This window comes from Limnobacter sp. (assembly GCF_036405155.1).
Taxonomy (GTDB): Bacteria; Pseudomonadota; Gammaproteobacteria; order Burkholderiales; family Burkholderiaceae_B; genus Limnobacter.
In genome coordinates this window covers 57672-115342 of the sequence record NZ_DASWYD010000006.1, presented here as the reverse complement: position 1 = coordinate 115342, position 57671 = coordinate 57672, and the positions used below count along the sequence as shown (strand labels likewise).

General features: G+C 57.0%; 42 protein-coding genes (2 of these 42 cut by a window edge). 14 read left to right on the top strand and 28 right to left on the bottom strand.

What is annotated here, in order from left to right; translation table 11 throughout:
• Positions 1 to 390: the start of a L,D-transpeptidase Cds6 family protein gene (locus VGE55_RS06865; protein WP_331130971.1), read on the bottom strand. Its footprint begins 441 nt before the window's first position; 390 of the gene's 831 nt are visible here — the first part of the coding sequence; the start codon lies at positions 388 to 390; its stop codon lies beyond the left edge, outside the window.
• A 192-nt stretch (positions 391 to 582) separates the two neighbouring features.
• Between VGE55_RS06865 and VGE55_RS06860 the strand changes: the two genes are divergently transcribed.
• Positions 583 to 1725 carry an NAD(P)/FAD-dependent oxidoreductase gene (locus tag VGE55_RS06860; protein WP_331130970.1) on the top strand — a complete coding sequence of 381 codons (1143 nt, stop codon included), beginning with the start codon at positions 583 to 585 and terminating at the stop codon, positions 1723 to 1725.
• 34 nt (positions 1726 to 1759) lie between these two features.
• Positions 1760 to 3421, top strand: coding sequence for an energy-dependent translational throttle protein EttA (ettA, locus tag VGE55_RS06855; RefSeq protein ID WP_331130969.1), 1662 nt, complete (start codon positions 1760 to 1762; stop codon positions 3419 to 3421).
• Between the two features lie 10 nt (positions 3422 to 3431).
• Here the strand turns inward: ettA and yghU are convergent, their stop codons facing one another.
• From yghU to VGE55_RS06810, 9 genes are all read right to left on the bottom strand, one after another.
• Positions 3432 to 4298 carry a glutathione-dependent disulfide-bond oxidoreductase gene (yghU, locus tag VGE55_RS06850; protein ID WP_331130968.1) on the bottom strand — a complete coding sequence of 289 codons (867 nt, stop codon included), beginning with the start codon at positions 4296 to 4298 and terminating at the stop codon, positions 3432 to 3434.
• 63 nt (positions 4299 to 4361) lie between these two features.
• Positions 4362 to 4754: a cytochrome c-type biogenesis protein gene (locus VGE55_RS06845; protein WP_331130967.1), complete on the bottom strand. Its 393-nt coding sequence runs from the start codon at positions 4752 to 4754 to the stop codon at positions 4362 to 4364.
• Positions 4741 to 5328 carry a DsbE family thiol:disulfide interchange protein gene (locus tag VGE55_RS06840; protein WP_331130966.1) on the bottom strand — a complete coding sequence of 196 codons (588 nt, stop codon included), beginning with the start codon at positions 5326 to 5328 and terminating at the stop codon, positions 4741 to 4743. The genes VGE55_RS06845 and VGE55_RS06840 overlap by 14 nt, the downstream gene beginning before the upstream one ends.
• On the bottom strand, positions 5325 to 7325 hold the full coding sequence (locus VGE55_RS06835; RefSeq protein ID WP_331130965.1) for a heme lyase CcmF/NrfE family subunit: 2001 nt from the start codon (positions 7323 to 7325) through the stop codon (positions 5325 to 5327). The genes VGE55_RS06840 and VGE55_RS06835 overlap by 4 nt, the downstream gene beginning before the upstream one ends.
• On the bottom strand, positions 7322 to 7726 hold the full coding sequence (gene ccmE / locus VGE55_RS06830; RefSeq protein WP_331130964.1) for a cytochrome c maturation protein CcmE: 405 nt from the start codon (positions 7724 to 7726) through the stop codon (positions 7322 to 7324). The genes VGE55_RS06835 and ccmE overlap by 4 nt, the downstream gene beginning before the upstream one ends.
• Positions 7726 to 7890 (bottom strand): hypothetical protein, encoded by a 165-nt coding sequence (locus VGE55_RS06825; protein ID WP_331130963.1) that lies wholly within the window; start codon positions 7888 to 7890, stop codon positions 7726 to 7728. The genes ccmE and VGE55_RS06825 overlap by 1 nt, the downstream gene beginning before the upstream one ends.
• Positions 7887 to 8606: a heme ABC transporter permease CcmC gene (gene ccmC, locus VGE55_RS06820; protein WP_331130962.1), complete on the bottom strand. Its 720-nt coding sequence runs from the start codon at positions 8604 to 8606 to the stop codon at positions 7887 to 7889. The genes VGE55_RS06825 and ccmC overlap by 4 nt, the downstream gene beginning before the upstream one ends.
• A 3-nt stretch (positions 8607 to 8609) precedes the next feature.
• Positions 8610 to 10019 carry an ATP-binding cassette domain-containing protein gene (locus VGE55_RS06815; RefSeq protein WP_331130961.1) on the bottom strand — a complete coding sequence of 470 codons (1410 nt, stop codon included), beginning with the start codon at positions 10017 to 10019 and terminating at the stop codon, positions 8610 to 8612.
• Between the two features lie 9 nt (positions 10020 to 10028).
• Complete coding sequence (locus tag VGE55_RS06810; RefSeq protein ID WP_331130960.1) at positions 10029 to 11234, bottom strand: TPR domain-containing protein; 1206 nt, start codon at positions 11232 to 11234, stop codon at positions 10029 to 10031.
• A 188-nt stretch (positions 11235 to 11422) separates the two neighbouring features.
• On the opposite strand from VGE55_RS06810, the gene VGE55_RS06805 reads away from it, so the two are divergent.
• The 7 genes from VGE55_RS06805 to VGE55_RS06775 all read left to right on the top strand — a co-directional run bounded on the left by VGE55_RS06805 (position 11423) and on the right by VGE55_RS06775 (position 25726).
• Positions 11423 to 12238 (top strand): hypothetical protein, encoded by an 816-nt coding sequence (locus VGE55_RS06805; protein WP_331130959.1) that lies wholly within the window; start codon positions 11423 to 11425, stop codon positions 12236 to 12238.
• Between the two features lie 9 nt (positions 12239 to 12247).
• The gene (locus tag VGE55_RS06800; RefSeq protein WP_331130958.1) at positions 12248 to 13720 is read left to right on the top strand and encodes a hypothetical protein; all 1473 of its coding nucleotides are present in this window, start codon (positions 12248 to 12250) and stop codon (positions 13718 to 13720) included.
• A 25-nt stretch (positions 13721 to 13745) separates the two neighbouring features.
• Entirely contained in the window at positions 13746 to 15698 is a 1953-nt protein-coding gene (locus VGE55_RS06795; protein WP_331130957.1) for a heme-binding protein, read from the top strand.
• Complete coding sequence (locus tag VGE55_RS06790; RefSeq protein WP_331130956.1) at positions 15695 to 17950, top strand: SH3 domain-containing protein; 2256 nt, start codon at positions 15695 to 15697, stop codon at positions 17948 to 17950. Before VGE55_RS06795 ends, VGE55_RS06790 begins: the two co-directional genes overlap by 4 nt.
• A gap of 18 nt (positions 17951 to 17968) precedes the next feature.
• The gene (locus VGE55_RS06785) at positions 17969 to 21877 is read left to right on the top strand and encodes a hypothetical protein (RefSeq protein ID WP_331130955.1); all 3909 of its coding nucleotides are present in this window, start codon (positions 17969 to 17971) and stop codon (positions 21875 to 21877) included.
• Between the two features lie 62 nt (positions 21878 to 21939).
• Positions 21940 to 23244 (top strand): multiheme c-type cytochrome, encoded by a 1305-nt coding sequence (locus VGE55_RS06780; protein ID WP_331130954.1) that lies wholly within the window; start codon positions 21940 to 21942, stop codon positions 23242 to 23244.
• A gap of 1 nt (position 23245) precedes the next feature.
• A complete protein-coding gene (locus VGE55_RS06775; protein ID WP_331130953.1) occupies positions 23246 to 25726 on the top strand; it encodes a cyclic nucleotide-binding domain-containing protein in 2481 nt (826 codons plus the stop codon).
• Positions 25727 to 25750: 24 nt separating this feature from the next.
• Here VGE55_RS06775 and VGE55_RS06770 read toward each other — a convergent pair whose 3' ends face one another.
• Genes VGE55_RS06770 through VGE55_RS06730 form a run of 9 tightly spaced genes read right to left on the bottom strand, consistent with a single transcriptional unit; the run spans position 25751 to position 41020 of the window.
• Positions 25751 to 28006: an adenylate/guanylate cyclase domain-containing protein gene (locus VGE55_RS06770; RefSeq protein ID WP_331130952.1), complete on the bottom strand. Its 2256-nt coding sequence runs from the start codon at positions 28004 to 28006 to the stop codon at positions 25751 to 25753.
• Positions 28003 to 29481 (bottom strand): FecR family protein, encoded by a 1479-nt coding sequence (locus VGE55_RS06765; RefSeq protein ID WP_331130951.1) that lies wholly within the window; start codon positions 29479 to 29481, stop codon positions 28003 to 28005. The genes VGE55_RS06770 and VGE55_RS06765 overlap by 4 nt, the downstream gene beginning before the upstream one ends.
• 11 nt (positions 29482 to 29492) lie before the next feature.
• Positions 29493 to 34826: a filamentous hemagglutinin N-terminal domain-containing protein gene (locus tag VGE55_RS06760; RefSeq protein WP_331130950.1), complete on the bottom strand. Its 5334-nt coding sequence runs from the start codon at positions 34824 to 34826 to the stop codon at positions 29493 to 29495.
• Positions 34827 to 34836: 10 nt separating this feature from the next.
• Positions 34837 to 36504: a ShlB/FhaC/HecB family hemolysin secretion/activation protein gene (locus tag VGE55_RS06755; RefSeq protein WP_331130949.1), complete on the bottom strand. Its 1668-nt coding sequence runs from the start codon at positions 36502 to 36504 to the stop codon at positions 34837 to 34839.
• An 11-nt stretch (positions 36505 to 36515) separates the two neighbouring features.
• Entirely contained in the window at positions 36516 to 37295 is a 780-nt protein-coding gene (locus tag VGE55_RS06750; protein WP_331130948.1) for a 3',5'-cyclic-nucleotide phosphodiesterase, read from the bottom strand.
• A 23-nt stretch (positions 37296 to 37318) separates the two neighbouring features.
• Positions 37319 to 39010 carry a patatin-like phospholipase family protein gene (locus VGE55_RS06745; protein ID WP_331130947.1) on the bottom strand — a complete coding sequence of 564 codons (1692 nt, stop codon included), beginning with the start codon at positions 39008 to 39010 and terminating at the stop codon, positions 37319 to 37321.
• A complete protein-coding gene (gene dnaQ, locus VGE55_RS06740) occupies positions 39007 to 39735 on the bottom strand; it encodes a DNA polymerase III subunit epsilon (protein WP_331130946.1) in 729 nt (242 codons plus the stop codon). Before dnaQ ends, VGE55_RS06745 begins: the two co-directional genes overlap by 4 nt.
• 14 nt (positions 39736 to 39749) lie before the next feature.
• On the bottom strand, positions 39750 to 40190 hold the full coding sequence (gene rnhA, locus VGE55_RS06735) for a ribonuclease HI (protein ID WP_331131634.1): 441 nt from the start codon (positions 40188 to 40190) through the stop codon (positions 39750 to 39752).
• Between the two features lie 26 nt (positions 40191 to 40216).
• Positions 40217 to 41020 carry a class I SAM-dependent methyltransferase gene (locus VGE55_RS06730; protein WP_414674997.1) on the bottom strand — a complete coding sequence of 268 codons (804 nt, stop codon included), beginning with the start codon at positions 41018 to 41020 and terminating at the stop codon, positions 40217 to 40219.
• A 38-nt stretch (positions 41021 to 41058) separates the two neighbouring features.
• On the opposite strand from VGE55_RS06730, the gene gloB reads away from it, so the two are divergent.
• Together gloB and VGE55_RS06720 are read left to right on the top strand one after the other, a co-directional pair.
• Positions 41059 to 41835, top strand: a complete 777-nt coding sequence (gene gloB / locus VGE55_RS06725; RefSeq protein ID WP_331130944.1) for a hydroxyacylglutathione hydrolase — start codon at positions 41059 to 41061, stop codon at positions 41833 to 41835.
• A 162-nt stretch (positions 41836 to 41997) separates the two neighbouring features.
• Positions 41998 to 43353, top strand: a complete 1356-nt coding sequence (locus VGE55_RS06720; protein WP_331130943.1) for a transglycosylase SLT domain-containing protein — start codon at positions 41998 to 42000, stop codon at positions 43351 to 43353.
• Positions 43354 to 43369: 16 nt separating this feature from the next.
• Here VGE55_RS06720 and VGE55_RS06715 read toward each other — a convergent pair whose 3' ends face one another.
• The 5 genes from VGE55_RS06715 to VGE55_RS06695 are packed head-to-tail and all read right to left on the bottom strand — an operon-like array spanning position 43370 to position 50547.
• Positions 43370 to 45193, bottom strand: coding sequence for an ABC transporter ATP-binding protein (locus VGE55_RS06715; protein WP_331130942.1), 1824 nt, complete (start codon positions 45191 to 45193; stop codon positions 43370 to 43372).
• A gap of 2 nt (positions 45194 to 45195) precedes the next feature.
• The gene (locus VGE55_RS06710; protein ID WP_331130941.1) at positions 45196 to 46587 is read right to left on the bottom strand and encodes an ABC transporter permease; all 1392 of its coding nucleotides are present in this window, start codon (positions 46585 to 46587) and stop codon (positions 45196 to 45198) included.
• 10 nt (positions 46588 to 46597) lie between these two features.
• Positions 46598 to 47575 (bottom strand): ABC transporter permease, encoded by a 978-nt coding sequence (locus VGE55_RS06705; protein ID WP_331130940.1) that lies wholly within the window; start codon positions 47573 to 47575, stop codon positions 46598 to 46600.
• Positions 47572 to 49866 carry an ABC transporter substrate-binding protein gene (locus tag VGE55_RS06700; RefSeq protein ID WP_331131633.1) on the bottom strand — a complete coding sequence of 765 codons (2295 nt, stop codon included), beginning with the start codon at positions 49864 to 49866 and terminating at the stop codon, positions 47572 to 47574. The genes VGE55_RS06705 and VGE55_RS06700 overlap by 4 nt, the downstream gene beginning before the upstream one ends.
• Before the next feature lie 45 nt (positions 49867 to 49911).
• Positions 49912 to 50547 (bottom strand): YcbK family protein, encoded by a 636-nt coding sequence (locus VGE55_RS06695; protein WP_331130939.1) that lies wholly within the window; start codon positions 50545 to 50547, stop codon positions 49912 to 49914.
• 64 nt (positions 50548 to 50611) lie between these two features.
• On the opposite strand from VGE55_RS06695, the gene gltX reads away from it, so the two are divergent.
• Both gltX and VGE55_RS06685 read left to right on the top strand, forming a co-directional pair.
• On the top strand, positions 50612 to 52039 hold the full coding sequence (gene gltX, locus VGE55_RS06690; protein ID WP_331130938.1) for a glutamate--tRNA ligase: 1428 nt from the start codon (positions 50612 to 50614) through the stop codon (positions 52037 to 52039).
• A complete protein-coding gene (locus VGE55_RS06685; RefSeq protein ID WP_331130937.1) occupies positions 52036 to 53235 on the top strand; it encodes an O-succinylhomoserine sulfhydrylase in 1200 nt (399 codons plus the stop codon). Before gltX ends, VGE55_RS06685 begins: the two co-directional genes overlap by 4 nt.
• 466 nt (positions 53236 to 53701) lie before the next feature.
• Here VGE55_RS06685 and VGE55_RS06680 read toward each other — a convergent pair whose 3' ends face one another.
• Together VGE55_RS06680 and VGE55_RS06675 are read right to left on the bottom strand one after the other, a co-directional pair.
• Positions 53702 to 54037: an H-NS histone family protein gene (locus VGE55_RS06680; protein WP_331130936.1), complete on the bottom strand. Its 336-nt coding sequence runs from the start codon at positions 54035 to 54037 to the stop codon at positions 53702 to 53704.
• A 72-nt stretch (positions 54038 to 54109) separates the two neighbouring features.
• Positions 54110 to 54706 (bottom strand): isochorismatase family protein, encoded by a 597-nt coding sequence (locus tag VGE55_RS06675; RefSeq protein ID WP_331131632.1) that lies wholly within the window; start codon positions 54704 to 54706, stop codon positions 54110 to 54112.
• 176 nt (positions 54707 to 54882) lie between these two features.
• Between VGE55_RS06675 and VGE55_RS06670 the strand changes: the two genes are divergently transcribed.
• Entirely contained in the window at positions 54883 to 55695 is an 813-nt protein-coding gene (locus tag VGE55_RS06670; protein WP_331130935.1) for a sulfite exporter TauE/SafE family protein, read from the top strand.
• A 55-nt stretch (positions 55696 to 55750) separates the two neighbouring features.
• On the opposite strand, the gene VGE55_RS06665 is transcribed toward VGE55_RS06670, so the two are convergent.
• Together VGE55_RS06665 and VGE55_RS06660 are read right to left on the bottom strand one after the other, a co-directional pair.
• A complete protein-coding gene (locus VGE55_RS06665) occupies positions 55751 to 57058 on the bottom strand; it encodes a hypothetical protein (RefSeq protein ID WP_331130934.1) in 1308 nt (435 codons plus the stop codon).
• 68 nt (positions 57059 to 57126) lie between these two features.
• On the bottom strand, positions 57127 to 57671 hold the 3' end of the coding sequence (locus tag VGE55_RS06660; protein WP_331130933.1) for an acyl-CoA dehydrogenase family protein. It continues 598 nt past the right edge of the window; 545 of the gene's 1143 nt are visible here — the last part of the coding sequence; its start codon lies beyond the right edge, outside the window; its stop codon occupies positions 57127 to 57129.

The window sequence follows — 57671 nt, the reverse complement described above, 5'->3', positions numbered from 1 at the left end:
TTTAACGGTGCTTGCAGGTGGTTTTTCCAGTGCGGCCACTCGAACCACTTTGTCATCCTTGAAATACACGCCATAAGGCACGTATTCATCCCCAGCGCCTTCTCCCTGCTTCACGACGTAGTCCCAACGGGACTGGTCTTCGGTGTTGCTCAACATGGGCGCACCGATTTTGTTTTTGACCTGCAGTGGGCTCATTCCCAACTTCACGCGGGCCAGGTCGACCTTGGTGATGAAATCACGGGGACCCACGTTTTCAAATTCAGAATCCAGATACTCGGGCACATCCTTGAGTGATTTGATCGAACCACAGGCCGCCAGGGTGGTGACGGACAGAACCAAACCAAGCGTGGACAGCAGACGAGAAGCGCGGAGGTGATCAAATGTGCTCAAAGTTGTCTCCCTTTGATGTGTATTGTGTTTAAGTCATTCGATAATATCGGAATGTACACGGCTTTACGCGAAAGTAACGCGGAAAACAGCGCTAGAGCATGCATCTTAGCGAATCACCGCAGTTTCTGTCAGAGCGAAGCAACACCTTGTTGCATGGCCGACCGGGATACACTCTAAAAGGAATTTACCCCCATGAACACCACCATCATTGGTAGCGGCGTGGCCGCCTGGACCTTGGTGCGCGAGCTGCGCAAGGCGTCCCCCGACATGGAGATTCGTGTCATCACGGCCGACAGTGGCGATTTCTATTCCAAACCGATGTTGTCCAATGCCCTGGCCAGCAACAAAACAGCAGAAAGCCTGGTCATGACCCCTGCCGCCAAACTGGCCGAACAGCAAAAAACCGAATTGGTGGCCAACACCACAGTCAGCGCGGTGGACATCCACAGCAAAACCGTGCAAACAACAGCCGGAAATTTCACCTTCGACAAACTGGTGCTGGGTTTGGGTGCCGACACCATCAAACTCCCCCTGGAAGGCAGTGGTGCGGGCGACGTCATCAGCGTGAACGACCTGACCGACTATGCGGCATTTCGCAAACTGCTGGATGGTAAAACCGAAGTGGCGGTGCTGGGCGCTGGCCTGATTGGTTGCGAATTTGCCAATGACTTGTTGAAAGCCAATGTACACACCACCGTGTTTGACCTGGCCGACCGCCCCCTGCCCCGCCTGCTGCCCCCCGAAGGCAGCGCGTTTTTGCTGAACAAACTGCAGGCGCAAGGCGTGAGCTGGAAACTGGGCCGCAGCGTAAACCGCATTGAAAAAGCTGGCGACGGCTACACCATCACCGATTCCACCGGTGAAACCACCACGGCGCAGCTGGTGCTGTCTGCGGTTGGACTGACACCCCGCACCGGCCTGGCCAAAGCGGCGGGCTTGACCGTGAGCCGAGGCGTGGTGGTGAACGCACTGGGACAAACCAGCCACCCGGACGTGTTTGCATTGGGCGATTGCGCCGAGTATTTGGGCAAGTTTGTGTTGCCCTACATCATGCCGGTGATGCAAGCCGCCCGGGCCATGGCGCAAACCTTGGCAGGCAACTCCACCGAAATCAAGTTTCCGGCCATGCCGGTGGTGATTAAAACACCCGACTGCCCCACGGTGGTCAACCCACCGCTGCCCGAGCATGTGGGCGCCTGGGAAATCACCGCGGATGACACGGGTGTGAAAGCCCTGTTCAAAGGCAGCGACGGCGCCCTGCTGGGCATGGCCCTGCTGGGTGATGCCACCAAGGAGAGGCAAGCTTTGGCACCCCAATTGCCCGCCTTGATTTAAACTCTCGCACAACCCTTTTTTACACGGACTGGCCATGGCCCAATACGTTTTTAGCATGAACCGCGTGGGGAAAATTGTTCCCCCCAAGCGCCAAATATTGAAAGACATTTCACTGAGCTTTTTCCCCGGCGCCAAAATTGGCGTGTTGGGTTTGAACGGCTCGGGCAAATCCACCCTGTTAAAAATCATGGCGGGTGTGGACAAGGACATCGAGGGCGAAGCCGTGCCGATGCCCAACCTGAACATTGGCTATTTGAGCCAGGAACCTGAACTCAACCCCGAGCACACCGTGCGCCAAGCGGTTGAAGAAGGCCTGGGCGATTTGGGCATGGCCCAACAAAAACTGGAAGAGATTTACGCAGCCTATGCCGACCCGGAAGCCGACTTCGACAAACTGGCCGAAGAACAAGCCAAATGGGAAGCCGTGATTGCGGCAGCCGGCAACGATGTGGAACACCTGATGGAAATTGCAGCCGACTCGCTGCGTTTGCCCGCCTGGGACGCGATTGTCGGCAACCTGTCGGGGGGTGAAAAGCGCCGTGTGGCCTTGTGCCGTTTGTTGATGAGCAAGCCCGACATGCTGCTGTTGGACGAACCCACCAACCACCTGGACGCAGAGTCGGTGCATTGGCTGGAGCAGTTCCTGCACAAATTCCCGGGTACTGTGGTGGCTGTTACCCACGACCGCTACTTTCTGGACAATGCAGCCGAGTGGATTCTGGAACTGGACCGCGGCCACGGCATTCCCTGGAAGGGCAACTACAGCAGCTGGCTGGAGCAGAAGGAAGACCGTCTGAAGCAGGAAGAAAGCTCGGAGTCCGCACGCCAGAAAGCCCTGAAAAAGGAACTGGAGTGGGTGCGCCAAAACCCCAAGGGCCGACAAGCCAAGTCCAAAGCGCGCATTGCCCGCTTTGAAGAACTGTCTAGCCACGAATACCAAAAGCGCAACGAGACTCAGGAAATTTTCATTCCGGTGGCCGAGCGCCTGGGCAATGAAGTCATTGAGTTTGAAAACGTGAGCAAGGCATTTGGCGACCGATTGCTGATCGACAACCTGAGCTTCAAGATTCCACCCGGTGCCATTGTGGGTGTGATTGGCCCCAACGGCGCGGGTAAATCCACCCTCTTCAAGATGATTGCGGGCAAGGAACAGCCCACCAGCGGCACCGTGAAAATTGGCCCCACAGTGAAACTGGCCATGGTGGACCAGGCGCGGGATTCACTGCCCAACGACAAAACCGTGTTTGAAGGGGTGGCCGAGGGTGCCGATATCTTGACCGTGGGCAAGTTTGAAATGCCTTCCCGCGCCTACCTGGGCCGCTTCAACTTCAAAGGTGGCGACCAGCAAAAGATCATCGGCAACTTGTCGGGTGGTGAACGTGGGCGCTTGCACCTGGCCAAAACCTTGATTTCGGGCGGCAACGTGCTGATGCTGGACGAACCGTCCAACGATCTGGACGTGGAAACACTGCGCGCATTGGAAGATGCCCTGCTGGAATTTGCGGGCACAGTGCTGGTGACTTCGCACGACCGCTGGTTTTTGGACCGCATTGCCACACACATTCTGGCCTGTGAAGGCGATTCTCAATGGGTGTTTTTCGACGGCAACTTCCAGGAATATGAGGCCGACAAAGTAAAACGCCTGGGTGAGGAAGGTGCCCGACCCAAGCGTGTACGTTACAAACCGCTGAAGTAAATCGCCGGGCTCACGGGTTGAGCTTGTCCTGGGTTTTCAAGTCGAAATCGCTGGCATCGTGGCGTTCCCACAACTGCTCTTCCGGCTTGCCCCAGGCCCGGTTCACCATGCGGCCGCGTTTGACGGCGGGGCGCTCGGCCAACTCATTGGTCCAGCGCAGCACGTTGGTGTAGGTGTGGGCTTCCAAAAACTCGGCTGCGTTGTACACGGCACCCACCACAATGCCGCCGTACCAAGGCCAGCAGGCCATGTCGGCAATGGTGTATTCATCGCCAGCCACGTAGCGGTTGTTGGCCAATTGGCGGTCCAGCACATCCAGCTGGCGCTTCAGTTCCATGGTGTAGCGGTTGATGGGGTACTCGTACTTCTCCGGGGCGTACACATAAAAATGCCCAAAGCCACCGCCCACAAAGGCTGCACTGCCCATTTGCCAAAACAGCCAATTCAGCGTCTCGGTCCGCTTGGCAGGGTCTTTCGGGAGAAATGCACCAAACTTTTCAGCCAGGTACAGCAGGATGGAACCCGACTCAAACACTCGGGTACCGGGGTTGGTACTGCGGTCCAGCAAGGCCGGAATTTTGGAGTTGGGGTTCACATCGACAAACCCGGAACTGAACTGCATGCCTTCGTTGATTTTGATGAGGTGGGCATCGTATTCAGCACCCGCATGGCCCAGCGCCAGCAACTCTTCCAGCATCACAGTCACCTTCACGCCATTGGGCGTGGCCAGCGAGTAAAGCTGCAAGGGGTGTTTGCCCACGGGCAATTCTTTGTCGTGCGTGGGCCCGGCAATCGGCCGGTTGATGTTGGCGAATTGGCCGCCGCTGGCTTTGTCCCAAGTCCAGACTTTGGGCGGGGTGTAAGTGGCGTCACTCATCGGGATACTCCTCAATTCGATGTTAACAACAAAGCGGATCGATTGAGTGTACTTCGGATTTGATCAATGACGGTCTTGGTATTGACGCTCGGCCCAATCCTCGTCGTTAGCAGTCGGCTTGGCTTGCTGTTCCACCCGGTTTGATTTCATGACCCTGCGGGCCAAAACAATCGCGAGCAGCAAGACGACAAACGGCCCCCCCCACAACACCGCATTGCCCGGTGTGTAAGCTGGTTTGTACAGCACGAATTCACCGTATCGGTCTTGCATGTATTGCTTGATCTCGGTTTTGCTTTTGCCAGCATGCACTTGCTCTGCAATCTTTTCCTTCAAATCGATGGCCAATGAGGCGTGTGAGTCAGCCAAAGACTGGTTTTGACACACCAGGCAACGCAATTCGCTGGCGACATCCCGATAGGCGGCTTGCTCGGCAGGGCTTAAATCATTGGGGTTCATGGACTGCCTCCAGTGTGGGCCCAACCACCGTTTGCACATAGTCGGGCTCTATCGGGCCCACCTGCTTGTGCAACACCACATTGTTGCTGCTCATCAGGAAGGTTTCCGGAACGCCATACACACCCAGTTCAATACCAAAGTCGCCAGTTTGATCAATCAGGATGAGGTCGTAGGGGTTGCCGTGTTGCGCAAGCCATTGGCGTGTGTCTTCCAGCTGGTCCTTGTAGGCCAGGCCTACCAATCGAATGTGTTGTCGCTGGGCAATGTCGAGCCAATGGGGGTGCTCCACCAGGCAGGCCTGGCACCAGGAGGCAAACACATTGAGCACCCAGGGTTGGCCTTTCAGGGCGTCAATGGTCTGCAGGGTGTTTACATCGGTGATTTTCACCAAGCGGGCTTCGGGCCCTTGCAGGGCCAGCACGGGCAATGTGGCGCGGGGTATGGGTTTGCCAATGAGCGCAGAGGGCAGCTTTTTGGGGTCCAGCCACAACCCCTTGAGCAAAAACACACCGAGCAGCAACAACACCAGCAAAGGCAGCAAGAGGCGGAGCAGTGATGGTTTGGATGCACTCATACGTCAGCACCCGCTTTGGCTTTGCCACGGTAGCGGCGGTCCATCACGGTGACAAACCCACCCAACGCCATGAGTGCGCAGCCCCACCAAATCAGGTTGATGAGCGGCTTGTAATACACCCGGACGCCCCAGGGTTGCGTGGCGTTTCTGTTGTTGCCTTCTACAGCATCGCCCAGGCTGATGTACACATCCGAAAACCAGTCGGTGTGAATCGCGGCCTCGGTCATCACGTTTGAGGAAGACTGGTAGCGTCGCTTTTCAGGCTCGAGCAAATAGATCACATTGCCTGAACCCCGTGTGAGCTCAAAAACCCCCAGAGCGGCTACATGGTTGACCCGCTGGACTGAGTCGACGCCAATGAAGGTGAGCCGCCAAGGGCCAATTTCCTCGGTTTGGCCGGGCTTCATAACCAGGTCTTTTTCCAGTTCGAATGTTTTAACCCAAGACACCCCCAGCACAAACACCGCCACCCCCAGGTGGGCCAGCACCATGGCCCAGTACGACAGGCTCAAGCGTTGAGCCAGGTACAGCCAACCAGTTTCCGGACGCTGCTGTTTGAGTTGCCGCTGCGCCTGCTGCGCGTGGGCCAGCGTGCTGACGGCCAAAAACGTGGCTGACACCACACCCAAGGCCCACAAGGCACTGAAATGTTGGCTGCTGAACCAGGCAAAGCCCAATGCCAGCAAGGACACCCCCAGTGCCAATGCACCCGGTTTTGCATAACGGGCCAACGGCGTTTCGCGCCAGCGGCTGTCGGGCCCAAGGGCCATCAACAACACAGCGGGCAACAACAAGGGCACAAACAGGGCCTCGAAATACGGTTGGCCCACCGACATTTTTCGACCTTTCAATACTTCAACCACCAAGGGATACAGCGTACCCAACATGACCGTGACCAAGGCAGCACTCATGAGGACATTGTTCGACAAGAGCAATGCCTCACGGCCTGTGGCCTTAAAAGCCCCACCCTGTCCAACTTGCCCGGCACGCAGTGCGTACAGCAGGTAAGAGCCACCGACCACCAGGAACAAAATGACCAAAATAAAGATGCCGCGCTTGGGGTCGGTTGCAAAGGCGTGAACGGAGGTGAGCACACCGGAGCGAACCAGGAAAGTACCCAGCAGTGAGAGTGCAAATGTGGTCAAGGCCAACAGCACAGTCCAGCTTTTGAGCGCACCGCGCTTTTCGCTCACGGCCAGGGAGTGAATGAGTGCTGTACCAGCCAGCCAGGGCATGAGGGAGGCGTTTTCAACTGGGTCCCAAAACCACCAGCCGCCCCAACCCAGCTCCCGATAGGCCCACCAACTGCCCAAGGCAATACCCACGGTGAGGAACGCCCAGGCGGTGTTGGCCCAAGGGCGGCTCCAGCGGGCCCAGCTCATGTCAAAGCGCCCTTCCAACAAGCCTGCCATGGCAAACGCAAATGAAACCGCAAAACCCACATACCCCATGTACAGCATGGGTGGGTGGATGATCATGATGATGTCTTGCAACAGGGGGTTCAAATCACGGCCATCCAGCGGGGTGGGGCTGAGGTGCTCAAACGGGTTGGACGCCAACAGCAGGTAGAGCAAAAAGCCACTGAGCACCAACTGAAGAACGCACAGCACCCGGGCTTTGAAACTGGCGGACACATCAAACCTGGACCAAGACACTGCCTGCATCCAACCCGTGAACATGAGGATCCAGAGCAGGAACGAGCCTTCATGCGACCCCCAACTGGCGGCCACTTTGTAAAACAGCGGCAGGCTGAGGTTGGAATTTTCGGCCACATTGCGCACGGAAAAATCGCTCAGCATGAAGCTGGCGAGTAAACCTGCGAACGCCACCAACACCAGGACGGAAATACCCAGCACATGACGCTTTACGCCGAACAGCACCGGTTGAGCCACATCATGCCCGCGCACGCCGCGCAAGGCCGCCAAGCCAGAATACGCGCCACTCACGCACAACAACAGAGCCAGGGAAAGGGCCCACTGGGCCACCGTTGCAATCATTTGGGCATTCCGGGGGGTGAATAGTTTTCATCATGCTTGGCCAGCACCTCGCGCGCGGTGAATACCTGGCCATCCCAATGACCATCGGCGACAACGCCGGTGCCCTCTTTAAACAAGTCGGGCAAAATGCCGGTGTACGCAACCGGCACTTGTTGATGCTGGTCCGACACCACAAAACGCACTTTCAGGCTATGCGGTTCGCGCTGAACTGAGCCTTTTTCCACCAGTCCGCCCAATCGATAACTGCCTTGGCCAATCGGCGTTTCGCCCGACAAAATCTGGCTGGGTGTGTAGAAAAAAACCAGGTTGTCGTTGAACACTTTCAGCAAGGCAAAGGCAAAGCCACCCGCCACAGCCAGCACGGCCAACAACCACAGCATGCGTTTACCACGAAGCGTCATCACAGGCCCTGCCCTGGCTGCTGGCGGCGCTGTTGACGAGCATCACGGCGCGCCTGTTCATCCGCGTGGACACGACCCGACCGATGGGCCAAGCAGGCGTCCAGCGCAACAATGGCCACACCCAATGCGGTGCAGGTCCAGATGGTCAGCCAAACAGAAGTCATGTACTCACTCCTTGCAATGTTGCTTGCATGGCCCGCCGGGACAGCAAGGCGTGGCGGGCACGGTTTAAAACGGTGCTGGCGCAACACAGCCAAAACCCCAGCAAACACAGCACCAGCGCCCGGGCAATGTCTGGGTGCAAACGGCTACCAGACAGGGACACACTGTACCCCTGGTGCAAGGTGTTCCAAAACACCACGGAGCCGTAAATCAGCGGAATATTCACCGCACCGATCAGCAAACCAATGGCCAACACTCGGTCGGATTTGGATGCATCCAGACTCAGCTGCGACAGGGCCATCAAGCCCAGGTAAATGAACAGCAAGAGCAATTCAGACGTCATGCGTGCATCCCACACCCAGTAGGTGCCCCAGGTGGGTTTGCCCCACAAGGCGCCAGTGACCAAGGCCAGCACGGTCATCCAGGCACCCGTGGGCAACAGGGCCCGCATCATGACCGCCGACACGGAACCGCGATACACCCAATTCAGGCCCGCATAAACGCAGGCCACCATGTACAAAAACATGGACATCCAGGCTGCGGGTACATGGACATACAACACCCGGTACACCTCACCTTGCTGGGCATCCACCGGGGCGACCGCCAGCCCCAAATACAGGCCCAACACCATGAAGACGCCCCCCATGACACCCAGTATTTTCCAGAGTTGGCGAGTCTTTTCCAGAAATTTTGGCGGCGAGGCCCAGCTCAACCACATACCCTACTCCTGAACAAGCAAAAACAGCCGGCGAGCAACGGGCACACCCAGCAAAAAGCCCAAAACACCCATGCCCCACAGCACCATCAACGGGGCAACTGCGGACCGCCCCAGGCTGGCCGCCTGGGTGGCTTCCAAGCCAAACACCAACACGGGCAGCAACAAGGGCAAACCCAACACCAGCAGCAGCGCTGTGCCCCCCCGCGTTAGCAGAACCAGCAGCGCCAGCAAACCCAGCAATGGGACCATGGCCAACACACCGCTGGCACTGGCCCACAAAAACTGTAACGCCTGGGCGCCTGTGAATTGAAACTGAACCACCAGCAACGCCGTAACCGGCAACAACACCGCCACGTGCTGCACCAGTTGAAACAAACATCGCCCCAGCCAGTACTGGCCTACGCCATTGGGGGCATTGTGCTGCAACCATTGTAACCAGCCCACCCGCTGGTCTTCAGCAAACCAGTCCTTCACGGTGAGCAGTACAGCCAGCAGCAAACTGACCCAGGCCAAGGTGCGGGCCGGTTGCAACTCGGTACGCTGCAGGGCAAAGCCACACAGGCTGAGCACCATCCAGAAAAACAGCGCACTCCAGGCCAAGGTCTGCAAACTGCTGTTCAACAACCAGCGGTCGCGCCGCATGGCCAAACCCAGCGCCTTCATCCAACCCAGCTCATCGTTGGGTTGTTGAACCCAGTCAGCCGTGTTGCCAGACTGCGTTGCCGCCTGCATATCATCGGTTGGGCATTGCAGACGCCCACCCGCCAATTCCCAGGTGATGAACGGTGACGTTCGCTCGCCCTGCACCGGTGCCAGCCATGTTTGGTGGGAAGCCATCAACACACAGCCGCCTTGGGCAAGGTGTTTCTCCATCAGCGTATTCAGCAGAGCTTGGCCAGCATGATCCAGCGTGTTCAGGGGCTCATCCAACAACCAAACACGGGCCTTGGACAGCAACAACAGCGCCAAACCCAAGCGGGCTGTTTGTCCGGCTGACAGGGTCGAAACCCATTCATAACGCCAGTCCATCAAATTCACTTGTTCAAGCACCGATTCCACGGCAAACAAGTTCTCACCATTCCCGGGCGCACGCAATGAGCCCAGTGATTGGGCGTGGACCGTCAATTGCTGAAGTACCGTTAACTCACCTCGAAAACCCATGGCTGGGCTGAGCAACAGTGCAGAACCAGGCCTTTGCTGGTTGAGTGCATTCGCCAACCCTTTGAGCAGGGTTGATTTTCCACACCCATTGTTGCCGCGCACGTGGCACAGCACGCCAGCAGGCAGGGTGAAGTGGAGGTCATGGGCCAGTTCCACACCGCCAGCCTGCAATGTGGGCCATTCCACATCGAGCTGTCCGGGTTGGGACCATCGACACTGCGGCTGGTGTTTTGAAGGCGGCGCTTGCGTCATGCCGTGTACTCAGCGCTTGGTCAACTCAAGCTGCAATTGCGCGTTGACCAGCGGTGTTTGCTGCCAATCGGATTGCAGATCACCCTCGGCAGGCGCCGGTGTGCCTTGCTGTGCCAAGCGGGCTTGTACAAACACCACCGGGTTTGAACCCGTTTTCTCAAAACTGGCCAGTGCATCGGGTTGAATCAGGTTCCCCTCGGTCAACGCAAAACGATTCTGGCCCGGCTTGAGCTGGCTTGCCGGTATGCGCAAGGCTGCCAAGGGCATGCCCGGGCTAGCCTGCATTTTGGCCACCACAAACAGCACCGCACTGGGCGAAGCCTGCCGGAATGATTCGGAAGGCAGGTTGACGATTACCTGAATATTCAAGGTGCTGGCCGGCTGGGCTGAAGCACTGGCTTGCTCGGCTGCCGGGCTCTGCCCTTTCAAGCGGCTTTGCTGAACCTGGCTCAGCAGGTTCCAGTACATGCTGGCTTGTTCGGTATGTCCAGCCTGCTCGGCGGCTGTGGCAGCCAAGGCGAGCGCCTTTTCGTGTCTGGGGTCGCTCTTCAAAGCTTGCGCAATGTATTGAGCGGGCTCACCCGTCAAAACCCGGCCTTGGGCCATGGCCAACAGGTCGGCCAGGTCGGCCAACAGGTCGGGATGGCCCGGGGAAAGCCGCAGTGCCTGCCGCAATGAACTCGCAGCTTCGGAATACTGGGCCAGCGACGCTTGGGTGCGGGCCAACAGCACCCAACCCTGCAAATCATCGGGATTGGCTTTTAATCGCGATTCAAGCCCGGCCAAACGATCTTCCAGTTTGGCACCGTCGCCCGGGTGTGCGTGATCAGCATCATTCACCGCTGGGCCATTGGCCCGCGCTGCGTGGTCAACACTGCCCGGCCATTGCAACGCACCGGGATGCATGCCGCCCACCGCCCACAACAACCCCAGGGACAAGACCAGCAATGCTGCAACCCAAACCCGGGAACCAGTCACGACAAGGGCTGGGGCAATGTTCAGTGGGGGTGCCGAGTCCATCAAAGGACGGGCTTCGTCGGCCATGCTTCGCCATTGGGCAATCAGGTCAATTTTTGCATCGGCATCCAGCAGAGGGTCGGACTCAATTTCCTGCCGGCGCGCTACCAAGGCATTCCATTCGGGTGAGCCTGAATGAACTGAGTGAACACGCTGTTGAAGAACTCGAAAAGGCGACCCGATGTGGTGAAGAGCCATGGCAACGAGCGCAAAAAGCACGGCAATGAGGAGAACAAGCCCCAGATCCAATTCTTCACCCCACATTTTTCAGGAAAAGGGATACTAACACCGTGTCAGGTGTCGTAACATTACGGACTGTAAGGACAGCGCCTGCAGTTCTGAACTTGCCTTACTTCTGATAACTACAACGACACGGCGTTTTGGCAATGATTCAGGACAATCTGTTCAACTACAAGCACTTTGTGTTTCTCAAGCTGGCCGTCGCCCTGGCCCTGCTGTCCAGCATTGCCTACCTTGTCCACACACCTTCGATTGTCGCCAACGGCGGTACCTGGCTAGGCTACACCCTGGGCACCATCGGCGCGCTGTTGATTGTCTGGCTGATGTGGCTGGGCGTGCGCAAACGCCAATACAGCAACGAAGCAGGTAACCTTCGCGCCTGGGTGTCGGCCCACATTTACCTCGGGGTTGCACTCACGGTGGTGGCCACGCTGCACACCGGGTTTCAAATTGGCTGGAACGTTCACAGCCTGGCCTATGTGCTCATGATGGCCACCATTGGGTCTGGCATTTGGGGCTTAACCTTGTACGTGCAAGGTCCCAAAGCCATGTCGGATGTGTTGAACCGCCAAAGCCCAGAGCAATTGGCCAGCCTTGTGGAACAATTGGACCGGGAAGCCGGAAAACTGGGTAAACAAGCAGACAGCACGCTTCAAACATTGCTCGCTGCGTCCGCCAACCAAGGCGTATTCAACCGCCGCACCAATGCCTGGCGCGGTCAGGTTGCGGATTGCAAAACAGAACAAACGGTCGATGTGCTGCAACAAGCGCTGCAAAGCCAACCCGCGCTGGCCGAACTGTACCGAAACCAGGTGCAACGATTAAGGGCACTGAAACAACTGCGACGGTATTATCACCTGCGCTTCTGGATGGACCTCTGGCTGTCTGTTCACGTCCCGCTGTCGTTTGGATTGCTGGCGGCCTTGTTGGCCCATGTGCTGTCTGTGTTCATTTACTGGTGACCCTGCTTCATGGCCGACCAATCCAACCACCCGTTGCAACAGGAAGTTCGCTCGCTTCAACAGCCCTTGGGCTTGAAACGTGTGTTGGCTTGGCTGTTGTTTGTGCCCATCTTGCTGGCGTTTTTGGCGCTGCCATGGGTGGCTTCTTTGTGGCCAGAGCCCAATCACACCGGCACCGCGTCTTCAGCCCCTGAAAACAGATCGATGCTGAAAGCCAATACCCTGAATCGGCAGGACCATGCCAAAACCTGGTTTGCGTTGGATGCGGTGTGGAACCCGGGCCCACTGGCTTCAAGCCATGCCAACCTGGAGCAGGATTGCCGTGCCTGCCACCAGGGCGACTTCTCCCGGGTAAAAGACGAAGCCTGCACCCAGTGTCATCAAAACATGGGTGAGCACGTGACACAACAAACCCGATCTGACAGCCACTTTGAAGAAGGCCGCTGCGCCACTTGCCACCGAGACCACAATGGCCGGGAAAGCCTGGCTGAACAGAATAAACACTTTGCTGGGCGGGACTGCAGCAGCTGCCACAGCCAGATTGAATCGGTTGCACCCAAGACGGAAACCAAACCGGTTAAAGATTTTGCAGCACCCGGCCATCCAGCTTTTCGTATGACGGTGGCCACAGGGCCTGAAACCAGTGACCGCCGCCGCATCCGGATGGAAAAAAACACACCGATGACGGAAAGCACTGGCTTGAAATTTCCGCACGATGTGCACCTGGATGCCAAAGGCATTGAAGGTCCCAACAAAAAGGTGGTGATGCAATGTGCGGACTGCCACCGCCCCAACGACACAGGCACAGGCTTTAAACCTGTGACCATGGCCGACCATTGCCAAAGCTGCCATAAGTTGAATTTTGAACCGGCCCTGCCGGACCGGCAGGTGCCCCATGGCCCCGTGAATGCTGTGCTCAGCACTGTGAGCGAGTTTTACAGTTATCTGGCGTTGCACCCCGAAGAAAGGGCGAACGTGAACGCACAGCGGGCAGCCTTGCGTGCGCGCCCCGGCGAAAAAAACCCCCAGCGTTCAACCTTGCAAACACTGGCTGGAAACCCCCAAGGGCAAGCAGCTTTTGCGACCCGCGAACTGTTTGAGAAAACAGCCTGTGCGGTTTGTCACGCCGTGAAAGAGTCCACGCCACCCGCCACTTTAAAAACATCGGGCAAAGGGTTGCCGTACTACAGCATCGCAGCCGTGGCGCCCCAACACACGTGGCTGCCAATGGCCCGTTTCGATCACAAAGCGCATGCATTTGAAAGCTGCGACAACTGCCATGCAGCCAAAACATCCAAGAAAGCGGAACAGGTTCTGATTCCCGGCATTGAAAATTGCCAAAGCTGCCATGCGGGTCAGCAACCCGTTGCTCACAAGGTTCAATCCGATTGTGGTGTTTGCCATGGATATCATTTGCATCCGTTGCCACCCAAAGAGGCTCACACCCTGAGCCCCAGTGCACACAACACATTCACGGAATAAATACGCCATGTTTTTGAACAAACCAATGAAGCTGATGAAAAACCGTCCACACCGGCCTTGGACATGGTCGGCCTTGGGCTTGTGCCTCACCGGGGCCCTGTTGGCCTGTGGAGGTGGTGGCGGAGGCTCATCGGGTGGCGGTTTTTTTGTATCGCCACAGGGCGTTGAGTTTCTGTCCGACACAGAAGTAAGCAATATTGTGGGTCGCGCCATACAGGCCTCGCTGGACCGCAACCAAACATCCACCATCGCCGTGGTAGACCGGGTTGGCAATGTGTTGGCCGTTTACCAAATGACGGGCGCTGCGGTCAACACCACCATCACCAGTGGATTGAACCCCACCACCGTGCAACTGGACGGCGCCACCGTGCCCAGTACACTGGCTGCCATTTCGAAGGCCATCACAGGCGCATACCTGTCTTCCACCGGCAATGCGTTTAGCACACGCACGGCCAGCCAAATTGTTCAGGAGTTCTTCCAGCCAGGTGAGGTGGGCCAACCCAGTGGTCCCCTGTATGGTGTGCAGTTCAGTCAACTGCCCTGCTCCGACCTCAATGTGTGGCTGTCGCAGCATGCCACCATTGGCCCCAAGCGATCACCGCTGGGATTGTCTGCAGACCCCGGCGGCTTCCCGATTTATGAAAATGGCCGGGTGGTGGGCGGTATCGGAATTATTGCCACCCCCAGTGGCAGCGCAGTCAATGGCACTTATGGTTTGGACCGAAATATTCTGGACAACGACCAAGACATTGAGGAGCAGATTGCACAAGCCGCCTTGCCGACCGAGATGCGGGCCCCTGCGGACATTCGGGCGAACCGAATCACGGCCAACGGCCAAACGTTCCAATACGCCAACAGTGACCCAGCACCAGCCTCCGCTGCGTCCGTGCTCGCCAATGGTACGTTTGTCGCCGTTGCTGGTTACAAATCCGTGTCCACGCCGATTGCAGGCACATCCTATGGTCAAGGTGCTTCAGGTTACGTACCCACCAGCAACGCAGCATTTGCAGGGCTCAACACGTTTAACTTGATCACCAACCCGGCCGACACCACCTCTGCCCGTTACCCTGCCACAGCGGGCGCTGGTGGACTGAGTCAAGCCGAGGTACAAAATATTTTGGTGGAGGGCATGAAAATCGCCAACCGCTCGCGGGCGCAAATTCGCCGCCCGCTGGGCTCACCGGCGGATGTAACGGTGAGCGTGGTCGACAGCGATGGCACCATTCTGGGCTTGGTCCGGTCGTCGGATGCGCCCATTTTCGGCACAGATGTGAGCGTTCAAAAAGCGAGAACTGCGCTGGCTTTCAGCAGCAACACCGCACTGACGGACCTGCTGGACAGTGGCGACAACGCCAATGACGCGTTGGTGAATGCGTTGAATGCCTTTTTTGCGCAGCAAGCCCAGGTGTTGGACGGCACTGTGGCTTTTTCTGCCCGTGCGGTGGGCAATGTGCACCGGCCGTACTTCCCAGATGGCGACACCAGCCAACCCAAGGGCCCCTTGTCCACCGCCATCTCCGAGACAAACAACAACTGGAGCCCATTCAACGTGGGCTTTCAACTCAATGTTGTGTTGAACCAGGTGCTGGGCAATCTGACGGGAACAGGCCGCGCAGCCAATGTGTTCGACCCAGCGCTCAACACCACCTGCGCAGACCCGACAGTCAATGCTGCACGCCAAAAACGCTTTGCCAACGGCATGCAGATTTTTCCAGGGGGCTTCCCCATCTACAAGGGCGACACCTTGGTGGGCGCCGTGGGTGTATCGGGTGATGGCGTGGACCAAGATGACATGATTGGTTACCTCGGCGTCATCAATGGTGCCACAGCAGCGGGTACAGCGAACATGCGCCCCTTCCCAGCCACCCTGCGCCGCGCCGATGGACTCAGCAAGGGAGGGCAATTCCTGAAATATGTGCAGTGCCCCCAAGCACCTTTCAATGACAGCAATGCCACCAACGTGTGCCCCAACTCATGAGCCATTTTTTAACCCTGACATCCGCTGGCTGCAAACACTTGAGAAAAAAACCAGTGGCGCGGCTTGCCACAACACTAGTTGCCTTGGCTTTTGCACCGTTACAGGCCCAAGCGCAAATTCAGCCAACCCTGATGGCCCAGCTGGGCGGCGCCTTGGGGCAAGTGGCCCAACGGGTTGAAAACGTTGGCAAACAAATCGTGGGCATTCCCGACGCTGCAGAACTACTGGGCGATGAACGCCCGGTGGCTTTGTTGCAGGTGTTTAGCAAACGAATTGTGGTTCGCAGTGAACCCAGCAGCAGCGCCCGCGGCATTGGCGAGTTTTTCAAAGGCCAATTGGTGGATGCATTTGAAGAAAAAGACGGCTGGTACCGCGTGCGTATTCAAGGCAGCTTGTTGGGTGGTTCCGTGGGCTGGGTTCAGCAAACCCAAGGGGACTACGGTGACACCGCGTTGGGGCTGTTTGCCCCGCGTGTGTTCCCGCACAACCCATTGCTCGACCCGCAAACCGACAGCAGCTTGCGCCCCTCCACCACGGCCACTGCAGGCAGCCTGCCCAATTCGGTACCTCGCGCGATTCCCGGTCGGTCGGAGAGCACCCCACCCCGAGACATCGCCATCCCGGTGATTGATCCATCCCAAGTGCCGCCACCGCAGCCCAACCTGCCCCGTGAGACCGTGTCGGTGCCCGACCGATGGCGCATCATGCAATCGCTGGGCTTCAAGTTTCCCATTTACGACCCCTACAACCAAAACCCCATCAAAGCCGACCTGCCGGTGCTGCGGGATGTGCTCGGCCCTGAATGGTTTTTCAACCTGAATGCCATTTCCGACACCCTGTACGAAGAGCGCCGCTTCCCGGTGCCCGTGCCCCCCGTGACGTCCACGAAACCGGGCCAAACCAGTATTTTTGGTGGGGGTGACCAATCCATTTTCGCGCAAAACCTCATCGTCAGTTTGTCGCTGATCAAGGGCAACACCACCTTTAGGCCACCCGACTATGAGTTCCGTTTGGTACCCGTGTTCAATTACACGGATGTTCGGGTTCAGGAAGACAGGCTATTGAAAATCAGCCCCACATCGGGGACTGAGCGCAAAGAAGGCTTTGTGGGTATTCAGGAAGCCTTCGCGGACATCCACTTGCGCAACGTGTCGGACCGCTATGACTTTGACAGTCTTCGGGTGGGTATTCAGCCCTTCATCAGCGACTTCCGGGGCTTTCTGTTTCAGGATTTGCCGATTGGCGTGCGCTTGTTTGGTAACCGCGACAACAACCGAACCCAATACAACCTGGGGTATTTCAAGCGGATTGAAAAAGACACCAACAGTGGCTTGAATGACATTCGCCAGCCACTGCGGGACGATGACTTTTTGGTGGCCAACCTGTATCGGCAGGACTTTCCGGTGGTGGGCTTTACCAGCCAGGTGTCCTACATTCACAACCGCAACAATGAAAACGATGGACGGTATTTTGACGCCAACGGCTTTCAGGTGCGGCCGGCATCCATTGGTGACCAAAAGCCGTTTGCCTACCATGTGGACTATTTTGGCTTCAGCGGCGACGGCCACTTCGGGCGCACCAACATCACCACCTCAACGTATTACGCCACGGGCAAGGTGGACCGCGACCCCATCGCCCAACGGGAACTCGATATCAGTGCCTGGTTCCATGCCACCGAGGTATCGCGGGACTTTGACTGGATGCGCGTGCGCGGCAGTTTCCTGTACGCCTCTGGCGACAAAGACCCCTTCGACGGCAAAGCCGAGGGCTTCGATGCCATTTTTGAAAACCCCCAGTTTGCAGGTGCAGACACCAGCTTCTGGATTCGTCAAAACATCCCGTTGGTGGGCGGCGGCGGCGTGGCCTTGTCAGGCCGCAATGGTGTGCTGCCTTCCTTGCGTTCATCCAAGGAACAAGGTCAATCCAACTTTGTAAACCCAGGCTTGCTGTTGTTGGGCATTGGTGCCGATCTCGATGTGCTGCCTGAATTGAGAATCGTCAGCAACCTCAACAAACTGCAGTTTGAAGACACCACGGTGTTGGGTGTGTTGCGTCAACAGCGCCCACCTTCCCGCGACATCGGTTATGACGCCTCGGTGGGTTTTCAGTACCGACCCTTCTTCACACAAAACGTGGTCGTGAACGGTTCGATTGCCCGCCTGTTTCCAGGCGATGGCTACAAAGACCTGTTTGGTGTGGACAACGCCAAGCGCCCGTACTCGCTGTTGTTCAACGTGTTGTTGACGTTTTAAGGTTTGGAAACACTGCCTGTGCCACATCAACCCGCCACCGCTGCCCCACTGTTAAACCGACAACGCCTGAAGGTGTTGGGCGCGGCCTTGGGGATTGTCTGCTTCATCGGTTTGCTCACTGGCGAACAGGCGGCTTGGTCCTCATCGGAAAAGCTCAAGGACCGAGCCTACACCGTGGCACCGGCTGCACCTGCACAGCAAACCGAGGCGCAAGCGCAACTGAAATCCGAGGGCTGCATGAGTTGCCACACCCAAACCGACCAACACACCATGCATGAAAACCCCGGCGTGGTGCTGGGTTGTACGGACTGTCACGGCGGCAATGCCAGTGTGAAATGGGTGGGCCCGGAAACCCCGGTGGGCAGCCTGGCGTTTGACCATACGCGCGCCGCGCGTGAGCAAGGTTACAACCCCGCTTACAGGGCAGCCTTGGACCAAGCCCACGTGTTGCCGCGCAATGAAAAATTCTGGAACTACCCGGCCTCGGCCAACCCACAGCGCAGCTTTACCAAACTGAACAAGGAACACCCGGCCTACATCCGCTTCATCAACCCCGGCGATTTGCGCGTGGCGCGGGATGCCTGCGGCTCTTGCCATTTGCCCATCATTCAGGCTCAAGAAAGGAGCCTGATGAGCACCTCGGCCATGCTGTGGGGTGGTGCTTCCTACAACAACGGTATTCTGCCGTTCAAACGTTACATTTTGGGTGAGTCGTACACCGCCGACAGCCAACCAGGCCTGTTGAAAAACCCGATTGAACCCTCGAATGAACTGCACAAGCTCAAAGGCATTTTGCCCTCGCTGGCCCCCCTGCCCGCCTGGGAAACAGCCCCACCCGGCGATATTTTCCGGGTGTTTGAACGGGGTGGACGAGTCATCAATTCCACCTTCCCGGAAGTGGGCTTGCCCAACGTGCTGGGCCAAATTCAGCGGCTGGATGAACCCGGCCGCCCGGACATCAAACAATCCAACCGGGGCCCGGGCACTGGCCAACGCATTGCCGTGCCGCTCATCAACGTCACCAAAACCCGCCTGAACGACCCGCACCTGTGGTTCTTGGGCACCAATGAACAACCGGGCGACTACCGGTCCTCAGGCTGCACCGCCTGCCACACCGTGTACACCAACGACCGCGACCCGCTGCATGCAGGTCCCTATGCCAAACTGGGCAACACCGGCACCACGCAAACCGTTGACCCCACCATCTCCAAAAATGAATCGGGCCACCCAGTCAAGCACAGCTTCACGCGCGCCATTCCCAGCTCGCAGTGCATGGTCTGCCACATGCACCAGCCCAATGTGTTTGTGAACAGTTTTTACGGCTACATCATGTGGGACTACGAAAGCGATGCACCCCACATGTGGCCTGAAAAGCAGCGCTACCCCACCGACTCCGAGATGCGGGAAATTTTGGACCGCAACCCGGAAGAGGCATCGGTGCGCGGCAAATGGAGCGACCCTGATTTTCTAAAGGACGTGTCCACCCTGAACAGCAAATTGAAAGACACCCAGTTTGCCGACTACCACGGCCACGGCTGGAACTTCCGGGCTGTCTTCAAGCGCAACCGCAAAGGCACATTGCTCGACGCCAAGGGTAACCCCGTGTCGGACGACGACCCCAAGAAATTTGAAAAGGCGGTGCACTTAAGCTCCATTCACATGGACTTGGGTATGCACTGTGTGGACTGCCACTTTGCCCAAGACATGCACGGCAACGGCCACATTTATGGTGAAGTGGCCGCCGCGGTGGAAGTGGACTGCGCAGACTGCCACGGCACTGCCACCCAATACCCCACCCTTCGCACCAGCGGACCAGCAGCACCACCCGGTGGCACTGATCTCACCAAGCTGCGCACACAAGACGGCCGCAAACGCTTTGAATGGCGCGACGGCAAGCTGTACCAACGCGCTGCGCTGGACCCCGACAAAGAATGGGAAATGAGCCTGGTGAAAGACACCGTCAACCCCAACAACCCGCATTACAACGCCAAGGCGGCACGGGCCAAATTGATGGCAGCAGGCGAAGAGGGTATGGACGGTAAATGGGGCCCCGGCGTGAAGGAATTGGCGCACGACAACAGCAAGATGACCTGCTTCACCTGCCACCTCAGTTGGACCACCAGTTGTGCCGGTTGCCACCTGCCCATTCAAGCCAACTGGAAAACCGACCGACTGCATTACGAAGGCGGAGAAACCCGCAACTATGCCAGCTACAACCCGCAGGTGGCGCGTGACGACATGTTTCAACTGGGCAAACACGGCCCCGTGAAAGGCAGCCGAATTGCCCCGGTTCGCTCCAGCTCGGCCTTGGTGCTGTCGTCCACCAACGCCAACCGCGAGCGCATTTACATTCAACAACCGCCGATTGCAGCCAGCGGTTTTTCATCGCAGGCATTTGCGCCCCACTACCCGCACACCGAGCGCAAGGAAGAAACCAAAACCTGCACCGACTGCCACGTGTCCCGCGATGACGACAACAACGCCATCATGGCGCAGCTGCTGTTGCAGGGTACCAACTTCGTGAACTTCATCGGCTTCAATGCCTGGGTGGGTTCCACGGAGGACATTTCTGCCATCACCGTCACCGAATGGGATGAACCTCAAGCCGTGATTGGCAGCTACCTGCACCAATACGCCTACCCCGATTATTACGCCCGCCACTTGGCGCACCAGCGTGAACTGGCCGATGGGGAAGTGCCCATGCTGCAAGACCACAGCACAGGCGGTGCAGCGTCGTGCATTCAACTGCGGGGCGAATATGTGTTTGTGGCCGAAGGCAAAGGTGGCTTCCGCGTGTACGACGCAGCCAGCGTGGCCAACAAAGGATATAGCCAGCGCATTGTGAGCGCCCCATTTAGTGCCTTGGGGCACAACACCCATGTGGCCAGCAAAAACGCCACGTGCATGGCTTTACCCACCAACCAGAACATTGCCCCCGAGCGCAACCAGGGCGACCTGATGCGCAACATCAACCAGGAACAGGCCTTCCACCCGATGTACCACTACGCCTTTGTCACCGACAGTGAGGAAGGTTTGATTGTGGTGAATGTGGACACGCTGACCGATGGCGAGGCCCGCAACAACTTCCTGAAACGGGCAGCCACCTGGAATGAGAACGGCGTGTTGAACGGTGCCAGCCACATCACCCTGGCTGGACATTATGCCTATGTGGCCACGCCCAAAGGCCTGGTGTTTTTGGACATTGATGACCCCTTGAAACCCCGCACCATCACCACCCTGCCCTTGCAGGATGTGCGGCACACCGCGGTTCAATTCCGTTACTTGATGGCCACCACCGCAAAGGGCCTGGAAGTGATTGACATCACCAACCCCGAAAAACCCATGCACACCGGTGCCGTGGTGCCTTTGGCCAATGCCCGGGGTGTTTACCTGGCGCGCACCTACGCCTATGTGGCCGCTGGAGCACAAGGCCTGGCCATCATCGACATTGAAAAGCCGCGTCAGCCCAAGTTGTACCAACTGTTCACAGCCGGTGGGCAACTGAACGACGCGCGCGACGTGGTGGTGGGTTCCACCAATGCGTCACTGTACGCCTATGTGGCCGATGGGGTGAATGGTTTGAAGGTATTGCAACTCACCTCACCGGACAGTCAACCCAAGTTTTATGGCTTCTCGCCCGACCCCAAACCGGCATTGATTGCCTGGCGCAAAACCCACAGCCCAGCCATTGCCTTGTCCAAGGGCCTGGACCGTGACCGTGCAGTGGACGAGACCGGTGGCCAAATTGCCGTGTTTGGTCGCATTGGTGCTCGCCCATTCAACCGCAAGGAAATGGAAGCCTTTTACCTGCGCCCCGATGGCCGCCTGTGGACAGTGACTGACACGGTTGAAAAAGACAAATACGTGCCCCTGCTCGCCAAACGCCCGGCGGTGGACTCTGTGGCCTTCAAGAGGACAGCACCATGATGACCCTCGCGACTTTTCATCGGTGGTCATGCCTTTCGGCATGTCTGGTTTTGGCCTTACCCATGTTGGGCATGTCAGCAGTGCACGCTCAAGTGATGCCCCACCAATCCGGATTGAAATCGGTGGGCACAGTGAATTGCGCGAGCAGCACCTGCCACGGCAGCATTGACGAACGAAGCGTCACATCGGTGCTGCAAAATGAATACACCACCTGGCTGCGGCAAGACCCACACACCCAGGCCTATGCAGTGCTGAAAAATGAACAGTCGCGCCGCATTGCCAACAACCTGGGTTTGCCAGCCCCTGCGCATGAATCGAAGGTGTGCCTGGATTGCCACAGCCACAACCCGCCCGCTGCCCAACGCGGCCCACGGTTTGACGCCACCGACGGCGTGAACTGCGAAGCCTGCCACGGCCCTGCCGAAAAATGGATCAAAACGCATGTGGAGCCCAACGCCACCCATGCAAAAAATTTGGCCAATGGCCTCTACCCCACCAACGACCCATTTGCCGTGGCCAAACTGTGCAGCAGTTGCCATGTGGGCGACGCCAGCCGCCCCATTACCCATCGCATCATGGGGGCTGGACACCCGCGCATTTCACTGGAAACCGACACATTTTTGGCCTTGCAGCCGCCGCATTACCGCATTGATTCGGATTGGACCCAACGCAAAGGGTCGTTTGACAGCGCAAAGATTTGGGCCATGGGCCAACTGGTGGCTGCGCAAAACCTGGCTGACCTCATGGCTGACCCCAAACGCAATCGCCAAGGCATTCTGCCCGAGCTGATGGTGTTTGACTGCCATGCCTGCCATTCACCCATGAGCAAAAAAGACTGGACGCCCAAGTTGGGCAGCAGCCCAGGGCAAGCCCGCATCAACGACTCCAGCCTCTTGATGCTTCAAGCCTTGTTGAAAGGCGCACAGCCTGCGCTTTATCCGGCCTTGGCGAGCAAAGTGGAGGCCGTGCACGTGGCGGCCACGTCGCCCGCATCCAGCATGGTGCAGTTTGAAACCGCAGCACGCGAGCTTCAGGCTCATCTCAAGAGCCTGCAGCCCCAATTGGCGTCCAGCAATTTCAATACAGCCCAACTGGACAATGTGCTGCGTGAGCTGCTGAACTTGGCGAGCGAACAGCGCCTGGCTGATTTTGCCGGAGCCGAGCAGGTGTACATGTCCATGTCAGCTGTGGCCAATGGCTTGCAAAGCCGAGGCAACTCCGTATTGGGCAGCAAGGTGAGTCAACGCCTGCCAGCCCTGCTGGCTTACGTGCGCAACGACGAAGGCTATGACCGAAACGCCTTCCAGCAGGAGCTGGTGAAATTGAAAGCATCCGTCGTCAGCTCCAAGACACCTGGAGGCCAATAACATGCGCCCAACATCGAACAACACCCAAACACTCAAACCCATGTTTGCGAATGTTGCAGCCGATTACGACATTGCGATTGTGGGCTCAGGCCCCGCTGGGTTGTCGGCTGCCTCGCGTGCCCAAGAACTGGGCTGCAGCTATGTACTGCTGGAAGCCGAGAACCACGCTTCGGACACCATTTACAAGTACCAGAAAGGCAAACATGTGATGGCCGAGCCCGGCTTTTTGCCGCTGCGCAGTGGCATGTCTTTCGAGGCGGGCAAACGTGAAGCCATTTTGGGCACTTGGGATACCCAACTCGCCCAGCAGGGCATACACATCCAGTACAAAAAAAAGGTGTCGACCATTCAAAAACAGAATGGCGGTGACGGCCCCTTTCTGCTGGCCTGCGAAGACGGCACGCAATGCACAGCCCGCACGGTGATTTTGGGCATTGGCTTGCAGGGCAACATCCGCACCATTGGCACTGCCGGTGACGACTTGCCCAATGTGCAATACACGTTGAACGACCCCGATGAATTTCAGAATGAAACCATTGTGGTGATTGGTGCGGGCGATGCCGCCATTGAAAACGCACTCGGCCTGATGAACAAGAACACCGTATTTTTGGTCAACCGCCGGGAAGAATTTGCCCGCTGCAAGGAAGGCAACCTGAGTTTGATTCTGGCCGCCGACAGCAATGAAGACCTGAAAATTTTGTACAACACCAGCACGGTTCGAATTGAGGAAATTGCGGGTGCTGCCGACAACGCACCCAGCCTGCGCTATGTGTACAAGGGGCCGGATGGCGAACGGACCATGGACATTCATCGCATTATTGCCCGTCTGGGTGCCACACCCCCTCGGCAACTGGTGGAAGGCTTCGGAGTTCAGTTTCCCAACAGCGACCCCAATGCAGTCCCCGCCCTGTCGGAAACCTACGAATCCAACGTACCGGGGCTGTTCATCGTGGGCGCACTGGGTGGCTATCCACTCATTAAGCAAGCCATGAACCAGGGCCATGAAGTGGTGGACACCATCCTGGGCTTGCCCGTGGTGCCGGCTGACGAACCCCTGCTGGCCGACAAATTCAAGAGCCTGGGCGACCGCAGCGTGTCTGAAGTGCTCGACCTGATTGCCCACAATGTGCCGGTGTTCTCTGGCATGACACGCCTGCAACTGCGGGAATTCATGCTGGAGTCCAGCGTGTTAAAACCGGCCAAAGGCCAGGTGGTGTTCAAGAAAAACGATTACACCAGCACCTTCTTTTCCATCGTGGAAGGGTCGGTGGACATTGAACTGGTGGACAAGCAAGGCAAGCCATTCACCGTCAACCTGGGGCAGGGCCAGTACTTCGGCGAAATGGGGTTGATTTCAGGCCGCCGCAGAACCGCCACCGTTCGGGCAGGCGCCGGTTGCGTGCTGGTGGAAACACCCCGCAAGGCCATGCTCAAGCTGATTGCCTCGGTCGACAGCGTGCGCAAAACCATTGATGAAGTGTTTGTGCGCCGGGCCATCAGCATGTACCTGGCGCCATCCCTGGAGCCCGCTGCGGTCGAAAAACTGCTGAGCGGCGGCATTGATGTCCGCCGCTATGCGAAAGGCGAAGTGCTGTTTAAAGACGGCGACGAAGCCGATGGTCTGTACCTCATCCGACGTGGCTCGGTGGCCATTTCCAAAGTGATGGCTGGAAAGGAAATGGTGCTCTCGTATGTTTCCGCCGGAAACTACGTGGGTGAAATGGCCATGCTGAACAACAACCCGCGATCAGCCACCGTCACCGCTGCAGTCATGACGGAAGCCCTGGTGCTGCCCGCTGGCCCGGTACGCACCGTGCTGGACGAAAACCCACAGTGGCGCGCAGCCTTGCAACTGCAAGTCAGCAAACGGGTGCGCAGCAATATTTTTCGGGAGGACCAAGCCTACCGCGACAGCGACCTGGTGCGCTTTTTGATGCAAGAGGGGTTGGGTGAAGCCACCGATGCACTCATCATCGATGAAAACCTGTGCATTCAGTGCGACAACTGCGAAACTGCCTGTGCCGATACCCATGAAGGCACCTCGCGTCTGGACCGCAGTGCAGGCCCCACTTTCCAAAATATTCACATTCCCACCTCGTGCCGGCATTGCGAGCACCCACACTGCATGAAGGACTGCCCACCCGATGCCATTCGCCGAAATGAACATGGTGAGGTCATGATCAATGACTCGTGCATTGGCTGCGGCAATTGCCAGCGAAACTGCCCCTATGGCGTGATTCAAATGGCAGTGAAAGCACCACCCAAAAAAGGCAACTTGCTGACGTGGCTGCTGTTTGGTTTGGGTGATAAACCTGGTCAACGGGTGGGTGATTACGACCCCAATGCGGTGAAAAAAGCAGTGAAATGCGACATGTGCCACGGCAGCAGCGGCGGCCCGGCCTGCGTGCGGGCCTGCCCAACCGGCGCCGCCATGCGGATTTCACCGGAGAAGTTCTTGATCAAACCCAGTGAAACGGCGTGAATGGCTCAAGAAATGAGCGCCGGATCACTTCGTATCGAAAGTGGTCACGCCATCCCAGTCACTGCCCGGTGGGTTTGATTTGAAGTACTGAATGCGATCCCGATAGAGTGCGTACAGGGTGCTGTCGCCCTGCTCATCAACCAGTTGTTGCAACCCCTGCTCGGCGTGGTCCCATTGCTGTGCACGGAATGCACCCAACACCGCCTGCCATTGGCTCAACTGCTGTTGTTGGGCAGCACCGATGGCTGATTGAACGCCAACAGGTGCATAAATGGCCACCGGTTCAAGCTTGCCTTTCACACGAACGGCATCCAGCTCCTGAAACACCCAAGTGGTCACGGCCTGCTGGGTTTGTGGTCCCACAATCACCCCCACACCATAGGTTTTGGTGATGCCTTCCAACCGTGAACCCAAATTGACTGCATCGCCCATCACAGTGTAAGCGCGCCGAATTTTTGAGCCCATGTCACCCACGCGCATCACACCCGTGTTCACGCCCACACCAATCGAAAAAGTGGGCCAGTTGCGGGCCTTGAATTGGGCGTTCAACTTCACCGCTTCCTGTTGCATGGCCACAGCAGCTTGGGTGGCCAGGGTAGCATGGTCGGCGTCGGGCACCGGCGCACCCCAAAAAGCCATGATGGCGTCACCGATGTACTTGTCCAAGGTGCCGCGATGCGCGCGAATGACTTCAGACATCGTCGTCAAATATTGATTGATGTATTCGCGCAGCTCATTGGGCTCCAGACTTTCGGAAATGGTGGTGAAACCCCGCACATCGGAGAACAACACCGTCAGTTCACGGCTCTCGCCCTCCATCGAATATCGGCTGGGGTCTGCGGCCATCTCGGTCACCAGTTCAGGCGCAACATACTCGCCAAACAAGTTCACCATTTGGCGTTTGCTGCGGCTTTCAGCCAAATAGCCATATGCCACGTCGAACATGAAAATGGCCAACACCAACAGCAACACCACAGCGACAGGCAACACCAGGCTGGCCTGGAAGTACAACACAAAGTTAACCGCAATGGCCCCTGAGAGCACCACCAACGCCGTCACCAGGGACCACACCGGGCTCAGGATGGGCATCAAGAGGCTGAGCGTGAGCCCCACGGCCAACACTGACACCAGCACCAAGCCCTGAGAAAACTCTGGTTTGAGTTTGTAATCACCGTCCAACATGCTGGACAACACATTGGCATGCACCTCCACACCCGGGTAGGCTGGGTTGACTGGGGTGCTGCGCAAATCCAGAAGGCCAGGCGCCGTGGTGCCCACCAGCACAATGCGGCCTTCAAAGTCCTCGGGCTTGAGTAAACCACCCAGCACATCGGCAGCAGACACGTACCGATAGGCGCCGCCCGATGGACCACCCTTGCCCCGAAAATTCACACGACTGATCAGTCCGCGCTCCACAGGTATGTCCAGACTCACCTGATCCGAACGCAGCGCCAGCATTTCAACGGCCCCGTAGTCATCTGGAACATCTTCCGGAAAAACGGGAATGACCTGCGGGTTGCCCATGGCACGGCGCAAGGTGGCCAGTGCCAGGCTTTGGTAATAACCGTCTTGATACTGGGCCACCAGCGGGATGCTACGCACAGTGCCATCTTCATCAATCATGGGGTTAAAAAAACCGCCACCGGCCTTTTTTTGCAACACGGGAATATTGCCACCGTAGCCCTGCCACTGCGTACTGTCCAAGGTCAGGTTGCCCAACTGGCTGCGCTTGAACAACACGGGGGGAAGCGCGCCGTAGGTGGCCTGTGCATTTTGGTTGAGGTAGTAGCCCAACACGACGGGCCGCGTTGCAATGGTTTGCGCAAATTGGGCGTCGCGGTCAAACGCTTGGGCCAGTGAGGGTTGAAGTTGCTCCAGTGCAGGTTTTAAAGCGGGATTGAGCTGAGCAGCCTCGCTCAAAGCCTGCTGAGCATCGCTGGACTGGGGCTCGGCAAACACCACGTCAAAGCCCACCACCGCAGCTTGCAAGTGGTCTGTCAACTCAATCACCAGTTTGCTGAGGATGTCTCGCGACCACGGCCAGCGCCCCACTTGGCTCAGGCTGTTTTCATCAATGTCGACGATGATGATTCGTGGATCGATTTCAACCTGGGCAGCGGTGGTGCGCAAACGCACGTCATAAATCAAATGGTCCAGCCGTTGAACGATTTCGGAGTGCGCGTATCCCAACACGTTCAACACCGCAATCCCGGTGAACGAAAACCCCACCAGAATGCGGAACCCTTTGCCCAGCCAACGTTGCCAATGCTTACCCATCATGGCGCACACTTGGGTGCTGAAAATGGCGGCGATGACAGTGTGTTGTCACGAACAATGACGTCCGGTGGTGCCACCAGCAGCTGGGGCGGTAAATTGGTGAAGGTTTGTACAAAAGCACCCTCCCCACGGTTGACCATCAGCGGTGGCTGTTGACCGTTGGTGATGATGATGGTGCCGTCATTCACCGCCACAAACAACTGTGCAGACTCGCCAGCCTGGGGCGTGCCGTCGGGTCGGTTGATTTGGTGGATGGGCGTTGCTGATAGGGTTTCAAAATTCGATGGCGTTTGCTCAGGCAACGGCCCTGTGTTGGGCACGCGATTGAGCAGGTTGGGCACCCCATTTTGCAACTGAATGTTCAAATTGCCAGGCAACAACAAGGCAGACTGCCCTGTACCCACAATCTGGTTCGACCCATTGGAGGAGGTCAATTGAACTGAACCATCGCGCATTTCCAGTGTGAACTGGGCACCTGAGGAACACTGAACCAGCACAACACCGCCCCCGGAGTCGGCTGCGGTACAGCTCATGTCAAACGCCGTGCCGCGTATGCCCACTGTGGCTGTTTCGGTGAAAAACTTGACGTTCTTGGGTTCTGCTTTGCCAATGGCGCCCGTCACCGCCCGCACTGCTCCTTTGAGCAGTTTGAAAGAGGCCACCGACGTGTCTGGCGACGCGGGTGCATAGCGGTACGCTGCAACCTGCAGATTGCTACCACCCGGCAAGGTCAGGCGACTTGAATCGGCCATGACCAACACGGCAAAACCGCCATCCGAGACGCGGACTTCATCGCCAGCAAACACTGCGCTGCCCTTCTGTACAGCGCGACTTTTGCCTTTGCTGTCAATTGCGGTGAGTTCGCCGGTGAGTTGCGACACCCGGCCAGCCACATCGGCCATGGACGCATTCGTGCTGGTGGCTTTGTCGGACTCGGCTGAGGCCAGTCGATTGCATTCATCGCCTTTGCAAATGCGCGCAGTGAAGTCTGTGCCTCGAATACCAATGGTGGCCGTTTCACTTTTCATGGAAAACGCATCGGCATTGCCGCGCTTGCCAATCAAGCCGGTCAGGGTTCGCAAGCCCCCCTTCACCAGTTTGAATTCCGCTTTGTCTGCAATCGGCTGCTCGGGTTGATATTCGTAGTTTTCAACCACAAACCGGGACCCTGGCCGCAAGGCCACCTGCGTGCTGTCGATAAACTCCAGCACGGCTGTACTTTTGGCCTGGGTGTTGATGACATCACCCTTGTACAAGGCGCTGCCTGCGGCCGCGAAACGGGACTTGCCCGCTGCACTCTGCAAATTGACCAAGCCGGTGACCACCTTGATGGTGCCAACAGACTGCCCCTGGGGGACTACGCTGGCCGGCGCGGCAGGGCTCATGGATTGAGCTTGAACCGGTAACGCAGCAAACATGCTGCTGATGCCCACAATCGTGGCCACCGATGCAGTGATCAACGGACGAAAAGATGTCATGTGAATCGCCCTCATTTGCACACCGCCGCTGGACGTTTGGGGTCACTGGGGCCGCTGCGCAACAACAAATCAGGGTTTTGCTGCGACACAGGCACAGGGCCTGTATTCTGGCTGGCCAGATCGGAGGCCTGCTGCTGCTCTTGGGGCGTTGGCTCCCCGCTGCTGGGGCTGGTGGACCCTGGAGGCGGAGGTGGCGGTGGGGGTGGATTCCCACTGCTGCTGAGTGTTGAATTGGTGGGCGGTGGCAGGAAGGCCTGATTCAAATTCTGGCTGATCGGCGATGTGGTGACACTGCCAGTTGAACCAGAACCGATGGCGTTGGTCGGCGTGTCCACCAGCGACGTGCTCAAGAAAGCACCATTGCTGCTCATGCCCAACACTGGCGCAGCAAAGGTGTACAACAAACCGGTATTGACTGGCGACACGGAAGCAAACTGACCAGTGATGGCATTGGCCTGCAGGAAAGTGTAAGTGGAACCACTGGTGAGCGACCCACCCCCTCCACCATTGGAGATGTCGATCAGGTTCAATTGGCCATCCAATGCTGCAGTGCCGTTGACCAAAATCACATCATAGTCGACACCGGGTTGGCCTGCGGCACGCACTTCAATGTCGGTGATGCTGCTGCTGTTCAGGGTCAAATTGCCATTGACGGTGACCGCACCTGGCGATGCGCCGGGTGCAAACCGCGTGTTGTTCAGGCTGACATCGCCGGTGAAGCTACCAAAGCCACGGAATGCACCGCCGTTGAACACCAGATTACCAGTGGTCACAGTGCCGGGTGCAAAAAAGGCGGTCCCTGCCGATTGTTGAAACCCAGTCGGACCAAAATTCAACTGCGCGCCATTGGACATGAATTGGCCCGCATTGGCAAAACCACCCTGCAGGTTGTAGCTTTGACCCGCACTGCCTTGCAGGATAAGCCCACCCGTGTTGTTGATGGTGTTGCCCACCGTGCCCGGCAATGTGAATGTGAACTGGCCCGAATTGACAAAACTGCCCACCCCGCCAATGGACCCATTGAACACATAGTTTCCAGTGTTGTTGAGGGTGCCATTGTTCAGCAGGTTGTTGCTGAGCGTCCCTCCCTGGTTATTGCTGAGTGTCAGAACGCCCGTATTTGAGATCGTCCCGTTGCCGGTGATGGGACCCGACAAGGTGTAATTGCCCGCGAAATCAACCGTTCCATTGTTGTCGATGGCATTGCCCAACACTTCGTTGGCGAGGTTGCTGCCAAAACGCACTGTCGAGCCCATGCCAGCCACCAGCCTTTTGCCCGAGGTCAAGTCGCTGGCACGCAGGTCGTTGATGCCAGTCATGAACACAATGTCGGTGTCATTGACAGCGGCAAACTGGATTTGAGAAAGATCAATCTGGGAGGCGAAAGCCACGCCGCTGGTTGACAAACTGGGGGCCGTGGGATTGAGTGAGCTCATCACCGAGCCGGCAAAAGCACCGGTTTGGTCAACATCAAATTTCACGCAGAGGTTGGTGGTGCTGCAGTAGAAATTCGGTACGCTTGATAAAAACAAGGGGTCTGGGGTTCCATCCACGACAAAGGATGGATTCGCAAATGTGCCCAACACAGTGCCCACTGGCGTTCCGGTGCTCGAATTGAATGACTCGTATTCGAATTGTGCAACCAGTTCCAGCGGTAAACGCCCCACGGTGAAGACAGGGCGCTCAGGCGGCGTCTGAACACCATTCTGCTGGTAGTAATAGTTGATGGCTGGGGTATTGGTCGGGTTGTTGCCGGTGACCTGCAGCCGGATACCAGGGCCCACATTCAGGGTCATGGCGTCTGGAATGTTCCCTGCCTGAGAGGCATCGTACAACTTGCGCCCAGCCAATAAAGCGTTGCCCTGGTTGGCCGATGTGAAAGTCGCGTCACCGCTGAGGTTGGCCACACCGTTGGCATCAGCCTCCACAATGATGGCGTCGTTGCCGGCCAGGGTTACTGTGCTGCCCGCAAAAACAGGTGGAGGCACTGCCGCGCCAGTCTTGTCCTGATTACCCAGCAACAAGGCTGAACCAACACCCAAGTTGATATTGGCTGCAACGGTGGTGTCGCGAAGCTCCAGCAAACGGTCCGGCTCTACATTCAATGTGCCGGTGCCATTGCCGGAGGACAGGAAACCCCCCTGAATGGTCAGGTCATCAAACACAATGATGTCCCCTTTGGCCAAGGGCGAGCTGCTTGCTGCATTTTGCGCAGTGACCGCCGAATTGTCCCAATCACCCGCCACAGCCAACAAACCGCCATTGCTGCGTGTGATTGCATTCAAATCCGCACTGCGAAAACCGCCGTTGAAGGACAAGCCTGAACTTGGACCGTTGACGGTGATGGTTCCCGCAGTGGTGTCAATCTGTTGGCCTCGAAGATTCACACCACCTGAATTGATGTTGAGTACACCCTGCAGTGACAGATTGACGGTTGGATCGGGTGTGGATTGTCCACCCACCGAGGAGGGCGATGTGGAGGTGTACACCGGCCGCTGACCTATAAACAGCGTTCGTTCCAATGCACCGCCATTGACCTGTATGTTGGCTTGTTGGATCGACATGGCCGTGATCGGTGTGCTGACCGAATTGGTGGTCGGCATCTGCGTTTGGGGATCCGTCGTGGTGACCGAGTAGTAATTGCTTCCAGAGGTTTCAATGGCGTTTTCAAAACCCTGAACCTGAATGGTGACTGGTGCATTCAATTGACCGTCCAACCCGTCCAGAGAAATGATGGCCCCATGCGTTGGGACGCTGACCTGATCTGTAGAACCGTTGAAAGGCATGGACGGCGTTGTTAAACCGTTCATCACGATTTTTGAGCCGCTGAGTGCCGTAAAGCTGCCATCTGAACTGGAATGCCCCGCCTCTGGAACACCTGAGTAACTGACAGACAGGTTGGTTCCCAAGCTGAGTACAGACGGCCCATTCAGGGTCAGCACAGACGCCGCACCCATGAACATGTTCTGGACAACTGCGGAGCTTTCATTGATATTGAGACTACCGTTGAGTTGCAGGTTCTGCGAGAGCAGCGACCCATATGCAGCATTGCTCACATCGCTGTTCACGTTGACGGTGCCATCAATCACGGCGTTGTTGAAAAAGACAGTCGCCCCGTCGCTGTTCAATACACCTTGGGCGCCAACGCTCAAATCCTGCCCTGACAGGACATCAGGACCTGTCGAAAAACGGCTGACATTCAGCGTGCCGTTGTTGACATGCACGGTTTGAATGGAATTGGTCGAACGAAGGTTTGCAATACCCCCATCGATGTCGAGCTGCTCCATCGACAAACCTGTGATGGACTCACGCAGCAGTGATGGATCGTTGCTGAATACACCACCCGAGCCCACCGTGGTTTTGCGAACACCAAATGCGGTACCCACCGTCAACGAGCCATTGTCAACCCGCAAATCCATGGGGATGGGCTGGCCAAAATTCGACTGAACGGAGTAGTCTGGATACACCTCCCCCACGCGGACGTGTGCGCCATTCACATTCACCTGCGCCGACTTGCTGGGGTCGGTGAATACACTGGGCAACGGTGGATTTTGAGTTTGAGGGTCGGGAATTCCAATGTCCGAGAACGTGTTCAATACCTCTACGAAGCTGAGTTCCGAGGGTGTGTTCAATGAACCCGAACCCGCGAGAAAGTTGACTCCGGTGGCAGAAACACCAGTGCCACCCGGACTGCTTAGAGCACCCAAGGCAGGGTCATCAAATGGCACCAAATACAGGCCACCATCCCCCAAATTCAAAGGGGCACGAACATAAACCGGTCGGTCCACATCGAAGGACAGACCCAGATTGATGCCCGTAAAGTCGGTTTGATTGGGGGCGATCGATATACCGGCGTTGATGTCAATCACGCCATCGGCCTTCAAAACCAGTGTGGGAACCGGTGTGGCGATGTAAGGCCCTGACCCACCACTGGCCCCGGTGGCAGACAGTTGAATCGGCGCATCAACACTCAAATTACCCGCCACCGTTTGCTGGGTTGTGGAATCGATCCCCCCCGTGGCCTCGAGAATGACGGTGCCGTTGTATTGCAAACCATTGTTCACGGTGGCGGTCGTGACATACGATTCGGTGGTGGTGCTGGTGGTGGGTGTGGCCACCACATGCAGGTTTTGGGGGTCCAGCAGCCAGGTGCCGCCATGGCCTTTGGGTGCAGACGTGTCGGCTGCGGTACCCACAGCCAGCGTTTTCTGTCCCGAGGTTTCAACACGCCCCCCGTTTCCGCCGTCTACCCCACCCCGGGCCTGCAATCGCCCTTGCACATCCGTGTGACCAGTTGACCAGGCAACCACTTCACCGCCATTGCCTTGAGAAGTGGCATTGGCCGTGACCAAGGCACCCGCGGCGATGGTGGTGTTTTGCGCGGAGGGCAACACGGACTGGTCACCTCGCCAGGCACCCCCCAGGTGCACCACGCCACCCCCCGTGGCACCGTCTGCATGGATACGGGCAGTCGAATCCACCTGAACGGATTGCCCGGTTACTTCAATGGTGCCGCCCTGACCTGTGGCTGAATTGGCAGTGAGCACGCCACCAACCTGCGCAGCGCCCCCCAATGCCTTGAACTGAATCACCCCACCCTGAGCAACTGACGCGCCCGTGGCCTCTACCACACCAGTGTTGCGCACCAAGGCACCAAAAACCGACGCGCGTTCACCAATAATCTGACCCAGGTTCACCGCTTGCGAACCCGCTTCGGCAGTGATGCTCAAGCCCACGGTGGGGTGCATTAAATCCACCACGGTGACACTGTGGCCCGCTGTCAACAGCACTTGGCCATCGGCGCGAATCAAACCAGAGTTTTCGATATTGGGTGCAATCAGAACAATCGACCCGCCTTGCGTGGCTGACAAGCTGCCCTGGTTGGTAATGCTGCCCGCGCTGCCTTCTGCAGCAAACTTCAAATGACCGTTCAACAGATCGGCATTGCTGGCAGCCAGCGTACTGGCCAAAAAGCCAGCTGTGTCCACCTGTGCACCTTGACCGAAAAAAATACCAGCCGGGTTGATGAGGAACACCTGCCCATTGCTCTTGAGGGTCCCTAGAATTTGAGATACATCGCCACCTGTTACACGGTTAAAAACCTGGCTGGCTGCGTTCTGCTGCAAGAACTGGGTGGTTTCACCAGCACCAATACTGAACTGCTGCCAATTCAAAATGGCACCAGGCGTGTTGGTGATTTGCGTAAGTGCACCCAAGTTTTGCAGTGTGGCCTGGCCTGCAACAACGGACAACCCGCTGGGGTTGGCCCATGCAGTGCTGGTGACCGCAGCGGCAACAGCCACCGAGAGGGCTGTGCGACGAAAGGTTTGGTTCAAGGCGCGCATCAGGGCCTCCTTAAAGAGCAGTGGCGAAAGAGACATGCAACATGACGTCTCCATGCGGTTGAACAGGAACACCAGAGACAACGCGGGCCAAGTCGACACGGAACTGTTGGCGGGGCGCAAATGCAAAGCGGGCACCGACACCATAGGACATCAAATGAGGCTCACTGGGTGAGCCTGCCGACGCATTGTGCAGGCGGACCTGCGCTGCTTCGGCAAATACCACTGGCATGAAGCGCTCAAAGACAGAACCCCATTCTTTGGCCAGGTTGGGACCTTGCAATTCCAGCGACTCACGAAGGCCGGAATCACCCGACAACACCCGTTCCTCGAAGCCGCGAACGGAATACATGCCACCAGCACCAAACTGCTCACCGGAAATCAGCGCATTGCCGGAATACTGCCCATCCACCTGTGCCGTAAAGCGCCAGTTGCCCGACCATTGATCGGACCAGGCCAAGTTCATTCGAAACAGGTCAAAGTCAGCCCGTGCAGCGCTGTTGGCCTGACTGTACTGGGCCGTTGAATTGTCACCGCCCGTCACGTAGTTTTTGAAATACGCCCATTGCGCACTGCGGGTGCGGGTGTCCAAGGCCTCCGTCAGGCTGTAGGTCACGCCGGTTGGACGACTTTCCAGATTGGGAACCAGACTGGACCCCGAACCGTTGAGCTGCACTTGGCTCACAAACTGTTTTAATTCCTGTGAAAACGTGATGCGCTGGTCAAAACCCGCCAATCGATCCATCAAATAGCTCCAACGCACCGCATAACTGGTGCCTGCGCCCTGTACGGAAATGGAACTGGCACCCAGACTCAAACTGCCTGCATTCACGTTGGAATCGCTGTAGGCCATTTCCAGCATGGAATTCCATTCGTAAAAAGGAATTTTGTAATTCAGGCCATACACTTCCACATCGGACCAATGCCCGGGTGAAGTCACGTATTGCAGTGAGGCCATGTGGTCACGGTTCAAAAAATTGTTGTGCTGCAGGGATACACCCAAGCGAAAATCGCCAGTGGCATTGGTTCCTGAATTGTCCAGACTCAGGTAGGCGGCCAAAGGGGCTTGATCGCTCACTTTCACCTTGGCATCCACCAAACCCGGTTTGTCACTGGGCTCCAGTTCAACCCGCACAATGCGTGAAGGGTTGTCATTGACCAGTCGGAGGTTTTTGTCCATGTCGACCGTGTTGATCAATGCCCCCTTTTTCAGCACAGGCAGACTGGCTGCCACGCGTTCAGAAGGCAAGTAGTCGTTGCCGGAAACATTCACCACGTCCAAACGGGCATCCACGATCTGCAACTTCAGGCGCTGGCCGGGTTCCACATCCTGTTCAGGAATCAGCACACGTACCACTTCAAAACCCGCCAGCGCGTGCACACGCTCCACAGCAGCCGTGGCTGTCCGCAACTCGGAAAATGTGATGGGGCGCCCCGAAAAACCGGCCAACACCGCCATCACCTGGCTTCTGGGCACCAGTTCAGGCCCTTGCACATCAAAACCTGCAATGGTGAATACAGGCTCGTCGTCTGAGCCTGCCGATTCAGACACCGCTTTGGGAGCAGCCGCGTCTGGCGAAACGACGGGCGTGGAGTCCTGAGCCCAAGACAAAACGGGTGCGAGAATCATCAGGGTTGCCCAGGCGGTGGTGCAACACTTCATGGTGGGGGTTTTGGTCATGGCGGAATATATTAAATATGGAATACCTGCCCTGCCGCCAACTGCTTCAATGGCTGGGCGCCTGGGTACTTCTGCAACTGCTGTTGAATCCGGTCGTACTCTCGGGGCTTGAGGTGACTGATCCACACTTCGCACGGCACATGAACCTTCTGGAGTTCAGCAAACAGCAAAGCAGGACAGAGATGCTTGGCAAGATCTGCCAGCCATTGTTCTTCGTCGGGAAAAGCGGATTCAATAAACAGATAGTCCACTGGACGACCCGTGTTGATCAAGTCGTATAACCGGTCTGTGCGATGGGTATCCCCCGAAAAGCACCAACGCCCGGTGGGGGTTGTCAAAAAAACCCCAACAGCCGGTACAGTGTGTTCAACCATGACGGTGTGAATGGTGCGGTCGTCCAGAACAATGTCTGTTTCAGGTTCAATCACCACATACTCCATCACCGGGTGATCGGGTTCGGGAATTCGGGTGAAATCAGGCCAAATGGACTCGTTGAAAATGTGTTGTCGAAGCGCGTGGATGGTTTCAGCGATGGCGTAAACCTTCAGCGGAACGCTACGCCCAACACCAACGGAATCGACCAGAAATGGCAAACCGCAAATGTGGTCCAGGTGCGCATGGGTAATGAACACATGGTTGATTTTTTCCAGTCGCTGGAAATCGATGTTGCACAAACCGGTCCCAGCATCGATGAGTATGTCGTCATCGATCAAGAAACAGGTGGTGCCTTCTCCGGGGATTCCGATACTGCCGCTGCACCCCAACACCTCGACGGTGGAGTGTTTTCGCATAGCACCTCTGGCTGGCGATGGTTTTATAGTGATTCTTCTATACGGCGTAGTATATCTTCAATTGCAAGTTTACCCGCTTCATAGCCCAACTGGATGATTTCTCCGCGTCGTTCAAATTCCATCAGGCCAATGGACTGTATCGCTGGTTGAATGACAAGATCACACAGGTTGCGGGCTTGTCGTGCCTTTTCCAGCCCACCCAATTCAATGACCCGCATCATGGACTTCACCAACCCAGGCAAAGCAACGGCCTGCCCTGGCGCCAAATGGGCCGAAATGTCTTCTTCCATGCCCACATCCACGGCAATCACCCGGCGTACGCCCTGGGCCCGCATCACATCCACCGGCAGGTTGTTGAGCATGGCACCGTCCACCAGAATGTCTTGTTGATGAACATGGGGCTCAAACACCACCGGAATGGAGGTGCTGGCCCGCACCGCCTTCCATTGCAAGCCACTGTCAAACACCTGAGGCGTACCCAAACTTAAATTGCAAGCCACGGCGTAATACGGCAGTGGCAAGTCTTCGATCATGCTGTAGGCAAACGCTTTGAAATACACCTGGTCGGCGGCTCGGGACTTGATGAAGCCATGGCGTGGAATCCAGTAATCGGTGAATTTGAAAGGCAGGCCTTTTTTGAAATGAATGGCGAGCTGCTCGATCACCCAGTCGGCCCCCTGACCTTGCGCAATCAGCCCACCCACCAGCGCACCCATGGAGGTGCCACCAATCCAGTCGAATTCAATGCCCGCCTCTTCCAGCGCCTTGAACAAACCGGCATGGGCAAAACCACGCGCGCCACCGCCACCCAGCACCAAACCGGTGGCCATGCCCAATACCACTCGCGCGGCACGCCGGTAGTCCTGCGCTTGCCCTTGCCGCAAATGCAGCACGCGGCTGTGTGGACCACACACCGACCGCAGCTTGGCGGCGACATTGGGTTCCACCCAGGCGGCCTCGTGCACCAGCAAAATCCACACGGGGGTCAATTCGTCCAAGGCCAGCAAATCGGCCTGAAGGCGCGCACACAAGGCCTGGTTTTGCAGGGTGCTGGCACACACCGCCAATACCACTGCATCCGGTTCATCGGGCAAGCAGGCCTGAATGGACTGCTGTTGATCCACATCCACCCAACGCACTTGCAATTCAGACTGCTTCAATGAAGAACGGCTGATTGCAGCCCGAAACAGCGTCTCGGCGGTTTCGGCCAAGCCCTGGGGGCGTACCAGGTTTTGAAACACCAGCGTTTGTTCAGCGCCGGCCGACAGGCTGTATCCCAGTTCTCGCTTGAAACGCGACACCAATATGCGGATGAGGTGCTGGTAAATGCCTACACTGCTTCGACCGATCGCTTCAATCACAGACTGGTCAATTTCCAGAAGCACCGCATCTCGGCGGGCGGAAATGGTCAGCGTGCGTGTTGACTGGTCAAAAAAACCCAACTCGCCAATGATGTCACCCGGCGCAAACAGCAGGCTCAAGTCCAGTTGACCGTCAGGCCGCTTGCGCTGGCCTTTCAACTGACCACTGGCAATGATAAAAAAAGAATGGCTGGCATCGCCCTGCTGAAACAGCACATCGCCTTTGTTCAGGGTTCGAATGTGGGCCAACTGGCAAATTTGGGCTGCTTCATCCAACGGCAACTTCAGCTTGCTGGCCATGGCCTCCACCACCGATGGCTCTATGGCAGCAGAGGCCTTGGGCAGTGTGCTCATGCAGCGTCGCTGGCCGCACTGGGGGCCATCGTCAGACTGGTCCAAATGCAGGCACCTTTCACTTCCTTGTCCAGTGCCTGTACGTAACGCGCGTGCAAGGCCAATTCATCGGCCGTGGGCTCGGGCTCTGGCAACTGCAAGTCGCCCAGTTGAATGCTGGAGGTGGCCGAATGGCCTTGACCTGCGGAGAGATCGATCACCAGGCTATCCTGGCCACGGGTCATGGCCAAGTAAACCTCAGCCAAAATTTGGGAGTCCAGCAAAGCGCCGTGAAACTGGCGATGGCTGTTGTTGACGCCCAATCGGTCGCACAAGGCATCCAGATTGTTGCGCTTGCCGGGGAACATTTCACGGGCCATCATCAGGGAGTCAATCACACCCTCAACATGGTCGGCCATTTTGCCCAAGTTCAGGCGCTCCAGCTCGGCATCCAGAAAACCGATGTCAAATGCTGCATTGTGAATAATCAAGGTGCTGCCGCGAACAAAATCCAGAAAGCGTTCAGCCACGGCAGAAAAAGTGGGCTTGTCAGCCAGCATGTCATCTGAAATACCGTGCACCTGAAACGCACCTTCGTCCACGGCACGCTGCGGATTCACATATTCATGAAAGTGCCGGTTGGTCACTTGGCGGCCCGCAACCTCAATGCAGCCAATTTCAATGATTCGATGCCCTTGACGCACTTCCAGGCCGGTGGTTTCCGTGTCCAATACCACATAACGCATGGTGATCTCCTGTCTTATTCTGTTGTTCTTGCGTCGCGCAGGGCCACTTCAACGCCCTGGTTGGCCAGGGCATCGGCCTTTTCGTTGCCGGGGTCGCCCGCATGGCCCTTCACCCAATGCCAGCGCACCAGGTGACGCGCACTGGCATCGTCCAAAATCTGCCACAGGTCTGCATTTTTCACCGGCTTTTTGTCGGCCGTCTTCCAGCCATTCATTTTCCAGTTGGGCATCCATTCGAGCACCCCTTTCCGGACGTATTGGGAATCGGTGTACACATCCACGCTGCAGCGCTTTTTCAACGCATTCAAACCCTGAATGACCGCGGTCAGTTCCATCCTGTTGTTGGTGGTGTTCAACTCCCCCCCACACAACTCCTTGGCATGGCTGCCCGACTTCAGCCAAACACCCCACCCACCGGGGCCTGGGTTGCCCTTGCAAGCACCATCGGCGTACATCACGACCGAGGAAATTTTCACATCGCTCAAGACAGATCCTGCTGTTGGTTCAATGGGGCGCCCATTGTAGAGACTTTGTTGGCCACTGGTTTGAGTTGCTTGACAGACAGTGCCTTGTCTTTGAAAGCAGGCCCGATGAGACGCATGCCCCGCACCCGCTTGACGGCACAGATGAGATAAACGCCGCCGCAAACGGGCCACCAACGGTCGCCCGCGTGTTCCATGAAGCCCATGCGTGCAAGCCCAGCTTCTGTGAACGACGGGAACCGGTAACAACCGAAGCGACCAAACTCCGGCTCCAGCGACAACAGTTTCAGCCAGTCCTTCAACCGGCTGAGGTGAATGGGCTGACAACCCGTAGGCCACACGGTGGACCACCGCTTGAACGCCCAGTGACGCAAGCCCCACAGCGACAGGGGATTAAAACCGGTGATCAGCACACGTCCCTCCGGCATCAGGACTCGCTCAACCTCCCGCAGCAGTTGATGGGGGTCTGTAGAGAACTCCAACACGTGGGGCAACACCAGCAAGTCCAGCGACTGGCTGTCAAACGGCAAGTCCTCGTAGTTGGCATAGCAATCGGGCGACAACATGGCAATGCGGCCATCGACAGCGTCGGTGGAGTGGTCGGGCTGTGGCAACAACAGCAGGTCCTGCACATAGGCTTTGTGGGGAATGCGGTTTTCTCGCAACCCATCGACCTGACGGGTGCCCAATTGCACTGCGTGAAGGCCGAACAGATCGGGCACCACCGAGTCGATCCATGCCTGTTCCTTGCGAACAAAGTACTGGCCCGCTGGGCTGGACAGCCATTGGTCCAGTGCTACCATGGTCAGCCGTTGGTCTTCAAGTGGTTGCAGGGGTTCAGATGGAATCATTCAAAGCGTCTCAGGCGTCAGATTGGGCGGTGCACGGCATTCCCGCATTTCAGGACAATTACCTCTGGGTTGTTGAGCATGGCCCAAGTCAACAGTGTTTGCTGGTTGACCCGGGCAGCGCAACGGAAGTGCTGGCCTGGCAGCGGACCCACCACAGGCAGTGTACTGGCATTTTACTCACGCATCACCACCCGGATCACATTGGCGGTGTTGAGACGGTACTGACCAATTGCGAGTCCGCGGTACCCGTGCATGGCAGCCACAGTGGGCGCATTTCTTCGGTCAACCAGCCGGTGCGCGGTGGCGACATATTTAACTGGCAAGGGCTGACCATTCGCGTGCTGGATGTGCCCGGTCACACCAGTGACCACTTGGCTTATGTGATTGATCGGACTGCGGCTGGTGAGGTTTTGCCGACCCCCTGGCTGTTTTGCGGCGACACACTGTTCAGCGGCGGCTGTGGCCGATTGTTTGAGGGCTCGGCAGAGGACATGTTCACCTCCCTTCAGAAAATCAATGAAATGCCAGAGCAAACCCTGGTTTTTTGTGCCCACGAGTACACCGAGTCCAATTTGAAATTTGCCTTGAGTATTGAACCCGACAATACCGACATCCAAAACCGGATGCGGGAGGTACAAAGAATACGGACAGCAAGTTTGAGTACAATACCGACAACATTGAAAATCGAGCGGCAAACCAATCTGTTTATTCGCTCGAAAAATGCACTTGAACTCAAAGACTTGCGACTGAAAAAAGATCAGTTTTGAGAATTTTGGTGTTTTTAGAGGCGGTTTGCATTGATTGCAAACCTTGCCTTGGTGTGTGGTGATACACCCGCAGTGAACCCGTTTCCTGCGGATTGACCCCACCCCAATATCCTCATAGGATTCGTTTTCTTCCACGGCTGTACCATCCACAGGATGACCTGTTTGAACTCGATATTGTTCAAAATGCGAAGCTTTGCCATGCCTGCCGATGCGCAAAAACCTGCGCGGGCTGGCTGGAATGCGCTCGTGCTGTCGGTCGGGATGGCTGTTCTCGGTTTGGGTTGGGCCAATGCGGCATTTTCAGCCCCCCCGCGTGATGAAGTCAGCTTGAACAGCAGCAACACCGATGGACAAATGTTCGGGCTGGTGTCGCCCAACCTCAGCTCTGTCAACGCCCTGCCCAGCATTCAGTTGAAACTGAACCCGCCACCGGCACCCGTGACGGTGGATTTGAGCGTACCTGCAGATGATGTGTGGACAGAATTGAAACGCGGCTTCACCATTCCCGACATTGATAATGCTGAGGTGCGTGACCGCGAGGCCGTATTGCAGCGCAGTACCCGCATGGTTAACAGCATGCTGGTGCGTTCAAAGCCCTACCTGTATTTCATCGCCCGCGAATGTGAAAAACGCGGGCTGCCCACCGAACTGGCCTTGATCCCGTTCATTGAAAGCCAGTTCAACCCCAATGCCCGTTCACCCTCGGCGGCTGAAGGCCTGTGGCAGTTTATTCCCAGCACCGGGCGGCAGTTTGACTTAAAGCAAAACCGGTATGTGGATGAACGCCGTGACCTGATTGCTTCCACCCGCGCCGCATTGGATTACCTCACCTACCTGTATGACATGCACGGTGACTGGCATCTGGCACTGATGTCATACAACTGGGGTGAAGGGGCCGTGTTGAAGGCGGTTAAACGCGCCCGCGACAATGGCCAGGAACCTGCCTGGAACAACTTGGACGTGCCCATTGAAACCCGTCAGTACCTGCCCAAACTTCAGGCACTCAAAAATCTCATCCTGAACCCAGAGCGCTTCAATGTGGTTCTGCCCGATGTGCCCAACACCCCCTATTTCACGGAAATCAAAAAGCCGGGCAACCTGGACCTTCGTGAAATTGCGCGGCTTGCGCAAATTGATCTGGATTCCATCCAGAAGCTGAACACGGGTCTGAACCAGCCGGTGTTGTATGCTGCCCAAACGGACACTTTGCTGGTACCGGTGTATCACGAAGACAAAGTGAAGGAAACACTGGAGACCTACCGCGCACCGCGCCAGTTGCCATCGCCTGCCGGTCGACAGACAACAACTGCCAACAAACCCACCAGCCCATCGGCCGGGGGCAGAAATTATCAAATTCGCAGGGGTGACACACTGGTCGAGTTGGCCGCCCAGTTTCGGGTTTCTGTGGACGATCTGTTGAAGGCCAACAAGCTATCCAAACGCAGCGTATTAAAACCGGGTGCATCCATTCGCATTCCGGCCGCCGAAGCACCCAGCAGCAAGCGTCGCCACCATTGAATGCCTTAACGCCGGTTTAAAAGGCCGGCGAAGCCGCAATCAGCTCCCGGGTGTAGGGGTGTTTGGGGTTTGCAAACAATTGCTCCGCAGCACCACGCTCAACCACTGCCCCAGCCTTCAACACCACCACCTCGTCGGCAAAGTACTGCACCACACCCAGGTTGTGGGTGATGAACAAAATGGCCACGCCAGTACGCGCCTGCAGTTGCTTGAGCAAATTCAGGATTTGAGCCTGCACCGACACATCCAGTGCAGAGGTGGGCTCATCACACACCAGCACTTGCGGTTCGCACACCAAAGCCCGGGCTATCGCAATGCGCTGGCGCTGCCCACCGGAAAATTCATGCGGAAAACGCTTTAAGGCTTCTTCGGGCAAACCCACTTGCGTCATGGCAGAGGCCAGGCGAAAAGCCCGGTCTTGCGCTGACAAGTCGGGCCGCAGGTTCATCAAAGGCTCTTCCAGAATCTCGGCCACACGGTGCCGTGGGTTCAGCGAGGCGAATGGGTCCTGAAATACAAACTGTACCCGTGCGCGCCAACCTTGCGGGCCCGACTGAGGCCACAAGCGCAGCGGCTTTCCGTCGAGCAGCACGTCGCCATCCAGGCGGGTGCCGGGTGCCAGCAGGCCCAACACCGCTCGCGCTGCTGTGGTTTTTCCGGAGCCTGACTCGCCCACCAAGGCCACGGTTCGGCCCGCATGCAAGGCAATGTCCAGGTGGCTTAAAACGGGCTTGAACCGTTTGCGAAGCAAGCCCGCCCGCTGTGGGTATGCAACGCCCAACGACACGGTTTGCAACACCGCTGAGGGGCCGGACTGTGGGGCTGCCGCGCTGTTGACGGTGGCCACTGGCCATGACAGCGGGGTAATTTGGCCACTGCGAGCACACCGCACCTGGTGGGTGTTGCTTGCTGCATGCCAGCCCGGCGGTTGGCTTCGACACTCTTCCACAGCATGGGCACAACGGTCTGCAAAGCGACAAGCCTTGGGCGGTTGGATCAAACTGGGCACCCGGCCTTCCAGCGCATAAAGCGCCTTTCCGCGCTGCGCCTGGCTGGGCAAGGACTGAATCAACGCGTGGGCGTAAGGGTGTTGGGGCTTCGCAAAAAACTCGGCCGCAGGTGCCACTTCAATCAACTGACCGGCGTACATCAACCCCACCGTGTCTGCCATCTGTTTGACAATGCCCAGGTCATGGGTGATCAACAGCATGGCCATGCCCTGCTCAACCTGCAATTGCTTGAGCAGGCTCAACACTTGAGCCTGAATGGCCACATCCAGCGCTGTGGTGGGCTCATCGGCAATCAAGACATCGGGCTTTACACACAGGGCCATGGCAATCATGACCCGTTGCTTTTGCCCACCCGACAGCTCAAACGGGTATTGCGACAAGCGGGCTTTGGGCTCGGGAATACCCACGCGTGCCAACCAGTCCTCGGCCAGTTTCAAAGCCTCGCCAACACTCACGCCAGTGTGCAGTTGCAGGGCCTCGGTCATTTGCTGACCGATGGTCATGACGGGGTTCAGGCTGGTACCTGGCTCTTGGAAAATCATGGCAATTCGCTTGCCGCGCACGCGCCGCATGGCGGCCTCAGGCAGTTGCAACAGGTCGTCGGTCTCATTGGGGCCGGCCAAGTCGATGCGGCCAGCCACCACGGCACCAGCATCGGGCAACAGGCGCGCAATGCTGAGCGCGGTCATGGACTTACCACAACCCGACTCACCCACCAATGCAAAGGTTTGCCCGGCCTCGATGCTCAAACTGAGCGCATCAATGGCATGCACCCAACCACCTTCACTGGCCAAACAGGTGCTGATGCCTTGAACATTCAAAAGACCCATGCTTACACCCGAATCAAGGATTGTTTGAGCTGGCGGGCACGGGGATCGAATGCATCCCGAACCGCATCGGCAAAGAGGTTGGCCGACAACACCAATAAGAGCATGAAGACGAATGCTGCTGCCAGTGCCCACCACACCATGGGCTCGCGGCTCAACTCCAGCCTTGCTGCATTGATCATGGTGCCGTAGGAATACATGCTGGGGTCCACACCGACCCCCACATAGGACAACACCGCCTCGGCCAGCACCAAACCAGAAAAATCCATGACCATGGTGATGAGGATGAGGTGCATGAGGTTGGGCAACAAATGGCGAAACAGCACACCCACATGCGACACACCACTGGCCTTTGCGGCCAGCACATAGTCCTGGTCGCGCAGTTTGAGCACCTCGCCGCGCAACAGCCGCGCAAGGCCTGTCCAGCTGGTCAGGCCCAAAATGGCACACAGGAAAAACAGCCGCAAATCGGCTTTTTCAATGGCAGAAGCAAATGCATCGGGATTGGCATCCAGTGCCACTTGCAGCATGAGCACCGTGGCCGCAATCAGCAACACCGATGGTATGGAGTTCAGGGTGGTGTACACGTATTGGATGATGTCATCCACCCAACCACCGAAGTAACCGGCCGCCAAACCCAGGGCTACACCCACCGGCAATGTGAGCAAAGTGGTGAGCAAGCCAATCAGCATGGCTGTGCGCAGGCTTTTCAGTGCGCTGTACAGCACATCCACACCCACCTTGTCGGTGCCCAGCACATGGTAAACCTGCGCCCATTGGCTGATCACACAACCCCCTACACACACCAGGAGCAAGGTCCACACCAAGGTTTTGTAGGCCACGCTACCGGTAAACACCGACACCGATGCAGCACCGCCCGTGGCAGCACGCCGGATGGTCCACAGGGCAACCAACAACACCAGCCAAAACAATCCCCCCTTCAGCACACCGGCGTAGGCACGCAAGGCCAAGTCTTGGGCTTGATCACTCACGTGCTTCAAGTGTGCGCCGCCAAATTTTAATCGGGGGTAGTCGCGCACTGGTTTGCCGTCCACTTGCAAGGTTTCCTTTGACAAACCATGCGTGGCCAAGGGGGCTGAATAGGATTTTTCGCGTTGATAGGCCAGTGGCCCCACCGACAGGTCCAGCGCCGACACAATCGGCACACCATACTTGGTTTGCTGTTCGGCGGTGACCCGAAAATGCACACTGTCCAGCAAGGCAATACCCACCGCCACCAGAAGCACCACGGCGCTGGCCGTGGCAATGCTGGACTCAAACACCAGTGACCACGATGCACGAGACAAGGGGTTGCGCCAAACCGAACGGGCATAAGCCAGCACCAGCAGCACCAGGAGCCAGATCAACGCATCGGTCAACAACAAAACAGGCGTCATGCGTGGCACCTCAGGACAGCCGGACCCGAGGGTCGGCAATGGTGTAGGCAATGTCAGTCAAAATCAGGCCGACGAGGTACAAGGCTGAACCGATGAAGACCATGGCGCGAACCACGCCAAAATCTTGCGACTGAATGGCTTCAATGGTGTAACTGCCCAAACCGGGAATGCCGAAGAAGGATTCAGAAATCAGCGAACCCATGAACAGCAACGGGATGACCGACACGGAACCAGTGAGGATGGGAATCAAACCGTTGCGCAACACATGGCGACCCAACACCTGCACCTCGGACAGTCCTTTGGACCTTGCTGTACGCACATAGTCTTTGTTGATCTCTTCCAAAAAAATGGTGCGGTACCAGCGGGTGCCTGCGCCCACGCCACCCAGTACGCCGATGAATACCGGAAGTATGAGAAATCGCCAGGCTTGCTCGCCCGGGGCATAGCCCGAGATGGGCACCAGCGCCAGGGTTTTTGAAAACAGAAATTGCCCACCGATGATGTAGAACAGCCCCGAAATGGACATGGCCAGCACACACAGCACCACACCGGTCAAGTCCAGATAAGTGCCCCTGAAGAAGGTCAGCAACAAAGCCAACACAATGTTCACCAACAGACCCAACACAAACACCGGCACAGCCAACGCCAGGCTGGGCCCTGCCCTGCGCACAATCTCATCGGCGATGTTGCGGCCGTCATCCGCACTGCCAAACTCGCCCACAAACATCGGCATGGACTTCTGAAAAAAGATGGTGTTGGTCACTTGCTCAACACCTTGAACACCGGTGTTGATCAACAACGGCAAGTCATATCCTTTCTCGCGTTTCCATTGTTCAATCGCCTGCTCCGTCACGCGTTTCCCACCGAGTGCCATGCGAGCCATGTCGTCGGGGGAGTTCACTTTGAAAAACAGCACAAAGGTGATGAGGTTAACGCCCAGCAACACCAGCAACCCGTACAACACACGGCGAACCAAATAGTTGCTCATTGCTCGCCCTCCCCTTTGGGCGCCAGGTGCGCCAAGTCACGACGCACACCCACCTGCCGCTCACGCCGCTTCCAGGCTGCCCAAGCAGGCCATGCAAAAACCAAAGCCGCCAGCAACATGATTGGAATGGGCCACCACTGTGGCGTGTTCCAAGCCTTGCGAGCTGCCGCCCGTGCAGCGACATCGATGGTTTTGTATTTCAAATCATTGCGGGCCATGTCGTTGGGTTTTACATTGCCAATCCAATGGTGGATCAAGCCGAATTGTTTGGGCACAAACGCAAACAACCACGGCACGTCGGTTTGCACCAGTTGGGTCATTTCGGCAATCAAACGTGCCCGTTCTTCTGTATTGGGCATGGTCTTCATGCGCTCAAACAACGCGTCGTACTGGGCACTCGAATAATTCGACGCATTTTCACCCGCAGTTTTGGCGCGGCTGTTGGGGCCATACAGCAGGAACATGAAGTTTTCAGGGTCGGGGTAGTCTGCATTCCAACCCAGGAAAAACAATTGCGCATTGCCCTTGCGGATTTTTTCCTGAAAACGGTTCCAGTCTGTTGCGCGAATTTCCAGCTCGATGTTGAGCTTGGCAAATTGCTTTCGATACCAGTCAAACCGCGCCTTGTCACCCGGGCCGCCGCCGGTGGTGTCCAGCGCCAGCGTGAGCGGCTTACCGGTGCGGGGGTCGATGCCGTTTTTGTACCCGGCTTTTTCCAACAAGGCCATGGCTTGTTCAACCGGCTTTCGCACCGGCTTGCCATCCACCACGTCGTACACCTGTGTGTTGAAACCTTCCGGGCCAGGTTGGTAACCAAAAATGCCCGGGGGCAAGGGGCCATGGGCGGGCATGGCGCGGCCGTTGGTGAAAATTTGCGAAAACTCTTCCCAATCAACAGCGATGGCAATGGCTTGGCGCAACAAGCGGGCCCGTTCAGCATCAGCGGTGGTTTTGCCCGGGCCCACCACCGGGTCGAACCAGTTAAAACCGAGGTAGTAAATGCTGGTGGCCACCGAGCTCTCTAGCCGGATTTTTTTGTCCAGCATCTCGGGCGTGAGTTGCGATGCGCCGTCTGCACTGGCGCGAATCACCTGGTCGAAGGTGTCGGCGCTGATGCCTGAGGTGTCGTAATACCCCTGCAGGAATTTGTTCCAGTAAGGAATCGCCTCTTTTTCGCGGGTGAACACCACGCGATCAATGAACGGCATGGTTTTGCCAGCGTCTTTCAACAAACCGGCTTCAGCATCGCCGGGCTCGCCCTCGGATGGATACGGTTCACCCCGGAAGTTTGGATTGCGGGTGAGCACCATGCGGGCATTGGGGTCGTTTTCCGTGAGCATGTAAGGCCCGGTGCCCACGGGCCACCAGTCCAGTGTCAGGTTGTTTTTCACCAAACCGGGCTGGCTGTAAAACGCATCGGCCTCCCAAGGAATGGGCGCAAAAAACGGCATGGCCAGCCAATACAAAAACTGGGGGTATTTGCCTTTCACACGCAATTGCAGGGTGTGGTCGTCCAGCGCCTGTGCGCCAGGCAAATCGAATGGCCGCAAATCAAGCCATGGCAGTTGGTCTGTCGACGGCGCAAAGGTACTGCCGGTTTTTTTCTGGATGTCGGCCTTCAGTGCCTCATCCTGTTTTTTCAAGGTTGCGGCCAATTCACCCAAACCCTCAATGTACTCACCCATGTGCCCCAGAATGGGCGACACAATGCGCGGGCTGGCCAGGCGCTTGATTTCGTACACGTAGTCGCTGGCGGTGAGTTCGCGCGTGCCTTGCTGTTCAAATTGGCTGGGTGAGCGGTAGCGGGCGGCGGCATCGCCCAACGCCAGGTACAAGGGCTTGCCTTCAGCGCTTTTGGCCAAGGATGGATGTGGCTGAAAACGAATACCGGGTTTGATCGCGATGGTGTAGACACTGGTCGCGACCCGGTCGGCGGGCGCATCCTGCGGCAAGGGGCGACCTTGCGCATCCAGATACACCGGCTGTGGCATGTCCACGGCGGTCAGGGGTTCCAGGGTGTAGGGGCGTTTCAGATAATGGTACTGAAACAGCGGCTCATAGGTTTGATACGTGAACTCGGCTTCATCGGAGGTGTAGGACTGCGCTGGGTCCAGGTGTTTGGGACGAGCCGTGAATGCGGTGTACAGGGTGGGTGTGGCCTGGTCGGCCTTGCTTTCCACATAGGGGTTATTGGGGGCTGGTCCGCAGGCCGCCAACAGCCATGAACACAATGCAACTGAGGCACCCATGCGGGTACCCTGCCAGCGCATGAACATCAAACCGCGTGACACCGCCAAACAACCACCCTTTGCTGTGAATTTTTATCGTGGGTTTATTTAACCACGCCATTCACGCTCTGGGCCAGTGTCGGCATGAATCCAGCCGCCTTTTGCACCCACCCGGAAGTAAAAACCGACGCCGCCTGCTTTAAAACCCTGAACCAGCTCACCCACCACACTGGGGTGCAAACCGGGCATGCGGAAGTCGGCCGCCTGGCCGCGCATGTGCAAGGAGTTTCGGGCAGCGGGCAAACCAGCCTCTATCAAGCGGCGGTTGGTTTTGGCACTGCGATAACCCGAGGTGATTTCCACTGGCGCAGAAAAACCATAGCGACGAACAAAGGCTTGGGCGGCCCACAAGGTGTCAATGAGACGCGTGTCCATGCGATACACCTGATCAGCCTGTACGTCCCGCAGCAAGAAGCAAAGTTCTTCGTAGGCGTTTGGGTTAATATGTCCGTCTTTCCAGTACGTCAGTTTGACACGGTCGCCGGACTGCGGACGAATCATATCCACGCTTCGGGGTTGGACCCAAAAATCCATGTCCACCAACGAAGGATCGAACAGATCGGGTGGTGGTGCCAGCTCTTTTGCAGCGGCCAACACGTCGGTGTTGATCAGTGTTTCTGCCACACCGACCATGGCCAGTGTGCTCACAGATTTGAGGAATGAACGTCTGTCCAGGGTTTTCATTGCCGAACTTGAGAAATTACTTGAACTGATGATAAAAGCTCTTTGATAAAAAGTCACGATTCGAATGTCCTACAACAGCCAAATCCGAACAGTGCGTACCCGTTTCGCACCCAGCCCCACCGGTTACCTGCACCTTGGCGGTGCACGAACGGCCTTGTACAGCTGGGCATTTGCCCGCCACCACCAAGGTCAGTTCATTCTTCGCATTGAAGACACCGACGTGGAACGTTCCACCCCGGAAGCGGTGCAAGCCATCATGGATGGCATGCACTGGCTGAACCTCGATTACGACGAAGGCCCCTTCTTCCAGATGCAACGCATGGACCGCTACAAGGCCATGATTTCAAAGCTGTTGGAACAGGGCGATGCCTACCTTTGTTACTGTAGCACCGAGGAACTGAACCAAATGCGCGAACAGCAGCGTGAAAAAGGGCTGCGCATTCGTTATGACGGCACTTGGCGACCAGAGCCCGGCAAAACCTTGCCAGCGGTGCCCGCCGGTGTAAACCCGGTGGTGCGGTTTAAAAACCCGCAAAGCGGCGCTGTGCAATGGGATGACCTGGTGAAAGGCCCCATTTCGATCAACAACGAAGAACTGGATGACCTGATTATTGCCAGGGCCGACGGTACCCCCACGTACAACTTCTGCGTGGTGGTGGACGACTGGGAAATGGAGATCACCCATGTGATTCGCGGGGATGACCACATCAACAACACACCCCGCCAAATCAATATTTTGCGAGCCCTTGGCGGTACGCAGCCCGTGTATGGTCACATCCCCATGATTTTGGGTCCCGATGGTGAAAAGCTCTCCAAGCGGCATGGTGCGGTCAGCGTGATTCAGTACCACGAGATGGGCTTCCTGCCCGAGGCGATGATCAACTACCTGGCTCGACTGGGCTGGAGCCACGGTGATGATGAAATTTTCAGCCGTGATCAATTGGTGGAATGGTTTGACTCAACCAGCTTGTCGAAATCGGCCGCCCAATTTGACCCTGAAAAACTGGCGTGGGTGAATGCCCACTACATGAAACAAGCGCCCCGTGAATTGCTGGCTTCCGAAACCCAGAAGCGACTGGCGGCGATTGGTTTGGATTGCAAGCAAGGGCCAGACTTGAACGCCGTGCTGGACGTGGTGGTTGAGCGAGCCTCGACCCTCGTCCAGCTGCGCGATGAAGCAGCCCTGTTTTACAAACAACCCGCCTTGAATGTGGATGAACTGAAAGGCATGGTGGACGATGCCGTGATGGCTGGCTTGACGGATTTTCTGACTGGCTTGGACGGTGCGGAATGGACAGTGGAAAGCCTGAGTGGTTTGGTGAAAAACACCATCAAAACCCACAACCTGAAAATGCCAAAACTGGCCATGCCATTGCGCCTCATGCTAACGGGCATTACCCAAACGCCGTCTATTGACAAGGTGATGGTGTTGATGGGTCAATCCACAGTGAAAGAGCGCATTGCCAACGGTTTGAGAGAATTGCAGTCATGAGCGAGAAAGACCACCCTGATTGGGCCACCGCGACACAGGCCATCCGCGCGGGTAGCCAGCGCACCCCGTTTGGTGAACACTCCGAGGCCATGTTCCTGACCTCCAGCTTTGTGTTCGACTCGGCGGCACAAGCCGCTGCGCGTTTTGCTGGCACCGAAGAAGGCAACGTGTATGCCCGCTTCACCAACCCCAGCGTGCAAATGTTTGAACAGCGCCTGGCCGTGTTGGAAAACACCGAGTACTGCTTGGCCACTGCCAGCGGGATGGCCGCCATCACCACCGCCTGCATGGGCCTGCTGAATGCGGGCGACCACATCATCGCCTCAAAGGCCTTGTTTGGCGCCACGGTGCAGTTGTTTGTAAACATTTTGTCCCGCTTTGGCATTGAAACCACCTTTGTGGATGGCGTCAGCCTCGAAGCCTGGGAAAAAGCCATTCGCCCCAACACCAAGCTGTTTTATGTGGAAACACCGTCAAACCCTTTGACCGAGGTGATCAACATTCAGGCCCTGAGCGACCTGGCCCACAAGCACGGCGTTTTGAACATGGTAGACAACTGCTTCTGCTCACCTGCCCTGCAAAAGCCGATGGATTTTGGTGCAGACCTCATCATTCACTCGGCCACCAAATACCTGGACGGCCAAGGGCGTGTGTTGGGTGGTGCCATTTGCGGCCCCAAGCAATTGTTGAAAGACAAAATTCTGCCGGTGCTGCGCACGGCGGGGCCCACCTTGTCAGCCTTCAACGCCTGGGTATTGCTGAAAGGTTTGGAGACCTTGAACATCCGGATGAAAGCGCAATCTGAGAGCGCTTTGGAGATTGCAACCTGGCTGGAAGCCCACCCGGCTGTTGACCGGGTGTATTACCCCGGCTTGGCCAGCCACCCACAACACGCTTTGGCCATGAAGCAGCAAAAAAGCGGCGGTGCCATTGTGAGCTTTGAGGTTAAAGGCCACAACGAAGACGATGCCCGCGCGAAGGCGTGGAATGTGATCGACCACAGCAAAACCATGTCGATTACCGCCAACCTGGGCGACACACGCACCACCATCACCCACCCGGCTACAACCACCCATGGGCGTTTGAGCCCTGAGGCGCGAGAGGCCGCGGGTATCAAGCAGGGCTTGATTCGCTTGGCGATTGGTCTTGAGGATACCGGGGACTTGATTGCGGATTTGAAGAAAGGATTGGGGTGATTGTTCAGTAGCCTTTGCCGGTTTATTGCCCCTTCGCAAGACCGGTAGCCCGTGGGTTTTAACCCCCCTCAGCAACACCGGATGCCCGTGCCGAACGCCCCCCGAAGGCAAAGGTTGCCCCGCGCATGTCGAACCGGGATTGCTGGGGGCGTAGCGGCTCAGTGCACGCGGCCTGCGCAGGTCACCTCCCCTGCAGCGACAGTCAGGGCCATTGGCCCCGCAGTTGACCAATGAGGTGCCAAACAGGCGCGGTGGGCGCAGCCGCTAGGCTGGCCCAGAGGTCGATCCCGACTCGCTGTTTGGAGGGGCGACCTCTGCGATCGTGCGGCTCAGCGAGGGAAATACCAATGGACCGTCGCGAAGGGTGAGGTAGCTGCGCATGGCCACAAATCAATCCGATACAAAAACAAAACGCCGCCCACACCAACAGTGTGAAACGGCGTTCAGTCTGCCAACAAACGCTGGCTTACACCTTCATCGACGCTTCCGACACACCTGCAGCCAAAGCATCGCGCATCCACGTTGGGCGCTTGCCACGGCCCGACCAGGTCAAGCTGGGGTTTTGGGGATGGCGGAAACGAATGGGCGCTGGACCCAACTCCCGTTTGCCTTTAACAGCCAATTTGCCCATGCCGAGTTCGGCCAACAGTTCTTCCAGCTTCAAACCTTTGGAAGCGGCAATTTGTTTGACTTCTTCAATGGCTTGCAGTTTAGCGCTGCGATTATTCAACTCGTTGTCGATGTCGGATTTCAACTGCTGAAGTTCAGCGGCACTCATGGCTGACAAATTGATTTTTTTCATGGAGATTAAGTTCCGTATTATTTGGATTAAAATTAAGCAATGCAATATTACATCACCATTTATTCAAATCCATCACTTAATCAAATCAAGCGCATATTTAAATTGTTCATTATCTGCGGATTCAAGCCATTCAAACACCACCATTTCAGTGGTCACCAACTCAGCGCCATTGCCCGCCAGCCGGTCAAAAGCAGCGTCACGGTTTTTGTCGCTTCTGGACCCACAGGCATCGGTCACCACCCAGACCTCCAGCTCATTGTCCAACAGGTCCAGCGCGGTTTGCAGCAAGCACACATGGGCCTCAACACCAGCAATCACAATACTTGTTCGTGGTTCTGGCTGATTATTTTTCTGAAGATGTTTGGGCAAACTGCGTGCATTGCCCGATGTGCTTGCCTTTGGAGTCAAGAGGTCGATTAAACCCTCAGGGCAAGCGCTGAAATGGGTTTTTCGCAAAGTTCCCTTACAAAATGGGGTCAATTCTGGAGAAAATGGTCCGATTTTCTCGGGAACATGTTCCGTTGCAAAAACAGGTACATGCATTTTTTTGGCCATCGAAGCCAATATCAATGCGTTTTTTAAAACCTGCGCATGGTCAGCAATCGCAGGCATTAATCGGGTTTGATAATCAACCAACACCAGTTGGCTGTTGTCGTGATTCAGTAGCATGGTGCATGTGGCAGTGAAGAATGGGCTAAGCATACCGTTTTCGCCTGCCATTCACCGGAATTCCTGACGATTCTGGTGCAAAGACGAAGCCCATGTGAAACTTGCCACTTTTAAATATGATTGACTAATGTTATATATTTTTATATATTGATTGAAATCACTGCTTGAGAAACACCATGTTGATGGTTGCTGCCGCTTTGGGCCTGCTTGTTGGACTTATTCTTGCCTTGACCGGTGCAGGCGGCGGCGTGCTTGCCGTGCCTTTGCTGGTGTTTGGCCTGCATCAAACCGTTCAACAAGCAGCCCCAATTGCCCTGCTGGCCGTGGCCATGGCGGCCACCCTGGGTGCGGTGTTGGCCCACCGCCAAGGCGACCTGCGCTACAAAGCCGCTGCGCTCATGGGTGGAATTGGCCTGTTGTTATCCCCCGTCGGCTTGTGGCTCGCCCACCGCTTGGACACCCACTGGCTCAACGGCCTGTTTGCATTGCTGCTGCTGTGGATTGCCCGAAACTCATTCGGCAGCCAACTCAAAACGGACGTGCCTGTAGAGGTCAGCGATCTGGGCAAAGCCATGTTTCCCTGTGTGCGTGACGACACATCGGGCAAATTCATCTGGACCTTGCCCTGCGCGCGTGCACTGGCTCTGGCCGGCGCACTGACAGGGCTGCTGTCAGGCCTGCTGGGTGTCGGTGGCGGGTTTGTGTTGGTGCCAGCCCTGCAACGCTTCACCAATTTGTCCATGAAGTCCATCACCGCCACCGCACTGGGGGTGATTGCGATTGTGTCGTGGTTTGGTGCCTTCAACGGCCTGCATGCCACCGGCATGGACAGTCGGTTGGCGGCTGCATTTTCATTGGCCGCCTTGCTGGGCATGGTGGGTGGGCGCGGTCTGGCAGCACGGTTACCGGCTGAATTGATGCGCCGTCTCTTTGGCGTGTTGTGCGTTTTGGTGGCCTTGCTGATGTTGAAATCGGCTTTTGGTCAATAACTGGCAACAAAAAACCCGCCTCATGGCGGGTTTTTTGTTGTCAGTGCAGCAATCGTCAGATAGGCAAGGCGCTGGTCACGGGGTCTAGAACCGTGGTCAAACCTGCATCTGTTGAAATCGGCAGTGATGAGGTGGGCAAAGTATCCAGCCCTGGCAGCGCAGTGTCACCACCGGTCGACGTGCTGGCGGTGTCACCACCCAACACATCCCCCACCAGAGCAATGGTGCCAGTGGGGTCCTGTGATGAGGCGTCTGTCACGGCATTCCCCACGGTTTCCACACCGCTCGCCAGGGTATCCACCGCGCCGCCCACACCACTGGTGGCGGGGTCCAATGGGGCCAATGCTGAATCAGCGGCGGTCAGGTCGGTCAAACCTTCGCTGACCTCGTTCAGTGTCCCGGGCAAGCCGTTTGCCGTGCCTGAGTCGGGATTGGTGCCTACAATCGGTGCCAACAAATCGGCTGTGACGGGTGCCAACGGACTGCTATCACTGGCCAACACATTGCCTACATCGGACAAGCCTTGCGCCACTCCATCCACCGTACCCGAATTGCTGCCCAGGGTTTCGGTCAACGGGTCCACAACCGGTGCCAATGGAGTGTCGGCTGCACCTGAATCCAAGCCGGTCGATACGGAATTCACGGCGCCCACCAAGCCGGTGGCCGATGAGCCGTCGCCGCTGCTGGGGTCTCCCACAACCCCCGTCAGTACATCGGTCAAACCGGTGGGGTCGGAGCCCGAGGCACCGCCCAAGGCGCCGCCCACGGTGGTCAAACCACCGGATACGGCATCGGTCACTTGAGACACGGGCGCCAATGGGGTCTGATCCAAACCACTGCCCACGCTGTCCAAGGCGCCAGCCACTCCACCTGCACCACCAGAAGCAGAGGAGCCAGTGCCATCATTGTTGTTATCAGACAGCAGAAATACGCCAGCAGCACCAGCACCCAACGCTGCGAGCGCTCCGCCACCGAGGCCCCCAGCCAACAAACCCGCACCAACCAGACCAGCCATGCCGTCGCCGTCGCCTTGCTCCAAGACAGCGGATGCCACATCGTCGTCGATATCAAACAGCTCAACACCTTGGGACAGTGCCACCACCTTGGTTCTAGAAGCACCGTCGGCCAGTTCACTAATTAGTTGCTCCAGGCGAGCTGCAGCCCCTGGTTGCAACACCAGCAGGGTTGCACCTTGGCCAGAGGCCCGGGCTGGAATCTTGATTTCCATCGGCGCTGATGAGGTGTTGCTGATCTGATCGCCCCACTGCAGTTCAGTGGCGTCGGTCAGCAAGGTACCTGCCCGGTTAACGGTGGGCAGTGCATTGGGGGTTTGGATGGTGGCGATGGCCGAATTGGGGTTCATGAACTTACCCTGTGTAAAGTTACCGATGTCATTCATACATCGGTAAACCCCAATTCGGTTTCAAGGCATTACAACGAACGCGCGATGATCTCTTTCATGATCTCGCTGGTTCCCCCGTAAATGCGCTGCACTCGGGCATCGGCGTACATTTGGGCAATGGGGTATTCAAGCATGTAGCCGTAACCACCGAAGAATTGCAGGCACTCGTCGATCGTCTTGCATTCCAGTTCACTCAGGTGCAGCTTGGCAATCGACGCTGTGGTCGTGTCCAGTTTGCCGGCGATCAGTTTGTGAACGCAATCGTCAATGAACGCGCGGGCCACGGTGGCCTGGGCTTTCAATTCCGCCAGCTTGAAGCGGGTGTTTTGGAAATCGAACACGGTTTTGCCAAAGGCCTTGCGCTCTTTGGTGTACTCAATGGTCATGTCCAGCGCTTTTTCCACAATCGCCAAGGCGCCCACACCCAGCATCAGGCGCTCGTAGGGCAGCTCGGTCATCAGTTGCATAAAGCCCAGGCCTTCGGCACCCAGCACATGGCTTTGGGGAATGCGCACATTGTCAAAAAACAGTTCGCAAGTGTCCTGCCCTTTTTGACCCAGCTTTTCCAGAATGC

Excerpts from the sequence above, each read along its gene's own strand:
- ccmC (WP_331130962.1), bottom strand. The coding sequence starts at position 8,606 with ATGTGGTTGAGCTGGGCCTCGCCGCCAAAATTTCTGGAAAAGACTCGC.
- VGE55_RS06745 (WP_331130947.1), bottom strand. The coding sequence starts at position 39,010 with ATGAGCACACTGCCCAAGGCCTCTGCTGCCATAGAGCCATCGGTGGTG.
- VGE55_RS06840 (WP_331130966.1), bottom strand. The coding sequence starts at position 5,328 with ATGAGTGCATCCAAACCATCACTGCTCCGCCTCTTGCTGCCTTTGCTG.
- ettA (WP_331130969.1), top strand. The coding sequence starts at position 1,760 with ATGGCCCAATACGTTTTTAGCATGAACCGCGTGGGGAAAATTGTTCCC.
- VGE55_RS06730 (WP_414674997.1), bottom strand. The coding sequence starts at position 41,020 with ATGGTAGCACTGGACCAATGGCTGTCCAGCCCAGCGGGCCAGTACTTT.
- VGE55_RS06680 (WP_331130936.1), bottom strand. The coding sequence starts at position 54,037 with ATGAAAAAAATCAATTTGTCAGCCATGAGTGCCGCTGAACTTCAGCAG.
- VGE55_RS06685 (WP_331130937.1), top strand. The coding sequence starts at position 52,036 with ATGAGCGAGAAAGACCACCCTGATTGGGCCACCGCGACACAGGCCATC.
- VGE55_RS06845 (WP_331130967.1), bottom strand. The coding sequence starts at position 4,754 with ATGAACCCCAATGATTTAAGCCCTGCCGAGCAAGCCGCCTATCGGGAT.
- VGE55_RS06800 (WP_331130958.1), top strand. The coding sequence starts at position 12,248 with ATGGCCGACCAATCCAACCACCCGTTGCAACAGGAAGTTCGCTCGCTT.
- VGE55_RS06755 (WP_331130949.1), bottom strand. The coding sequence starts at position 36,504 with ATGACCAAAACCCCCACCATGAAGTGTTGCACCACCGCCTGGGCAACC.
- VGE55_RS06675 (WP_331131632.1), bottom strand. The coding sequence starts at position 54,706 with ATGCTACTGAATCACGACAACAGCCAACTGGTGTTGGTTGATTATCAA.
- rnhA (WP_331131634.1), bottom strand. The coding sequence starts at position 40,190 with ATGTACGCCGATGGTGCTTGCAAGGGCAACCCAGGCCCCGGTGGGTGG.
- yghU (WP_331130968.1), bottom strand. The coding sequence starts at position 4,298 with ATGAGTGACGCCACTTACACCCCGCCCAAAGTCTGGACTTGGGACAAA.
- VGE55_RS06760 (WP_331130950.1), bottom strand. The coding sequence starts at position 34,826 with ATGCGCGCCTTGAACCAAACCTTTCGTCGCACAGCCCTCTCGGTGGCT.
- VGE55_RS06860 (WP_331130970.1), top strand. The coding sequence starts at position 583 with ATGAACACCACCATCATTGGTAGCGGCGTGGCCGCCTGGACCTTGGTG.
- VGE55_RS06790 (WP_331130956.1), top strand. The coding sequence starts at position 15,695 with ATGAGCCATTTTTTAACCCTGACATCCGCTGGCTGCAAACACTTGAGA.
- ccmE (WP_331130964.1), bottom strand. The coding sequence starts at position 7,726 with ATGACGCTTCGTGGTAAACGCATGCTGTGGTTGTTGGCCGTGCTGGCT.
- VGE55_RS06810 (WP_331130960.1), bottom strand. The coding sequence starts at position 11,234 with ATGGCTCTTCACCACATCGGGTCGCCTTTTCGAGTTCTTCAACAGCGT.
- VGE55_RS06780 (WP_331130954.1), top strand. The coding sequence starts at position 21,940 with ATGTTGGGCATGTCAGCAGTGCACGCTCAAGTGATGCCCCACCAATCC.
- VGE55_RS06805 (WP_331130959.1), top strand. The coding sequence starts at position 11,423 with ATGATTCAGGACAATCTGTTCAACTACAAGCACTTTGTGTTTCTCAAG.
- VGE55_RS06825 (WP_331130963.1), bottom strand. The coding sequence starts at position 7,890 with ATGACTTCTGTTTGGCTGACCATCTGGACCTGCACCGCATTGGGTGTG.
- dnaQ (WP_331130946.1), bottom strand. The coding sequence starts at position 39,735 with ATGCGTTATGTGGTATTGGACACGGAAACCACCGGCCTGGAAGTGCGT.
- gloB (WP_331130944.1), top strand. The coding sequence starts at position 41,059 with ATGGAATCATTCAAAGCGTCTCAGGCGTCAGATTGGGCGGTGCACGGC.
- VGE55_RS06750 (WP_331130948.1), bottom strand. The coding sequence starts at position 37,295 with ATGCGAAAACACTCCACCGTCGAGGTGTTGGGGTGCAGCGGCAGTATC.
- VGE55_RS06815 (WP_331130961.1), bottom strand. The coding sequence starts at position 10,019 with ATGACGCAAGCGCCGCCTTCAAAACACCAGCCGCAGTGTCGATGGTCC.
- VGE55_RS06795 (WP_331130957.1), top strand. The coding sequence starts at position 13,746 with ATGAAGCTGATGAAAAACCGTCCACACCGGCCTTGGACATGGTCGGCC.
- VGE55_RS06775 (WP_331130953.1), top strand. The coding sequence starts at position 23,246 with ATGCGCCCAACATCGAACAACACCCAAACACTCAAACCCATGTTTGCG.
- VGE55_RS06835 (WP_331130965.1), bottom strand. The coding sequence starts at position 7,325 with ATGATTGCAACGGTGGCCCAGTGGGCCCTTTCCCTGGCTCTGTTGTTG.
- VGE55_RS06695 (WP_331130939.1), bottom strand. The coding sequence starts at position 50,547 with ATGAAAACCCTGGACAGACGTTCATTCCTCAAATCTGTGAGCACACTG.
- VGE55_RS06710 (WP_331130941.1), bottom strand. The coding sequence starts at position 46,587 with ATGACGCCTGTTTTGTTGTTGACCGATGCGTTGATCTGGCTCCTGGTG.
- VGE55_RS06670 (WP_331130935.1), top strand. The coding sequence starts at position 54,883 with ATGTTGATGGTTGCTGCCGCTTTGGGCCTGCTTGTTGGACTTATTCTT.
- VGE55_RS06665 (WP_331130934.1), bottom strand. The coding sequence starts at position 57,058 with ATGAACCCCAATTCGGCCATCGCCACCATCCAAACCCCCAATGCACTG.
- gltX (WP_331130938.1), top strand. The coding sequence starts at position 50,612 with ATGTCCTACAACAGCCAAATCCGAACAGTGCGTACCCGTTTCGCACCC.
- VGE55_RS06705 (WP_331130940.1), bottom strand. The coding sequence starts at position 47,575 with ATGAGCAACTATTTGGTTCGCCGTGTGTTGTACGGGTTGCTGGTGTTG.
- VGE55_RS06765 (WP_331130951.1), bottom strand. The coding sequence starts at position 29,481 with ATGACATCTTTTCGTCCGTTGATCACTGCATCGGTGGCCACGATTGTG.
- VGE55_RS06770 (WP_331130952.1), bottom strand. The coding sequence starts at position 28,006 with ATGATGGGTAAGCATTGGCAACGTTGGCTGGGCAAAGGGTTCCGCATT.
- VGE55_RS06715 (WP_331130942.1), bottom strand. The coding sequence starts at position 45,193 with ATGGGTCTTTTGAATGTTCAAGGCATCAGCACCTGTTTGGCCAGTGAA.